This window comes from Jeotgalicoccus psychrophilus DSM 19085, assembly GCF_000425845.1.
GTDB lineage: Bacteria > Bacillota > Bacilli > Staphylococcales > Salinicoccaceae > Jeotgalicoccus > Jeotgalicoccus psychrophilus.
In genome coordinates, this window is the sequence record NZ_KE384463.1 from 66,169 (window position 1) to 123,839 (window position 57,671).

The 57,671-nt window shown below is 40.6% G+C and carries 52 protein-coding genes and 1 riboswitch (1 of these 53 running past the window's edge); of the genes, 39 read left to right on the forward strand and 13 right to left on the reverse strand.

What is annotated here, in order from left to right:
• Window positions 1-136 precede the first annotated feature (136 nt).
• Window positions 137-1,390, reverse strand: coding sequence for a BaiN/RdsA family NAD(P)/FAD-dependent oxidoreductase (locus tag H625_RS0109155; protein ID WP_026859634.1), 1,254 nt, complete (start codon window positions 1,388-1,390; stop codon window positions 137-139).
• Between the two features lie 83 nt (window positions 1,391-1,473).
• Between H625_RS0109155 and H625_RS0109160 the strand changes: the two genes are divergently transcribed.
• From H625_RS0109160 to H625_RS0109190, 7 genes are all read left to right on the forward strand, one after another.
• A complete protein-coding gene (locus H625_RS0109160; protein WP_026859635.1) occupies window positions 1,474-3,108 on the forward strand; it encodes a putative polysaccharide biosynthesis protein in 1,635 nt (544 codons plus the stop codon).
• A complete protein-coding gene (locus tag H625_RS0109165; protein ID WP_026859636.1) occupies window positions 3,108-3,797 on the forward strand; it encodes a pseudouridine synthase in 690 nt (229 codons plus the stop codon). The genes H625_RS0109160 and H625_RS0109165 overlap by 1 nt, the downstream gene beginning before the upstream one ends.
• A gap of 77 nt (window positions 3,798-3,874) precedes the next feature.
• A complete protein-coding gene (locus H625_RS13270) occupies window positions 3,875-4,588 on the forward strand; it encodes a hypothetical protein (RefSeq protein ID WP_051239042.1) in 714 nt (237 codons plus the stop codon).
• Between the two features lie 129 nt (window positions 4,589-4,717).
• Window positions 4,718-6,133 (forward strand): dipeptidase PepV, encoded by a 1,416-nt coding sequence (gene pepV / locus H625_RS0109175; protein ID WP_026859637.1) that lies wholly within the window; start codon window positions 4,718-4,720, stop codon window positions 6,131-6,133.
• Between the two features lie 447 nt (window positions 6,134-6,580).
• Window positions 6,581-7,372, forward strand: a complete 792-nt coding sequence (locus H625_RS0109180; protein WP_026859638.1) for a phosphotransferase family protein — start codon at window positions 6,581-6,583, stop codon at window positions 7,370-7,372.
• 22 nt (window positions 7,373-7,394) lie between these two features.
• Entirely contained in the window at window positions 7,395-8,027 is a 633-nt protein-coding gene (gene trmB / locus H625_RS0109185; protein ID WP_026859639.1) for a tRNA (guanosine(46)-N7)-methyltransferase TrmB, read from the forward strand.
• An 86-nt stretch (window positions 8,028-8,113) separates the two neighbouring features.
• The gene (locus H625_RS0109190) at window positions 8,114-9,310 is read left to right on the forward strand and encodes a MalY/PatB family protein (protein WP_026859640.1); all 1,197 of its coding nucleotides are present in this window, start codon (window positions 8,114-8,116) and stop codon (window positions 9,308-9,310) included.
• A 14-nt stretch (window positions 9,311-9,324) separates the two neighbouring features.
• Here the strand turns inward: H625_RS0109190 and H625_RS0109195 are convergent, their stop codons facing one another.
• Window positions 9,325-9,621 carry a hypothetical protein gene (locus tag H625_RS0109195; protein WP_026859641.1) on the reverse strand — a complete coding sequence of 99 codons (297 nt, stop codon included), beginning with the start codon at window positions 9,619-9,621 and terminating at the stop codon, window positions 9,325-9,327.
• Window positions 9,622-9,691: 70 nt separating this feature from the next.
• On the opposite strand from H625_RS0109195, the gene H625_RS0109200 reads away from it, so the two are divergent.
• The 9 genes from H625_RS0109200 (at window position 9,692) to ccpA (ending at window position 18,380) form a co-directional block, all read left to right on the forward strand.
• Entirely contained in the window at window positions 9,692-10,765 is a 1,074-nt protein-coding gene (locus H625_RS0109200; protein ID WP_026859642.1) for a M42 family metallopeptidase, read from the forward strand.
• A gap of 3 nt (window positions 10,766-10,768) precedes the next feature.
• A complete protein-coding gene (locus tag H625_RS0109205; protein WP_026859643.1) occupies window positions 10,769-11,758 on the forward strand; it encodes a PTS sugar transporter subunit IIC in 990 nt (329 codons plus the stop codon).
• 15 nt (window positions 11,759-11,773) lie between these two features.
• Window positions 11,774-12,586, forward strand: a complete 813-nt coding sequence (locus H625_RS12920; RefSeq protein ID WP_035785691.1) for a DUF1444 family protein — start codon at window positions 11,774-11,776, stop codon at window positions 12,584-12,586.
• Between the two features lie 17 nt (window positions 12,587-12,603).
• On the forward strand, window positions 12,604-13,188 hold the full coding sequence (gene ytpR, locus H625_RS0109215; protein WP_026859644.1) for a YtpR family tRNA-binding protein: 585 nt from the start codon (window positions 12,604-12,606) through the stop codon (window positions 13,186-13,188).
• A gap of 12 nt (window positions 13,189-13,200) precedes the next feature.
• Entirely contained in the window at window positions 13,201-14,886 is a 1,686-nt protein-coding gene (locus tag H625_RS0109220; RefSeq protein WP_026859645.1) for a DNA translocase FtsK, read from the forward strand.
• A gap of 15 nt (window positions 14,887-14,901) precedes the next feature.
• Window positions 14,902-16,203, forward strand: a complete 1,302-nt coding sequence (gene murC, locus H625_RS0109225; RefSeq protein ID WP_026859646.1) for a UDP-N-acetylmuramate--L-alanine ligase — start codon at window positions 14,902-14,904, stop codon at window positions 16,201-16,203.
• 94 nt (window positions 16,204-16,297) lie between these two features.
• A complete protein-coding gene (locus H625_RS12925) occupies window positions 16,298-16,771 on the forward strand; it encodes a DUF948 domain-containing protein (protein ID WP_051239043.1) in 474 nt (157 codons plus the stop codon).
• Window positions 16,772-16,806: 35 nt separating this feature from the next.
• Window positions 16,807-17,262: a YtxH domain-containing protein gene (locus H625_RS0109235; RefSeq protein ID WP_026859647.1), complete on the forward strand. Its 456-nt coding sequence runs from the start codon at window positions 16,807-16,809 to the stop codon at window positions 17,260-17,262.
• A 128-nt stretch (window positions 17,263-17,390) separates the two neighbouring features.
• A complete protein-coding gene (gene ccpA, locus H625_RS0109240; protein ID WP_026859648.1) occupies window positions 17,391-18,380 on the forward strand; it encodes a catabolite control protein A in 990 nt (329 codons plus the stop codon).
• A gap of 116 nt (window positions 18,381-18,496) precedes the next feature.
• Here the strand turns inward: ccpA and H625_RS0109245 are convergent, their stop codons facing one another.
• The 3 genes from H625_RS0109245 to H625_RS0109255 are packed head-to-tail and all read right to left on the reverse strand — an operon-like array spanning window position 18,497 to window position 20,928.
• Window positions 18,497-19,642, reverse strand: coding sequence for an acetoin utilization protein AcuC (locus tag H625_RS0109245; protein ID WP_026859649.1), 1,146 nt, complete (start codon window positions 19,640-19,642; stop codon window positions 18,497-18,499).
• Window positions 19,642-20,277 carry a CBS and ACT domain-containing protein gene (locus H625_RS0109250; protein ID WP_026859650.1) on the reverse strand — a complete coding sequence of 212 codons (636 nt, stop codon included), beginning with the start codon at window positions 20,275-20,277 and terminating at the stop codon, window positions 19,642-19,644. Before H625_RS0109250 ends, H625_RS0109245 begins: the two co-directional genes overlap by 1 nt.
• Window positions 20,278-20,295: 18 nt before the next feature.
• The gene (locus tag H625_RS0109255) at window positions 20,296-20,928 is read right to left on the reverse strand and encodes a hypothetical protein (RefSeq protein WP_026859651.1); all 633 of its coding nucleotides are present in this window, start codon (window positions 20,926-20,928) and stop codon (window positions 20,296-20,298) included.
• 219 nt (window positions 20,929-21,147) lie between these two features.
• On the opposite strand from H625_RS0109255, the gene acsA reads away from it, so the two are divergent.
• Complete coding sequence (gene acsA, locus H625_RS0109260; RefSeq protein WP_026859652.1) at window positions 21,148-22,857, forward strand: acetate--CoA ligase; 1,710 nt, start codon at window positions 21,148-21,150, stop codon at window positions 22,855-22,857.
• 140 nt (window positions 22,858-22,997) lie between these two features.
• On the forward strand, window positions 22,998-24,665 hold the full coding sequence (locus tag H625_RS0109265) for a formate--tetrahydrofolate ligase (RefSeq protein WP_026859653.1): 1,668 nt from the start codon (window positions 22,998-23,000) through the stop codon (window positions 24,663-24,665).
• Window positions 24,666-25,015: 350 nt separating this feature from the next.
• On the opposite strand, the gene H625_RS0109270 is transcribed toward H625_RS0109265, so the two are convergent.
• Window positions 25,016-27,535, reverse strand: a complete 2,520-nt coding sequence (locus H625_RS0109270) for a transglycosylase domain-containing protein (RefSeq protein WP_051239044.1) — start codon at window positions 27,533-27,535, stop codon at window positions 25,016-25,018.
• 425 nt (window positions 27,536-27,960) lie between these two features.
• Between H625_RS0109270 and tyrS the strand changes: the two genes are divergently transcribed.
• A complete protein-coding gene (gene tyrS, locus H625_RS0109275; protein ID WP_245573130.1) occupies window positions 27,961-29,223 on the forward strand; it encodes a tyrosine--tRNA ligase in 1,263 nt (420 codons plus the stop codon).
• Between the two features lie 463 nt (window positions 29,224-29,686).
• Here the strand turns inward: tyrS and H625_RS0109285 are convergent, their stop codons facing one another.
• On the reverse strand, window positions 29,687-31,015 hold the full coding sequence (locus H625_RS0109285; RefSeq protein ID WP_026859657.1) for a YjiH family protein: 1,329 nt from the start codon (window positions 31,013-31,015) through the stop codon (window positions 29,687-29,689).
• A gap of 149 nt (window positions 31,016-31,164) precedes the next feature.
• Between H625_RS0109285 and H625_RS0109290 the strand changes: the two genes are divergently transcribed.
• Entirely contained in the window at window positions 31,165-32,112 is a 948-nt protein-coding gene (locus H625_RS0109290) for a dipeptidase (RefSeq protein WP_026859658.1), read from the forward strand.
• Between the two features lie 47 nt (window positions 32,113-32,159).
• On the opposite strand, the gene H625_RS0109295 is transcribed toward H625_RS0109290, so the two are convergent.
• Window positions 32,160-32,651 carry a hypothetical protein gene (locus tag H625_RS0109295; RefSeq protein ID WP_026859659.1) on the reverse strand — a complete coding sequence of 164 codons (492 nt, stop codon included), beginning with the start codon at window positions 32,649-32,651 and terminating at the stop codon, window positions 32,160-32,162.
• Between the two features lie 115 nt (window positions 32,652-32,766).
• Between H625_RS0109295 and H625_RS0109300 the strand changes: the two genes are divergently transcribed.
• From H625_RS0109300 to H625_RS0109330, 7 genes are all read left to right on the forward strand, one after another.
• Window positions 32,767-33,909: an MFS transporter gene (locus H625_RS0109300; protein ID WP_026859660.1), complete on the forward strand. Its 1,143-nt coding sequence runs from the start codon at window positions 32,767-32,769 to the stop codon at window positions 33,907-33,909.
• 79 nt (window positions 33,910-33,988) lie between these two features.
• Window positions 33,989-34,240, forward strand: coding sequence for a hypothetical protein (locus H625_RS0109305; RefSeq protein WP_169516129.1), 252 nt, complete (start codon window positions 33,989-33,991; stop codon window positions 34,238-34,240).
• Window positions 34,241-34,528: 288 nt separating this feature from the next.
• Entirely contained in the window at window positions 34,529-35,734 is a 1,206-nt protein-coding gene (locus H625_RS0109310; RefSeq protein WP_026859662.1) for a DUF418 domain-containing protein, read from the forward strand.
• A gap of 11 nt (window positions 35,735-35,745) precedes the next feature.
• On the forward strand, window positions 35,746-36,420 hold the full coding sequence (locus tag H625_RS0109315) for a response regulator transcription factor (protein WP_035785694.1): 675 nt from the start codon (window positions 35,746-35,748) through the stop codon (window positions 36,418-36,420).
• 6 nt (window positions 36,421-36,426) lie between these two features.
• Window positions 36,427-37,419 carry a sensor histidine kinase gene (locus H625_RS0109320; protein ID WP_026859664.1) on the forward strand — a complete coding sequence of 331 codons (993 nt, stop codon included), beginning with the start codon at window positions 36,427-36,429 and terminating at the stop codon, window positions 37,417-37,419.
• A gap of 102 nt (window positions 37,420-37,521) precedes the next feature.
• Window positions 37,522-38,283 (forward strand): ABC transporter ATP-binding protein, encoded by a 762-nt coding sequence (locus H625_RS0109325; protein WP_026859665.1) that lies wholly within the window; start codon window positions 37,522-37,524, stop codon window positions 38,281-38,283.
• Window positions 38,270-40,219: an FtsX-like permease family protein gene (locus H625_RS0109330; RefSeq protein ID WP_026859666.1), complete on the forward strand. Its 1,950-nt coding sequence runs from the start codon at window positions 38,270-38,272 to the stop codon at window positions 40,217-40,219. The genes H625_RS0109325 and H625_RS0109330 overlap by 14 nt, the downstream gene beginning before the upstream one ends.
• A 96-nt stretch (window positions 40,220-40,315) precedes the next feature.
• On the opposite strand, the gene H625_RS0109335 is transcribed toward H625_RS0109330, so the two are convergent.
• A complete protein-coding gene (locus H625_RS0109335; RefSeq protein ID WP_026859667.1) occupies window positions 40,316-40,963 on the reverse strand; it encodes a queuosine precursor transporter in 648 nt (215 codons plus the stop codon).
• Between the two features lie 46 nt (window positions 40,964-41,009).
• Entirely contained in the window at window positions 41,010-41,498 is a 489-nt protein-coding gene (gene queF, locus H625_RS0109340) for a preQ(1) synthase (RefSeq protein ID WP_026859668.1), read from the reverse strand.
• A 52-nt stretch (window positions 41,499-41,550) separates the two neighbouring features.
• A riboswitch (PreQ1 riboswitch) is annotated at window positions 41,551-41,596 on the reverse strand.
• A 143-nt stretch (window positions 41,597-41,739) separates the two neighbouring features.
• On the opposite strand from queF, the gene H625_RS0109345 reads away from it, so the two are divergent.
• The gene (locus H625_RS0109345; RefSeq protein ID WP_026859669.1) at window positions 41,740-42,648 is read left to right on the forward strand and encodes an alpha/beta hydrolase; all 909 of its coding nucleotides are present in this window, start codon (window positions 41,740-41,742) and stop codon (window positions 42,646-42,648) included.
• A gap of 18 nt (window positions 42,649-42,666) precedes the next feature.
• Here the strand turns inward: H625_RS0109345 and H625_RS0109350 are convergent, their stop codons facing one another.
• Window positions 42,667-42,882, reverse strand: coding sequence for a hypothetical protein (locus H625_RS0109350; protein ID WP_026859670.1), 216 nt, complete (start codon window positions 42,880-42,882; stop codon window positions 42,667-42,669).
• Between the two features lie 82 nt (window positions 42,883-42,964).
• Here H625_RS0109350 and H625_RS12930 point away from each other — a divergent pair, with 82 nt between their 5' ends.
• From H625_RS12930 to H625_RS0109390, 8 genes are all read left to right on the forward strand, one after another.
• Window positions 42,965-43,588, forward strand: a complete 624-nt coding sequence (locus H625_RS12930) for a GNAT family N-acetyltransferase (RefSeq protein ID WP_035785696.1) — start codon at window positions 42,965-42,967, stop codon at window positions 43,586-43,588.
• A 39-nt stretch (window positions 43,589-43,627) separates the two neighbouring features.
• Entirely contained in the window at window positions 43,628-44,803 is a 1,176-nt protein-coding gene (locus tag H625_RS0109360; protein ID WP_026859671.1) for a M20 metallopeptidase family protein, read from the forward strand.
• 2 nt (window positions 44,804-44,805) lie between these two features.
• Window positions 44,806-46,089: an amidohydrolase gene (locus H625_RS0109365; RefSeq protein ID WP_026859672.1), complete on the forward strand. Its 1,284-nt coding sequence runs from the start codon at window positions 44,806-44,808 to the stop codon at window positions 46,087-46,089.
• A 118-nt stretch (window positions 46,090-46,207) separates the two neighbouring features.
• Window positions 46,208-47,749 carry an L-glutamate gamma-semialdehyde dehydrogenase gene (gene pruA, locus H625_RS0109370; RefSeq protein ID WP_026859673.1) on the forward strand — a complete coding sequence of 514 codons (1,542 nt, stop codon included), beginning with the start codon at window positions 46,208-46,210 and terminating at the stop codon, window positions 47,747-47,749.
• Between the two features lie 633 nt (window positions 47,750-48,382).
• Window positions 48,383-49,687, forward strand: coding sequence for a CitMHS family transporter (locus H625_RS0109375; RefSeq protein WP_026859674.1), 1,305 nt, complete (start codon window positions 48,383-48,385; stop codon window positions 49,685-49,687).
• A 141-nt stretch (window positions 49,688-49,828) separates the two neighbouring features.
• Window positions 49,829-50,269, forward strand: a complete 441-nt coding sequence (locus H625_RS0109380; RefSeq protein WP_026859675.1) for a hypothetical protein — start codon at window positions 49,829-49,831, stop codon at window positions 50,267-50,269.
• Between the two features lie 259 nt (window positions 50,270-50,528).
• A complete protein-coding gene (locus H625_RS13275; protein ID WP_051239045.1) occupies window positions 50,529-51,851 on the forward strand; it encodes a thermonuclease family protein in 1,323 nt (440 codons plus the stop codon).
• Window positions 51,852-52,015: 164 nt separating this feature from the next.
• Window positions 52,016-52,216, forward strand: a complete 201-nt coding sequence (locus tag H625_RS0109390) for a cold-shock protein (protein WP_035785698.1) — start codon at window positions 52,016-52,018, stop codon at window positions 52,214-52,216.
• 428 nt (window positions 52,217-52,644) lie between these two features.
• On the opposite strand, the gene rpsD is transcribed toward H625_RS0109390, so the two are convergent.
• The gene (rpsD, locus tag H625_RS0109400; RefSeq protein WP_026859678.1) at window positions 52,645-53,247 is read right to left on the reverse strand and encodes a 30S ribosomal protein S4; all 603 of its coding nucleotides are present in this window, start codon (window positions 53,245-53,247) and stop codon (window positions 52,645-52,647) included.
• 220 nt (window positions 53,248-53,467) lie between these two features.
• Entirely contained in the window at window positions 53,468-53,938 is a 471-nt protein-coding gene (locus tag H625_RS0109405) for a GAF domain-containing protein (protein WP_026859679.1), read from the reverse strand.
• 115 nt (window positions 53,939-54,053) lie between these two features.
• On the opposite strand from H625_RS0109405, the gene H625_RS0109410 reads away from it, so the two are divergent.
• The 3 genes in view from H625_RS0109410 to thiI are tightly spaced (at most 57 nt apart) and all read left to right on the forward strand, a layout consistent with a single transcriptional unit that may run on beyond the window.
• Window positions 54,054-55,748 (forward strand): septation ring formation regulator EzrA, encoded by a 1,695-nt coding sequence (locus tag H625_RS0109410; RefSeq protein WP_026859680.1) that lies wholly within the window; start codon window positions 54,054-54,056, stop codon window positions 55,746-55,748.
• A 57-nt stretch (window positions 55,749-55,805) separates the two neighbouring features.
• Window positions 55,806-56,933, forward strand: coding sequence for a cysteine desulfurase family protein (locus tag H625_RS0109415; protein WP_026859681.1), 1,128 nt, complete (start codon window positions 55,806-55,808; stop codon window positions 56,931-56,933).
• Window positions 56,930-57,671 carry the 5' portion of a tRNA uracil 4-sulfurtransferase ThiI gene (thiI, locus tag H625_RS0109420; RefSeq protein WP_026859682.1) on the forward strand. 461 nt of this gene lie beyond the right edge of the window, so only the first 742 of its 1,203 coding nucleotides appear in the window; its start codon is at window positions 56,930-56,932; its stop codon lies off the right edge, out of view. The genes H625_RS0109415 and thiI overlap by 4 nt, the downstream gene beginning before the upstream one ends.

Below are 57,671 nucleotides of genomic sequence, written 5' to 3' on the forward strand. Positions count from 1 at the left end.
CTGTTGTGAATCCAAGGCTCCCGGTTAACAACGGCGTTTCCCTGTTGTGAATCCAAGGCTCCCGGTTCACAACGGCGCTTCCGTGTTGTGAACCGGGGGATGAACCACGACGATATACCCATTAATTAAAAGAGTTTTAACCGTTTGAACAATGATATCCTGCTACGTAACCGGTCACGAGGGCACTTGTTATATTGTATCCGCCGGTGTAGCCGTGAATATCGAGAACTTCGCCTGCGAAGTGGAGTCCTTCGATCAGTTTGCTCGACATCTTAGAAGGGTTAATTTCTTTTAAGTTCACGCCGCCGCCGGTAACGAATGCTTTTTCAATTGACTGAGTGCCGTTGACGTTGAAAGTGAAGCGTTTGAAAAATTCAACAAGTGCTTGTTTCTGCTGATTTGATACGTGGTGGCCGCTGGTGCTGCCGTCGATTTTTAAATACTCGAGCACGAATGTAATCAGGCGTTCCTGATGAATATTTTTTAGAATGTTTTTAAGACTTTTATCGACGTTGTCTTTAATAGTCTTATTTATATATTCCTGCATTTCGCCCAACGTGTACTGGGGAAAAAAGTCGAGCTGCATTTTAATATTCTCTTTTTTCTGTGCCTGCTGTTCTTTATAAACGAACTGGCTGCAGCGCAGCGCCGCCGGGCCGCTGACACCAAAGTGCGTAAAAATCATATCCATCTGATGTGTAATACGCGGTTTGCCGTTTTTCTTTAAGACAGATAAAGCAACGTCGTCCAGGCTGATGCCTTTTAAGGAACCGTCTGTAAAGAATCGCTGATTGGATGTAATCGGTACTTCAGTCGGGAATAAATCTGTAACTGTATGGCCAAGTGATTTCGCAAATTTATGGCCGTCGCCGGTAGAGCCTGTCTGCGGCACACTCTTGCCGCCGGTCGTAATAATGACATTTCTGGAATTGTAAGTAGTACCTGTTGTCGTTTTTACGCCGGTGGTTTTATCGTCTTCGGTTAAAATTTCTGCGACTTCAGTTTCAAAATGGATGTCCACTTTATTTTGTTCAAGCTGTTCCAGAAATACATTCAGCACGTCTTTTGCTTTGTTCGAGACAGGGAACATCCGGCCGTGGTCTTCTTCTTTTAATTTAACGCCGTTGGATTCGACAAAATTAATAATCGATTCATTATCGAAAACCGAAAACGGACCGTATAAAAATTTACCGTTGCCCGGTATGTGTTTAATAATTTCTTCATAGGGCAGACGGTTGGTAACATTGCATCGTCCGCCGCCTGAAATCAGCAGTTTCTTGCCGAGTTTCTTGTTTTTTTCTATTAAAAGTACCTTGTTATTGTTTAAACTTGCCGCGGTCGCAGCCATAATTCCGCTGACACCGCCGCCAATTACTATCGTATCGTACATGAGTTTGCTCCTTTTAGTTTTAAAGTATTCTATAATCCATTATAATAATGTGTATGTTTATTATAGATAAGAAGGGTTAATATATGTCGGATCAGAAAAAGATGTTTCGCGGTACATTTCTTTTAACCGCAGCTACATTTACAACACAGATTTTAGGAATGCTTTATTTAATTCCATTTTACAGCATTATGGGTGGAGAAGAAAACCTAGCTCTCTACGGGTATGCATATACACCGTATACAATCATGCTGTCGATTGCAGCTGCCGGCGTACCCGGGGCTGTATCGAAATTCGTAGCGAAGTATAATGCGCTCGGTGCTTACGAAACCAGTCAGAAGCTTTACAAATCAAGTCTTCTTGTCATGATGGTCTCAGGTGTTATTGCGTTTCTTGCCTTATATTTTATGGCACCGGTCATTGCTGAAGCACAAAGTGCCGCTAGCGGCAGCGGGGATCACCGCTGGAGTACTGAAGATATTACTAGTATTATACGCGTCATCAGTTTCGCAGTCATTATCGTACCATTTATGGCAACTTGGAGAGGAATATTCCAGGGACACGAATCATTTGGTCCTACGAGTGTTTCGTCAGTTGTTGAACAGGTTTTACGTATTGCAGTGCTGTTATCAGGGGCGTTTATCGTTATTAATGTAATGGACGGCTCGATAAAAACTGCGAACGAGATTGCAGTATTTGCCGCCTTCGTCGGCGCCATCGGTGCTACGGTAACACTCGCGATTTTCTGGAAGAAAAGAAAACCGTATATGGCAGAACAGCGCAAACAGGATACGAGCGGCATCGATTTGTCTTACAGCCAAATGTATAAAGAAATTATCCGTTATGGACTGCCGTTTATAATTGTCAGCGTCAGTATTCCGGTTGTAATGTTTATTGACCAGCTGACACACAACAACGCATTATCGCTTGCAGGTGTGCCGGGGAATCTGCAGGACTCATGGTTCGGTATGCTGAATCTTACGACACATAAACTTGTAATGATTCCTACTGCATTTGCATCTGCATTTGCGATTACAATTTTACCGTTCATTACGAAAAACTATCAGCAGAAACAGTTTGATAATGTCCACAGCCAGGTAAAATCGATGATTCTAATGCTGCTGTTTTTCGTAATCCCGGCAGGTCTTGGGATGATGATTTTATCAGCACCAATCTATACAGCGTTTTACAGCTATAACGAAATCGGCATTATGATACTGACGTTTTATGCACCGGTCAGCATTATTATTTCACTATTTTCTGTAACATGTTCTATCGTACAGGGAATCGATAAACAGAATTTAACATTCTACGTGGTTATCATTATGCTGATTATTAAAGCAGCAGTGAACATTCCGCTGATTATGAATTTCTACACAGTCGGTGCAGTAATGGGCACAGCAATTGCACTGGGTGCAGGTGTAATTATGAACCTGATTATTATTAAAAAACATGGCAAGATCCGTTTTCGTGCATTCATTGCACCGATATTCCAAATTATCGTCTGTGCACTTGCGATGCTTTTAACAGTTGAAGTGGTGTACTACTTACTAATGATGAACATCGACGAGATGACAACAGTAACTTCTGTGCTGACATTATTAATAACAGTGCCGGCAGGGGTTATAGTCTATCTGTTTATATCATTTAAAACAGGACTTGCAGACGAAGTACTTGGTGAGCGTGCAGGGAAAATTCGCCGGAAAGTGAAGTTTTTATAATGAGACTTGATAAATATCTTGCGAATGCCAATTTAGGCAGCCGCAAAGAAGTGAATAAGCTGATAAAAAAAGGAGAGATTTACGTTAACGGCACTATCATCAAAAATCCTAAAACAGACGTCGGCTACGAAGATGATATCGTATATATTGACGTGCCGATTATACTGGAAGAATTTATGTATTTTATGATGAATAAACCGGATGGGGTGATCTCTTCAACAGAAGAAGGTCCGACAGAAACAGTCATTGATTTAATTGCCCACCCGCAGCAGGGAGAACTGTTCCCTGTCGGCAGGCTGGACAAAGATACTTTAGGGCTTTTATTTATTACGAACGACGGCAAACTTGCCCATAAGCTGCTGTCGCCTAAAAACGAATACTACAAAACGTATCATGTGACACTCCTTGACGAAGTGACCGAGGCGGATATTACACAGCTTGAAACAGGTATTGAACTGAAAGAATTTACGACGAAACCGGCAAAAGCTGAATTATTAAATCCGCACGAAGTATCGTTATCGATTACTGAAGGGAAATTTCATCAGGTGAAGCGGATGTTTTTAGCAACCGGCAATGAAGTGGTAAAGCTGAAGCGCACAAACTTTGCTGCACTTGAACTCGATGGGGCACTTGCTGAAGGTGAATATCGCAGATTAACTGAAGAGGAAATAAAAAAATTAAATAATTAAGTTTATAATACGCCGCTAAGGGTATAATTTATATTAAGTCCAAAGAAAAACAATTTTATAATACGAGGTGTATTAAAATGGGAAAATTATTTAATTTAGTATTTAGAGTCGGTGCGGTACTTGGTATTGCATATGCTGCAAAGAAACTTGCAGACAATAAAGATGTTGTAAAAGAAGAATACGCAAAAGCTAAAGAAGATCCGAAAGCTTATGCACAGAATGTGCAAGAAAAAGCGACTGCTAAAGCGCAGGACGTTCAAGCTAAAGCTCAGGAAGAATATTCTAAAGCTAAAGAAGATCCGAAAGCATACGCAGAAAACGTTCAGAACAAAGCAGCTGAAAAAGCAAAAGAAGTTCAAACTAAAGCTAATGAGCAAGTAAACGTTGCAAAAAACAAAGCGACTGAAGTTCAGTCTAAAGCTAAAGACGAGTACGCTAAAGCCAAAGAAGACCCTGAAGCTTATAAAGCAGAACTAAAAGAAAAAGGTCAAGAAAAAGTGGATGAAGCTAAAAAAGAAGCTGAAAAAACCAAGAACAATGTAAAAAAAGAAGCTAAAAAAGTAAAAAAAGAAGTAAAGGGTCCTGAAGCAGATGCCAAGCCGGATAAAGAAAATACCGACGATATTGATCAAAGAGAATCTGTTTTAGCAGACGAAGGCGGCATTTCAGAGAGTGAAGTAGAAAAATTTGAAGAAGAGCACAGCGTTGATGTAGTAGATGAAGCAGGCGCTAAAGATGAAAATCATAATGTGCATGTCGTTACAGATAACAAACAGAACAATAAAAAATAAGCAGTTATTTTGAGGAACCGCATCTGCGGTTCCTTTTTTGTCCTGCTGCCTGATTATTTCCCGTACAAACTGAAATAATTTACTAAAAAGTATATAATGGAAGAAAATCTATTGCTGGAGCTGATTTAAGTGGATGCGAAACATTTAGTAAGCCAATATAAAGATGATTTAATTGATGATTTAATCGGATTGCTGTCAATTGACAGTGTAAAAGGGGAAGCGGTTAAAGGTGCACCTGTCGGCGAAGGTCCGAAACAAGCACTCGAATATATGATTGACCTCGGTGTGAAAGCGGGTCTGCCGACGAAAGTTGTCGATAATCTTGCCGGTCATATTGAGTTTGGCGCAGGTGAAAAATTATTTGGTGTGCTTGGGCATGTCGACGTTGTTCCTGCAGGTAAAGGCTGGACGTCTCAGCCGTTTGAACCTGTAATCGTTAATAATGAAATTATTGCACGCGGTGTCCAGGATGATAAAGGGCCGACAATGGCTGCCTACTATGCACTGAAGATTTTACATAACGAAGGATATAAGTTTAATCAGCGTGTCCGTCTGATTGTCGGTACGGATGAGGAATCTGACTGGCAGTGTACAGAAGCTTATTTCAAGAGCGAAGAAATGCCCGACGCCGGTTTTTCTCCGGATGCTGAGTTTCCAGTTATTCACGGTGAAAAAGGGATTACGTCATTTAATATCGTTCAGTCTCATCTCGACGATGAGTATATGGACAGCGATATTGAATTGAAAGCATTTATTGCCGGTGAACGCTACAACATGGTACCTGAATCTGCGGAAGCAAAATTAAAAGTTCTTACACAGATGAGTTCGATTATTCAGGCGTATGAAGGGTTTATCCGCAAAACAGGAAACACAGGAACATATGAAATCGACGGCGGTTTCTTAAAACTTGAACTGTCAGGAAAAAGTGCACACGGTTCAACACCTGAAGAGGGTGTTAATGCTGGAACGGAACTGCTTAAATTCTTAAGAGAAATCGAGCTGGATAGAAACGCCAGACAGTTTGTCAGCTTTGCACAAAGTTATATTACCGGTAATTTAACGGGTGAACAGTTTAACATGGCGCATCATCACGAAGAGATGGGCAACGTCAGTGTTAATACCGGAATGATAAATTATACGGAGGTTGACGGCGGTATTTTCGGTGTGAACTTAAGATATCCAATTGGTCTCGATTTCGATAAAGGAATTAAAGACCTGGAAGAAATAATAAAAGAAACAGGCTTTACGATAGAAGATATCAGCGATCAGAAACCTCATTACGTCGATAAAAACGACCCGCTTGTGCTAACGCTGCTGGAAAGCTATCAGAAACACACAAATGACGACAGAGAAGCATTTACTATCGGCGGCGGAACTTATGCGCGTACGCTTGAAACAGGCGTTGCATTCGGTGCAATGTTCGAAGGTACGACGGATACGATGCATCAGAAAGATGAACGGATGAATATTGATGAACTGATGCTGGCAACAGCGATTTATCTGGAAGCATTATATAATACATGCGTAGTTAAATCTGAAGTTTAAAACTTCAATTTACACATTAAATGAATATCTGCTATCCGCAGGTCACAGAATAATAACAGATATTTTCAAAGAGCAGAAAAGCGGGTATAGAGTGTGCTAAAGAATGAAATCCTCTATTCCCAGAAAGCAGAAAACCTGTTATACTAACATTTGCTTCTTTGCCAGGTGCCCGCCATTAGAATTAAGCAGCACGGCAAAAAAATGAGCGTATAATATATTGCATCATTCAGTTAACTTTAAACAACATTTTGTTTAATGTATAATAATTTATCTGAACAACATCACAGTTAATAAGTACTAACATTCAGTTGGCAAAAGTATTCCATCTTTTGTCCTTGAAATAAAACAATAAACCCGATAAAATTTTAAACATGAACTAAATTTGCGCTATCAAATTAAATATTATAGCGCAAATTTTTATTTGACCGATGAAACGAGGTGTAAGAATTGGATCATTTCTATCAACTCGGCTGGCAATTAGATCCTTTGGGAGGTCCATCCGGTGAAGCTTATAAAGCAGAGCAGGACGGACGCAAATTATTCCTTAAAAGAAATGCCAGCCCTTTCCTAGCGGCGTTATCCGCAGAAGGCATCGTCCCGAAACTCGTTTGGACTAAACGAATCGAGACGGGCGAAGTGGTAACGGCACAGCATTGGAAAAATGGCCGGGAGTTGACACGTGAAGATATGGGAGGGCTGCGGGTCGCAGCGCTGATGAGTAAGATACACACATCAGAACCGCTCCTCACGATGTTAAAACGTCTCGGTATGAAACCGATGCTGCCGGAAATTTTACTTAATAAAATACAGTCATCATTATCTCCGAAAGTTAACGCCCATCACGTCGTTAGAAATGCCATCCAATACCTCGAAAACGCAGTGCCTGAAATTGACGCTGCAGATTTGAGAGTATGCCACGGTGATGTAAACCATCATAACTGGCTACTTTCCGACACAGACGAACTGTTTTTAGTCGACTGGGAAGGTGCAATGATTGCAGACCCGGCGATTGACCTCGGCATGATTTTATACCCGTACGTCGACCACAGTGAGTGGGACAGCTGGCTTCAAAATTACGGTGTCGAACTCGATAATGATTTACGTTCCCGCATGAAATGGTACACATTCGTTCAGGCGATTACAATGATTCAATGGTACGAAGACCGTAAACGTTTTACAGAGATGAACGAATGGATTTTGTTCTTATCGAGAGTGATCGACAAAGACCGACTTATTTAATAATTGAGAGTAGTGAATATTTTTGAGAATGCGCAATAAGCCGTGGGCAATTGATTATTTGGAATCAAATGACCATATTGTTGATGTCAACAATACGTACAGCAAAAAAATTAAAGAGTTTTTCAGTACAGTACAGCCGATTCATATCGAAGTAGGTACAGGAATGGGCACGTTTATCACGACGCTTGCACAGAATAATCCCGATATTAATTATGTCGGGATTGAAATCGATAAAAACGTCATGATCCGCGTTACGGAAAAAGTATTAGAGCTTGGACTGACAAACGTGAGACTGCTGCTGCTGGACGCAAATAAACTGATGGAATACTTTAATGAGAATGAAATCGATAAAGTTTATTTAAATTTCTCGGATCCATGGCCGAAAACGCGCCATGCGAAAAGAAGACTGACACACAGCAACTTTTTATCAAGTTATAAACAGCTGTTAAAAGAACATTCAATCGTTGAATTTAAGACGGATAACAGAAGATTATTTGAATTCAGCCTGATGTCGATGAACGCATACGGCATGAAATTTAATAACCTTAACCTCGATGTCCATGACGATGAACCGGAAGGAAATATCCGTACAGAGTATGAAGAGAAATTCTCTAAACGCGGCCATAAAATATACTGGATCCAAGCATCTTTCTAACGAAAGGTGCTTTTTCTTATTCGTGTATTATCCATTAAAGAATGTTAAAATATAAGGATACAGAACATTTAGAGTGGAGGAATATAATGACACAGTTCGATTTCAACAAAACGACGTCAAGAGAAGGTACATACAGTGTTCAGTACGACGGCACCGAAGCTTTGTTCGGAGCGACAGGACTTGAACCTTTCTGGATTGCGGACATGGATATAGAAACGCCTGAAGTGATTAGAGACGCGATTAAAAAACGTCTTGATAATGGGATTTTCGGTTATACAATGTGGCAGAATGAGCGTTTTTACGGTCCAATTAAAAACTGGTGGAAAACACGCTTTAATATTTCTTTAAATGAAGATGATATTCACTACGCAGCGTCGGTATTATATACGGTCGGCGAAGTGATGAGACAAACGACCAGCGAAGGAGACGGTGTAATCTTAACGACACCTTCCTACAATTCTTTTCCGAATTTAATTAAAGGAAATGACCGTAAAATAGTGGAGACACCGCTTGTTTACGATACCGAGAAAAAAGAATACTTTTTAAATATTGAAGAATTCACGAGTCTCTGTGAGCGTGAAGATGTAACATTATATATTCACTGCAGTCCACATAATCCAACCGGGAAAGTATGGACCAAGGACGAACTCTTGGAGATTAAAAAAATATGTGCTGACAATAATGTATATTTAATCAGCGATGAAATTCATATGGATTTCGTCAGACCGAAAGAAGATTTTGTATCTGTGGCGTCAATTATCGAGGACAACGATCTTGTACTTGTAACGACAGGTTTAGGAAAATCGTTTAACTTAGCGAGTATTCCGCACTCTTACTTTATTACAAAAGACAGAACCATAACGTCTGATATTGCCACTGCAATGGGGAGCAGATATAATGTCAACACTGCTTCAAGCTTAGCACTTGCTGCGATTGAAGCAGCGTATACGGAATGCGGCGAATGGATTGACCAGCTGAACGAACATGTTGAAGGAAACTTCCAGCTGATTAGTTCTTATATCGATGAGCACCTGTCTGAATATTTATCATTTGATGTGCCTAAAGCGACTTATCTCGGCTGGATCAGTTTTGAAAAATCAGGTCTCGATGCTGATACAGTGCATAAGGCGCTTGTAGAAGTCGGCGGAATTGCCGTATCACCGGGCAAGCTGTATCTGGATGCAGAAAATAAGCATTTCAGATTTAATGTAGCATCAAGCAGAACACGTATCGAGGATGGGCTCGAGCGTATTAGAAAAACATTTGAACATTTAGGCAAATAAAAAAATCATGGGGATTACTGAACAGTAATCTCCATGATTTCAGCTGTATAAGGATCTGCTAAAAAGTTATATTTCACCGTGTTTTCATCATTGCCCACATGCAGAACTCCGCTTACCGTATTTGTGTTTAAACCAAAACGGTTTTGGCCATCTGCCTGATAGTCAAGCGAGATGAATGAGATGTTTTCAAACTGCAGATGCAAGTTGTCTACAACTTTTTTAGTATCGACTCTGCGGTGCAGTACTAACCATACTAGCAGGGGAATAACCGTTACAGCTAACAATGTAAATATAATCAAATTACGCTTCATATGTACATCCTCCTTATGAAGTAGTTTAACATAAAATATTGGATAAATAACAATTTAAAGGGGTATTTTCATGGAACTGTCGAAAAAAACATTGGAAAGAATGAAAACTCTAACAGAACTGCACGGGGCACCGGGATTTGAAGATAAAGTGCGTGACTATATGAAAGCTGAACTGTCGGAATATGCTGATGAAATAATTCAGGACGGGCTCGGCGGGGTTTTTGCAGTTAAAAAGAGCAAAAATGAAAACGCGCCGAAAGTTCTTGTTGCAGCACATATGGACGAAGTCGGTTTTATGGTCACAGAACTTGCTGACAACGGCTTTATTAAATTTACACCGCTTGGCGGCTGGCCGACTGACGTATTACTAAGTCAGCGTTTTTCAGTACGTACATCAGCTGATGAAGAAATTACAGGTGTCATCGGGAGTGTGCCTGTGCATTTCAGAAGAGGCGAAAACAAGAATACTAAAATTGAAGATATGCTGCTGGACGTTGGTGCTGATTCAAAAGAGGAACTGCTTGAAATGGGAATTAACCTCGGAGACTCAATCGTGCCTAAAGTTGATTTTCAGGTGCTTAAAAATGAGAAGAAATTACTCGCTAAAGCATGGGATAACAGATACGGCTGCCTGATTGCCATTGAAGCACTGGAATCACTTAAAGATACTGAACTCGACTGCGACCTGTATATTGGTGCGAACGTTCAGGAAGAAGTTGGCTTGCGCGGAGCGAAAGCAAGTGCCAACATGATTAAGCCTGACATTGCATTTGTTGTTGACTGTTCACCAGCAAATGACATGATGGGCAAAAAAGATGATCTCGGAAAAATAGGCGAGGGCACATTGCTGCGCCTGTTTGACCGTACGATGATTCTCGCACCGAAAATGCGCGAATTTCTGCTCGATACTGCTAAAGCATCAGATGTTAAATATCAGTACTATCATTCGCCGGGCGGCACGGATGCAGGCAGCATTCACGTGTCAAACGACGGCGTGCCGTCAGCTGTAGTTGGTATCTGTTCACGCTACATTCATACAGCAAACTCTATTATTAATTATGAAGATTATTTCCATGCGCATAATTTATTAACGTCGCTGATTAAAAACGTAAATAATGAAACAGTTGATAGAATAAGAGGGTAGACAATGAAAAAATTACTGCACCGCTGGTTTATTGAAGCGATGAGTTCTATGGCACTCGGCTTGTTCGGTACTTTAATTATCGGCCTGATTATTAATACTATTGCAACATATGTACCATTTTTAAGCAGTTTGTCGGTGATTGGTGAGACAGCACAGAGTTTAACCGGTGCGGCGATCGGTGTTGCGATAGCATACGGCTTGAAGTCACCCCCGCTCGTTATTTTTTCTGTGCTTGCTGTCAGCCAGCATGCCTATGATTTAGGCGGGGCAGCTGCAAGTTTTATCGTGAGTTTAATAGTCATTGAAATCGCGAGACTGTATCAAAAGAGAACGAAACTGGATATTATCGTGACGCCGCTGCTCACTTTAATCATCGGTCTGCTGCTTGCCGGTTTAATTGGGGAAGCAGTGGGCGGTGTAATGACAGGACTCGGAGATGTAATCGTCTTCGCAACTGATCAGCGGCCGTTTATGATGGGTATTCTCGTCAGTGTTGTTTTCGGGATTACGCTGACAGCGCCGCTGTCCAGTGCGGCACTCGCATTAATGCTTGAGTTAAGCGGCGTAGCCGCGGGAGCTGCGGTTATCGGCTGCTGCTGCCATATGGTGGGACTTGCTGCGATGAGCTACAAGGATAACGGTATATCAGGCGTCATTTCAATCGGCGTCGGCACATCGATGCTGCAAGTGCCGAATATTTTAAGAAATCCGTTTGTTATCGTGCCGCCGGTTATCGCAAGTGCGATTATTGCACCGATTATGACTGTATTTTTTCCTATGGAGAACAACGCAGCCGGTGCCGGTATGGGGACGAGCGGTTTCGTCGGACAGATTATGGCAATTGAAACGATGGGGCTGTCAATGTCTACTGTTATGCTGATTTTAGTATTTCATATCGTTTTACCTCTAATTGTAACTCTGATATTCTATAAGCTGTTTAGCTTTTACGGCTTTATTAAACAGGGCGACCAAATTATTAGCTTAGGTAAATAACACAGGAGGTAAATTATGAATATATATAAAATGCGTGATTTGATTATTGAAGGAATCACTGCAAAAAGAAATGATGTTTCACATAAATTCGACCGTGAAAATGAAGAACTGCGCGTTGAACGTACAGATAACGGGCAGGGAATTACAATTGCTTTATCTAAAGCACTGAATAAAGCGAAGAATGATGATAAAATTATAGATGAACTTGTTTATTATATCGATGAATCGATAAATCGTATGGGAGAAGAGAAAATTGATGCGGAAACAGCGACAATTTACCCTGTTGTCCGTGCAACAAGCTTCCCCGATAAATCTAAAGCAGGGGACCCGTTTATCATTACACCGCACACTAATGAAACGAATATCTACTATGCGATTGATTTTGATAAAAGTTACCGTTTAATTGACGAAGCACTGCTCGAATCACTCAGCATGTCTGCAGAAGATATGAAAGTGCTCGCAGCCAATAATTTAAAAAAACTGCCGGTGGAAATAAAAAAACAGACGGTTCAGGACAATGATTTTTACTTTATTAATCATAACGACGGCTATGACTCGTCCCGTATTTTAAATACGGACTTTCTGCACGAAATGCTCGGTAAAACTGAAGGCGAAATGCTGGTCGGTTTACCGCATCAGGATGTGCTGATTATAGCGGACTGTAAAAATAATGTCGGTTACGATGTTATGGCGCAGATGATGATGCAGTACTTTGCAGAAGGACTGACACCGATTACATCGCTGTCGTTTTCTTACGACGGCACTAAACTGCAGCCGGTATTTATTTTAGGCAAGCAGAGAAATTATAATAATAAAAACAAAAAGTGAAGAAAGTAGTGAAGAATGTGAGACTCACATACAATGAAAACGTTGGAGATGTATTGTTTGTAACATTAAGAAAGACGGAGGAAGTATCGTACGAGCATAATGGTGATATTACTCTGATTAAAGATGGCGATGAAGTTATCGGTTTGAACATCTTTAATGCAAACAGCAATCTGGCACTTGAAAATACAAATATCGACGACTATGAAACAATGGTCCTGCGCATTAATGAACTGCTTCAGAAGAACGGCATTGAAACACTCGAATTCGATCTGACTCCAAAATTTATCGTCGGTAAAGTTATCGAAAAAGAAGCGCACCCCGATGCTGATAAATTGAACGTGACTAAAGTTGACGTCGGTACTGAAGTACTGCAGATTGTCTGCGGTGCACCGAATGTCGATGCGGAACAAAAAGTAGTCGTCGCACGTGTCGGCGCCATTATGCCTGAGGGATTATATATTAAACCATCGCAGCTTCGCGGCGTGGATTCAAACGGTATGATCTGTTCTAAAAAAGAGCTTAACTTAAAAGATGACGGGGTAAAAGGTATTTACGTTTTAGACGACAGCTATAATGTCGGCGAGCCATTCCCGGTCGGATAAAGGTGAGATTAAATGACAAGAAGACAAAATAGAAAATTTAATAAGGAACGCCACGATAAAGACGTGAGCAAAGAAGCATTTAAATTTCCTCTTGATATCGACATTTCAGATGATGCCGGTACAAAATCAAGTCCGCCATTATATTCAGAGCCTGAATATGTCAGACGTCCTGAGCGGCAAACGAAGTACAGGGCGTCGAAGCCGTCGGTAAAACGTCCAACAAGAATGACTATTTCAAAAGCACGCCAGGTGCCTTCTTCTATTCACGGTTTGAAAAAGCCGGAACGAACAGAGCGGGATGAGCGTGAAATTTATCTTGAAAAATTTAAAAATTATAATTCTGTAATTGTCGATAAAATTGTCCGGGAACGGACGGAGCGTGAAAGACGCAAAGATAAACAGAAAATGAAAGAACAGCAGCAGCGTGCAGAGCTTGCAGCATTGAAGAAAAAAAGAGATGCTGAGAAGGCAAATGGCGAAGTTGTCAGGCAAAAATCACCAGCTAGAGAAAAGAAGAATGATACACTGAGTGTGCTCGGTACAAAGCAGGAAAAACTGCGTGAAAAACAGCAGGCATCGACCGGTAAAAGAATCGGCCCGAATGCCACACAGCCGGGCATAAGTATGCTTGGCAATGCGCAGGCTGCTGATTACAAAGAACCGGACAAGGCACTGTCAGAAAAAATTGATGCAGCATTTACTAAACTGAATGTTGAAGGGCGTGTCATCAGCTATACTTCAAACGGCGTAATCGGCCGTTATGAAGTTAAACTGAATCGTGCATTCAGAGTCAGCAATATACCGCGTTTAAATGCCGCTTTGAAAGAAGAACTCAATCTCGGCGAACTGCGTATTATGAGCCCGCTTATCGGAACGTCTAATATAGGGCTCGAAGTACCGCTTGAAAATGTGCGTCCGATAACATTCCGCACGCTGTTTGAAGCCAGCAGTTTAAAACTGCGTAAAAGTGATTATAAATTTGTTATCGGGAAAACAGTTGACGATAAAATATTCAGTTATGAACTGTCAAAAGCAGGGCATGTTTTAATTTACGGCAATCAGCCTAATTACGATACAAATGTGATTGATAATATTTTATTATCACTTCTAATGAACCATAATCCTAATGACTTAAAAGTCGCCATCGCAGCTGATAATGACAATTATGATGACTACTTGGATATACCGCATTCATTCAGCAGCAGAGTGTCTCCAGGCGACCCGGAAGCTCTGAAAATTTTTATGCATGAATTAAATGAACGCAGTGTGCAATTCAGAAGAGCGCATGTAAGAAATATTCAAAGCTACAACAGCCGTGTAAAATTTGAATCCAGAAAAGCGACATTAGTAATTATCATCGATGATCTTTCAGCACTGCTGCAAAATAAAAATCCGGAAGCAGTACGCTCCCTGATACAGATTTTAAAACAAGGTAAACCTTTAGGTATGCACGTGATTGCAAATTATACGACTACTGATTCCGGGATCCGCTACGAGCTGTTACAGCTGCTGCAGACTAAAATCGCATTTTACGATGCATATAATAATACAGTCGGCGGCACGGATGAACTGACTCAGGGCAATGATGCACTTGCTGTCATTCCTACTTCCAACAAACCGAACCGGATATCAATCGGTGCGGTGAATAAAATAGTAAAACAAAGTGTGTTTGATCACATAAAACATAATAATCGATGAAAGATTGGTGTAATCGTGAAGAAATATCATTTTATCGGAATAAAGGGTGCGGGAATGAGCGCTCTTGCTCAGGTTCTCTTTGACATTGGTCATGAAGTGCAGGGTTCTGATATTGAAAACGAAGTATTTACAGAAGGTCCTCTGCGTAAAAAAGGGATAAAAATATTACCCTTTTCCGAAGATAATATCATTGAAGGCATGACATACATTGCTGGAAATGCATTTAAAGATGACCATCCGGAAATAAAAAAAGCAAATGAAATGGGCTTTGAAGTCATCCGCTATCATGTATTTTTAGCAGAATTTATGAGCAATTATATTTCAATCGGGGTAACCGGTTCACACGGTAAAACGTCGACGACAGGTCTTCTTGCGCACGTGATGAACGGGGATGTCGATACGACGTATCTTATCGGAGACGGCACTGGTTTCGGCATGCCCGAAAGCAAATATTTTACGTTTGAATCTTGTGAATATAAGCGTCATTTCCTGAGCTATTATCCGGACTATGCAATCATTACAAATATAGATTTTGATCACCCGGACTACTTTAATGATATTTCAGATGTAGTGGATGCGTTTAAAGAAATGGCTTCACAGGTTAAAAAATGCATCATTGCATACGGCAATGATCCGCATATTGATGACATTAAAAATCAGGTGCCGGCGATGCTGACTTACGGTATTGACAGCGATGATGATATTGTCGCGAAAAATATTAAAGTGACTGAAAACGGCACTTCATTTGATGTGGATATTAAAGGTGAGCATTTCGACACTTTTAAAATCCCGATGTTCGGCGATCATCTCGTATTAAATTCACTGGCAGTTATTGGTGTATGTTACTTGGAGAAACTGGACATTGAGCTGATTAAGGAATCATTCTTAAATTATAAAGGCGTAAAACGCCGTTTCTCTGAAACTAAACTTCATAACATGGTTATCGTCGATGACTATGCGCACCATCCGAAGGAAATCGACGCGACGCTTGAAACAGCGCGTAAGAAATATCCGAAACGAGAAATTATTTCGGTGTTCCAGCCGCATACATTCTCGCGTACAGAAAAATTCCTGCAGGAATTTGCAGATGTGCTGTCAACATCCGATAAAGCGTATATCGTAGATATTTTCGGTTCGGCGCGTGAAAAGAGCGGAACTTTATCGAGTAAAGATCTTGTGGATTTAATACCGGGAGCAGAACTGTTAACAGAAGCTGACCTTGAACGCCTCGATAAACATGCTGACGGCGTAATTATATTTATGGGTGCAGGCGATATCCAGAAATACGAGAAGCGTTTCACGGAATTACTATCTTAAAAATACAAAAAGTATTACAAAATAAATGTTTATATCATTGTGAATTAGGTTATGATAATTAAGAATACAGAAAAGAAATATTGGAGGCGTTAAAATGGATTGGCAAATAGTATTATATATTGCCGCGGGTGTTGCCGCGATTGCATTTTTAGTATTATGTATCGCAATTGCAGTAGTACTGTTCTCGGTTAAGAAAAACCTGGATCATGTAGCCAGCACATTAGATGGACTGGATGGTCAAATTCAGGGGATTACGCGTGAGTCAACAGATCTTCTGCACAAATCAAATCGTTTAGTTGAAGATATTCAAGGTAAATCTGAAAAACTTAATGCTGTAGTAGATGCAGTACAGGGTGTTGGTTATTCTGTAACTAACTTAAATGATTCTGTCGACCGTGTGACAAATTCTGTTACGCATAACATCTCTCAAAATGAAGAGAAAATTTCACAGGTTGTACAGTGGTCAAACGTTGCAATGGAAATTGCAGACAAATGGCAGGTCAGACAGCAGCAGCGCAACAGAGCTTACAATAAAGTTAATGTGGACGGACAGTCAGAGAATTTATAACAGCTCAATGATTGATCCTGTTTGGAGGTTAGATCATGGAAACGTATAACAGAGACAGACATGTAAAAGGTGTCGAGAGTTATGATGCTCAAATTGAAACATCAACGGGCCGTGATTTTACGGTCGGCCTCGCACTTGGTTTATTCGTCGGCGTTGTAGGCGGGCTGTTTATCGCTCCTAAATCAGGCGATGCTTTAAGAGATGACATTAAAAAAGTCCAGGATTCAATGGTCAATGACCAGCACGACGGACCTTCAATGTCAGCAAAGCTCGATGACAAAGTCAGCGACGTAAAACAGATGGTTAAAGACAAAAAAGCTGAAATGGATGAAAAATCAAGAGTGAAAAAACTCGATGAAACAGCAGTTCATATTCAGCAGCAGGCGATTAGAGAAGAAGCAGCGGATGATAATCTGCAGCGACCGAATGTAGTCGATATGTCTAAATATGCTGAGAAATCCGGCTCAGGACCAAAAAAATCGGATAAATAGTTCAGTCACTTCCATGTGACTGAATTTTTTTGTTATAATATTGTTACATATGCAGTACCATTGAGGGCTAAAATTTGGTATTATTAATTAAAACGTTTACATTTTCACATTAGACTCGGAGGGATATTATGACAGTTACTATATATGATGTGGCTAGAGAAGCAAAAGTCTCAATGGCAACAGTTTCTAGAGTCTTAAATGGTAATCCAAACGTCAAACCTGAAACAAGAAAAAAAGTTAAAGATGTTATAGATAGATTAAACTATCGGCCGAATGCGGTAGCAAGAGGACTTGCAAGCAAGAAAACGACAACAGTCGGCGTGATAATTCCGGACATTTCAGACCTTTATTATTCAGCATTGGCGCGAGGACTTGAAGACATCGCAGAAATGTATAATTATCAAATTATTATTACAAACACAGATCAGGATCCAAAGAAAGAACGCAATGCCTTTTTAAACCTTGTAAGCAAGCAGGTTGACGGCATTATTTTCCTTGGCGGAAAACTGGATAGTGAAGTGCTGCAGGATATAGAAAATTCTAAAGTACCGGTCGTTGTATGCGGATCAGGCGAAGAGGACAATGATATTCCGAACGTTAATATCAATTACTATGAAGCAGCAAAAGAAGTTTCAGCGAAATTAATTGCTGACGGCACTAAAAACATCTGCTTCGTTACAGCAGGATATTCACGCTTCCAGGAATCACGCATGATCGAGGGCATGAAAAAAGCATATGCTGAAGCTGGACTGAACGGTGACGACTATTTAACAACAGAAGAAGCTGGAGATTACGAAAGAGGTAAAGGAATATTCGGCAAACTGCTCGATACAGACCGTGATGCGGTAATTGTTATCAGCGATGAAGCAGCAATTGGCATACTTCACGGCGGACATGAACACGGTGTGGCAATGCCGCAGCGCCTGCAAATTGTCAGCTGTTCAAACACAAGACTCGTGACGATGGTAAGACCGAAAATCTCGAGCATCGCAGTACCATTGTATGATCTTGGTGCAGTAGGAATGAGATTACTGACTAAACTGATGAATGAAGAAGCAGTAGACTCTAAATCAGTAGAACTTCCATATAGCATTGACTACCGCACGACAACAAGATAAGTAATAAAAAACCGGAGAACCTGTCTCATTAATGAGACAGGTTCTCCGGTTTTTGTGTTTTATGGGTTTTATAGACAATGTTGATTTAACAGAGTCCATACAGCTGCAATTTCCACTTACTGTTCTAAATACATTATAATACGCTCAAGCGTACTTTTATTTTTTTCTGATATTTCAACTCTGCGCGGAATTTCTGTAAAGTCTTCAAGTGTATCTTCCCAAAGTACGGGGAAATCGACTTTACATTGTTCTTTGTATTTATCGATAAATTCTTCCGGCAAGTATCCTGACGGTGCATCGATTTGTTTCATTGCAAGCCATATCTGACTCCACATGCGCGGGACGACCTGCCAGATGTTATAGCCTCCGCCCCCGACCGCAATCCATTTTCCGGCAGTATACTTATCTGCCATCTCGCGCACGAAGCGGGGAATTTCTTCATAGGATTTTGATGTCAGAGACAGATGGGTCATCGGATCCCTGAAGTGGGCGTCAACGCCATTTTGACTTAGAATAACGTCAGGTTCGAATGATTGTATCACCCCTTCAAGACTCGTTTTAAATACTTCTAAAAACGATTCATCTTCTGTAAATGCATCAATCGGCAGATTTACAGTATAGCCGAAACCTTCTTCTATGCCGCGCTCTGTGGCACTGCCTGTGCCCGGGAATAAATATCGGCCTGTTTCATGTATCGAGTACGTCAAGATGTCATTACGGTTATAAAACGTCCATTGTACACCGTCTCCGTGGTGAGCGTCTGTATCGATATACAACACTTTCTTGCCGTATTTCTGTGCAATGTATTCACAGGCAATCGCAGTATCATTATAGACGCAAAATCCGCTCGCTTTACCGCTGAATCCGTGATGCAGTCCGCCGGCTAGGCTCAGCGCCTTATCGGTTTCGTCCGACATGACCAGATCTACTGCAGTCAATGTTGCTCCGACGAGTGCGGCGCATTTTTCATGCATATTTTTAAAGCTCGGTGTATCTTCCGAATCCAGTCCGTATTTTGCCAGTTCTTCTGCCGACAGTTTATCTTGTCCCGCTGCCCGCACTGCCTCGATGTAATCAGGAGAATGGACGAGTGAAAGTTCCTCATCAGTCGCAATCCGCGGTTTAATAATATCCACATCATTTAAAAATCCGGCATCCGTTAATAAATCCGTTGTTAATTTTAAGCGCATCTGATTAAAAGGATGAGTATCATTAAACCGGTATTTAAGCAGTTCATCATTATAAACATACAGGGGTTTCATTACGACATCTCGCTCGGATCCAGTACATTAAACCCGGATTCTTTTAGTTTTTCTATAGCAAATAACGGATTCATTGCATCGATGCGGAGGACGATAATTTTATGGTCTTTTTTATCAGGGTTCGGATAAATTGAAATGCTGACAATTTTAATATTCAGGTCTTTAAACACTTTGCCGATATCAAATATTACACCCATGCGGTCTTTAATATCAATTTCAATAATAGAGCCGGGTTCTTTAATACCAGTCAGTTCAAGAAATGTATTGAGCATATCTTTCTGGGTGACGATGCCGACGATTTTTTTACCGCGCATAACTGGAATTGCCCCGATCGCAAAATGATAAAAATCTTTCGCAATTTCTTCGACAAAGTCGAGCGGGTGGCAGGTCGTGACCTGCTGGCGCATAATTTTACCAAGTTCTAGATCCAGTGACAGATCTGCATCTTTACTCGCGATGGACGGCAGCGCGAGATTCACGTCTTTATCTGAAATAATCCCTGCTAAATTATTATCATCATCGACGATCGGAATATGGCGAATCGACAGGCGGCTCATCAGATTCATTGCCTCGTGAATCGTATCGTTGACGTGGAGTGTCTCCACGGGAGAAGTCATAATTCTTTCTACTAGCATATGCAATCGCACCCCTCGTTAAATTAAAAATCGGTTTTTAAAACGTATTTCATCAAACTGCTGCATCTGTTTATCATTAATATTTTTTCCTATACGGGCCATCAGTGTATTGGCGGGGTGGCCGGTAATTTCAGGATCATTCGTCTGAAACACTTCATAATCCGCACGCTGCATTAAACGAATCATCAGTTTTTTATAGTCGTAGACGTCGAGACCGCTGTTTTTTAAATCCCAGTGCCAGTAATATTCCGTCGTAATAATTATATAATTTTCGATAAAATCATCATATGTTGATAGTTCAAGCATTTTTCCGGCAAGGCCGTAACTCCGGTAGGGCAGTGCAACTTCTACTGCGCCGAGTTCCATAATGAATGAATGATTACCGTCCGACCAGCGCTCAAGCGGATCGGGATGAAGAAATATAATGTAGCCGACAATATGTTTATTTATATGACTGACAATAATTCTTCCTTCAGGAAGTTCTGCGATTTCAATCAGCGCCTGAAATTGTTCTTTAGGACGTCTGAATGCAGTTAAATTATCGTCAAATGTATATGTTTTCAAAATATCGCTGTCAACAGGACCTTCTATAATGACGGTGTCCGTCTCAGTTTTTGTTTCAGTTTTAAAATAGTGTTTTTGATGCCTCAATGGAACACCCCTTTTAAAAGTAATTAAATGTTATGAAAAAATAAATTCATTATCATTATATATTATAGTGAAATTATACTAAAGTGAAAGCGATTTTATTTCATAAAAAATAAAGAAAATAAAAGAAATCAGTCTTTTTCATAGAATTCTGAACTGTCTTTCAATATAATAGGCATATGAAAGCGAAATCATAATTACAAATAAGGGGTGTCGTTAAGAATGAAAGTAGAACTTTACGAAGCAACAGATCAACATGCAAACATGCCGAATTACGAAACGGCAAAAGAAAATTTCTCATGGGAAGATATTGAAAAGGAATTTTCATGGTATGAAACTGGAAAAGTAAATATGGTTTATGAAGCTATTGATAAACATGTGGACGAGGGATATGGAGATAAGATTGCGCTTCATTACAAACTGGAAGATAATATTCAGTCGTTTACTTTTAAAGAAATGAAAGAGAACTCAAATAAAGCAGCAAATGTTTTAAAGAATGCGGGTGTTAAAAAAGGAGACCGCGTATTTATCTTTATGGCACGGTCGCCTGAACTTTATTTTGCACTGCTCGGTGCACTGAAAATCGGTGCCGTAGTAGGACCGCTGTTTGAAGCATTTATGGAGAAAGCAGTAAAAGACCGTATGGAAGACAGTGAAGCAACAACAATTATTACAACGCCTGAACTGCTGCCGAGAATTCCGGTTGATGAGCTGCCGGACTTAAAAAATGTAGTTGTCGCAGGTGATGACGTTGATGAGCGTTACATTAATTTTAACGAGGAATTTAATAATGCTTCTTCAGAGTTTGAAATTGAATGGCTGGGTAAAGAAGATGGACTGATCTTACATTACACAAGTGGTTCAACAGGTCAGCCTAAAGGCGTGCTGCATGCACAGTATGCAATGGTGCAGCAGTATATTTCAGGTAAATATGTACTCGATTTAAAAGAAGACGATGTGTACTGGTGTACAGCTGACCCGGGCTGGGTAACAGGAACTTCGTACGGCATATTTGCACCGTGGCTGAACCGTGCGACGAATGTTATCGTCGGTGGCAGATTTTCTGCTGAATCATGGTATGGAGCGCTTGAAGAACTGAAAGTAACGATTTGGTACAGTGCACCGACAGCATTCAGAATGCTGATGGGCAGCAGTGACAATGCTGTTGAAAAATACGACTTATCAGCACTTAGACATATTCTGTCTGTTGGTGAACCGTTAAACCCTGAAGTAGTTAAGTGGGGGATGGAAGTATTTAATCTGCGCATTCACGATACGTGGTGGATGACTGAAACAGGTGCACATATGATTGTGAATTTCCCGTCCATGGATATTAAAGGTGGTTCGATGGGTAAACCGCTGCCGGGTGTCGAAGCAACAATCATCGATGATCAGGGTAATGAACTGCCGCCGAACCGCATGGGTAACCTTGCAATGAAAACAGGCTGGCCGGCAATGATGCGTGAAATATGGAAGAATAAACCGAAGTACGATTCTTACTTTATCGGCGACTGGTATATTTCCGGAGATTCCGCCTACCAGGATGAAGAGGGCTATTTCTGGTTCCAGGGCCGGGTCGACGATGTCATTATGACAGCGGGCGAACGCGTCGGACCATTTGAAATCGAGTCGAAACTGGTAGAACATGAAGCAGTGCAGGAAGCGGGAGTTATCGGTAAGCCTGATCCTGTGCGCGGTGAGATTGTTAAGGCGTTTATCGCTTTAAGAGACGGTTACGAGCCGACTGATGAGCTTAAAGAAGAAATTCGGGTATTCGTGAAGAACGGACTCGCGGCGCACGCAGCACCTAGAGAAATCGAATTTAAAGACAGTCTGCCGAAAACACGCAGCGGTAAAATTATGAGACGCGTGCTTAAAGCATGGGAACTCGATTTACCGGCGGGCGATTTATCATCGATGGACGATGATTAAGTTTACAAATTATCATAAAATTTAAATAGATTAGGAAATACAGGCCGTTTATAATGGCCTGTATTCTTTTTTTATGTCATAATGATTATGAAGTTGTGAAATCGTTTTACAACTGCAAATTATATTTAGGAGCTGAGAAGATGGCACATTTGACTGACCAAGAGATTGCGTCTAAAGCCTCAATACAACCAATTCAGGATATTGCTAAAAAAGCAGGAATCCCTGAAGAAGCGTTAGAAATGTATGGTAAATACAAGGCAAAAGTAGACATCCACCAACTTGAAGGAAACAAGGAAAATTCTAAAATCGTTCTTGTATCCGCTATGAACCCGACACCTGCAGGTGAAGGGAAATCAACAGTAACTGTTGGATTAAGTGATGCTTTTAATAAAATTGGTAAAAAAGTAATGGTCGCTTTACGTGAACCTTCACTAGGACCTGTTATGGGTGTTAAAGGCGGAGCAACAGGCGGAGGCCATGCACAAGTATTACCGATGGAAGAAATCAACTTACACTTTAATGGTGATCTACACGCAATTACTACAGCAAATAATGCATTGAGTGCATTCATTGATAACCACATTCACCAGGGAAATGCGTTAAACATTGACCCGCGCCGTGTATCCTGGAAACGCGTTATCGACATGAATGACCGTGCACTTCGTCAAGTCGTTGTCGGTTTAGGCGGACCTACAAGAGGGGTTCCGCGTGAAGATGGATTTGATATTACAGTTGCGAGTGAAATCATGGCTGTTTTATGTTTATCAAACGACATCATGGATCTTAAAGAAAAATTAGCTAAAATTGTATTCGGTTATACTTACGATAAAAAACCAGTAACAGTTGGGGAGCTTGAAGTTCAAGGTGCACTAGCACTTCTTCTTAAAGAAGCTATCAAACCTAACTTAGTACAAACTATGGAAGGTACACCTGCATTAATTCACGGTGGACCATTCGCTAACATTGCTCACGGATGTAACTCAATCATTGCAACAAACACTGCAAGACAGCTTGCTGATATTGTTGTAACTGAATCAGGTTTCGGTTCTGACCTTGGAGCGGAAAAATTCATGGATATTAAAGCACGCATGGGCGGATTCAAGCCAGATGCTATCGTTTTAGTAGCAACAATCCGTGCACTTAAGATGAACGGCGGAGTAGCTAAAGCTGATTTAGGCGAAGCTAACGTTGACGCTCTTAAAGATGGCGTTGTTAACTTAGGTAAACACATCGAGAACGCTCGTAAATTCGGCGTTGAACCGGTAATCGCGTTAAACGATTTTGTAACTGACACTGACGAAGAAAGAAATTTCGTTCTTGACTGGTGTAAAGATCAGGGCGTTCGCGTTGCATTAACACAAGTATGGGAAAAAGGTGGAGAAGGTGGCGTTGACTTAGCTAATGAAGTATTAGCAGCAGTTGAAGCCGGAAACGACTTCAAACACCTGTACGAAGATGAACTGCCAATTGCTGACAAAATCGAGAAAATCGTTACAGAAGTATACGGCGGAGACGGTGTTGATTTCTCAGCTAAAGCTAAAAAACAAATTGCTGATATCGAAGCTAACGGCTGGGGCAACTTCCCGGTATGTATGGCTAAGACTCAGTACTCATTATCAGACGACCCTAAAAAATTAGGACGTCCGACAGGATTCAGAGTAAGCGTTAGTGAAGTTATTGCTAAAGCAGGTGCAGGATTCGTTGTTGCACTTACTGGTGATATCATGACGATGCCTGGACTTCCTAAAGTTCCTTCAGCTGTCAAAATGGACGTGAATGCTGACGGTTCTTCAACTGGATTATTCTAGAACCTATATAGAGAAAGCCCAAAATCTCCGGATTTTGGGCTTTTTTGTATTGGATGAATTTTGGAGAGGAATTACCGATTTTATCGTCATCTGGTGGGCCAATTTAGCATGTGAGAACTTTACATTGTCCGACAAATCAGTTTATCAGACAATGTCGTTTTCACAGTGTCCGACAAATCGGTTTATCAGACAATATCGTTTTCACAGTGTCCGACAAATCAGTTTATCAGACAATGTCGTTTTCACACTGTCCGACAAATCAGTTTATCGGACAGTGTCAGTCACAATAAAATTCATTACAAAAAAACACCCCCACTCAAAGTGGAGGTGTCCATTTCAATTTTACTTAATTAATCATCATCATCGTCGTCATCGTCATCTGATGAGCTGCTTCTTGATGATCTGCCGCCGACTGTATATGTGTCATCATACGTCCGCGTGACACGTCCTCTTAAATCACTGTTTGAAAGGCCGCTGTCAACCGCTGCGCCCATACGCGCCTGGATTGCAGGATCACTTAGTGAACTCTTGTTCGAGAACTGCGTATCTTCTGCGATTAGTCCTTCAATTGGTCTGTCCATACTGCTTGAGCAGTCATCTTCCAGTTCCATGGTCAGTGCACAGAATTCTTCTTCTCTGACTGATGAAGGCTGCTGGAATTCTTCGTATGCCCCGAGCTGTTCAGGTGCAACGTTTGTTAATGCCTGCGCCATATTTCTCCAGTTGTACAGGTGATAGTACTGTTCATCGTCTGTGTAGTAGACCTGGGGAATGTTACGGTCGTAACCCATCCATATACCTAAAGTAACTTTCGGGTTAAAGCCGACCATCCATGAATCGACGAAACGCTCGGATGTACCGGTTTTCGCTGACCAGTCGTAAACACCCTGTACTGAGTCATAGTAATCTTTAATGTGATAAACAGAACCGGTAACAAATGATTCTTTCAGCATGTCAGCCATTAAGAATGATGTTGAATCTTTAAACACTCTTGTTGGATCCTGCTGCTGTTCATAAACTACTTCACCGCTTGGATCAGTAATTGATTCAATCATATAGCTCTCTGTCATTTCACCTTCGTTGCCGAACGTAGAAAATGCATCGACGTTTTCTACAACCGATACGTCGTTCGTACCGAGCGGCAGTGAAGCTGTGCTTAACAGTTCGTCCGATACATTCAGATTCATCTGTTCTAAATACTGTCCCGGATTATGGTTTTTAACTTCAGACCACAATCTTAAAGTACTTAAATTATATGAGTTGCTGAGTGCGTGTTTCGCAGATACTAAGCCGTATTCTTCAGTAGAGTAGTTACTTGGCTCATAACCGTTATCGTTGAACTCTTTATCAAGTAATACTGTATCTGGTACGATTAAGCCCTGATCGATTGCCGGAGCAAATGTGCTCAGCGGCTTCATCGTTGAACCTGCCTGGCGTTTTGTCTGGGTTGCATGGTTAACTTCGGATTCATCATAGTTGCGTCCGCCGACAAAACCAAGTATTTTACCAGTGCTATTATCTTTTAGAACCATGCCGACTTCGTGATCGAGTATTTCTTCTTCTTCGCCTTCAGTCGCGTTTAGTGCATCCAGACTGCTGCGCTGGCCGTAGTAGGTAAAGTTGTTATTTTTTGTGTCCTGCATCGTATCGTAAATCGTTTTATCGATTGTCGTTTCAATCTGATAACCCTCATTACGCATTGCTTCATTCGCTTTTTGAGTGTACTCCTGATTGAGCAGAGGCGTTGAATTAACATCTTCACGGCTGATGCCTTCTTCTTCGGCGAGGATATATTTAATAATTTCCACACCGCGACGTTCCACTTCATCTGTCAGGAACGGATAGTTCTGGTTTGGTACAACAACACTTGATGCCATATTGTCATAGATGTTGTATTGAAGTGCCTGATCATGTTCTTCCTCGGTAATTGCACCTTCAGTCAGCATTCTTGAAAGGACGAAATCCTGGCGGTTCTTACCGGCCTCGAGCAATTCAGGTTCTTTCATTGTACCGTCCTGATTAAATGGTGTGTATGCGTAAGGATTTTGCGGCAAGCCAGCCAAAAATGCACTTTCAGCAATATTTAAATCTGCTGCCGGCTTGCCGAAAACACCTTGGGCTGCTGATTCAATACCAGCGATATTTTGCCCGTTGGCATTACGCCCAAACGATACTGCATTTAAGTATGCTTGCATAATTTCTTCTTTGGACATGATATTTTCGACTCTGAATGCGAGCAGAAGCTCTGTTGCTTTACGGTCGAATGTCGGGTCGTTAGTAAGCATCTGGTTTTTCACCAGCTGCTGTGTAATGGTACTTCCCCCTGAACTTTCATCGCCGCCTGCTACTTGCTGCAGGGATGCGCGCATGAATGCTTTTGGAACGACACCGTTATGTTCATAAAAGTGTTCATCCTCAGTTGAGATTAATGCATCCATGACGTTTTCAGAGATGTTTTCATAATCGACAGTTTCCCGGATTAAGTCGGATCTCAATGTTCCGAGTTCTTCGCCGGAGCCGAATGATACAGTCGTACTTTCAGTCATTTCGGTAAGATCGGTTAAAATTTCTTCTTCAGCAAGCACTTCTTCATCTGAGACTAGTGCTGCAAAGTAACCGAGGCCGATGCTGAAAAGGAATATCCCAAGCAGGGTGAATGCTAAAAGTAAAAATAAAACTACATTCCATATAGTGTCATATGCTGTGAAGAATGACACCCTGATAGGGGAACCTGCTTTTTTAAAGCGGGCGACTGTATTATGATATTTGTCCTTAGCATTTGCTCCGTGAACTTTGTCTTTCTTTTTGTCAGGATCTTTGCGGGAGAACATCTTTTTTATATTATCAATAAAGTCATTTTTCTTATCCATGCCAACCTCCTATTAAAAAGATTATATCATATGTTCTTATCGCACTCATAGTGATAAAAGCCCGTGTAAACATATTGTAATTCAACCATGTAATCGTATATCAAAACGTATAAAAGTCAAAACAATAAGACTGGACTGCAGGATGTAAACTTGACATTTTATCATCCTGATAATATACTTGTTTAAAATTTAATGAATAATTTGAACGATGAGAGAAGTAGTACTGTTATTTGATTCAGAGAGCCGGCGGATGGTGCGAGCGGGTGATGATAATTTTACGAATACACTCATACTAAAAGTTCAGATCGTAATAGATGACGTACATTCTAATTTAGAGATAAATTGTTTGGTGGTACCGTGTAACGCACCCATACTGTATAAGTATGGGTGTTTTTTTATTCATTAAAATAATATTACTGGAGGAAATTATGACTACATTATTGGAAGACCTGCAATACCGCGGTATTGTGTATCAGATGACTGACGAAGAAAAGATTAACGATATGCTCGAACAGGAAAAAATTTCGCTGTACTGCGGGGCGGACCCGACGGCGGACAGTCTTCATATCGGCCACTTAGTACCATTTTTAACAATGCGCCGTTTCCAGCAATACGGTCATCGTCCGGTAGTATTAATCGGCGGGGGCACAGGAATGATTGGTGACCCTTCATTTAAAGCGGACGAACGCAAACTGCTCTCTGAAGATGAAGTGGATCAGAACGTCGACGCGATAAAAGGCCAGATGGAAAGAATTTTTGATTTCAGTGACGATAATGCAGCAGTGCTCGTAAACAACAAAGACTGGCTGAAAGAAATCAGCTTAATTTCATTTTTACGAGATTACGGCAAACATGTTGGATTGAACTACATGCTGTCGAAAGACGCGATTCAATCACGTCTTGAAACAGGTATTTCATACACTGAATTCACATACACTATTTTACAGGCAATCGATTTCGGACATTTAAACAAAGAGTTTGATGTCAGAATCCAAATCGGCGGTTCTGACCAGTGGGGGAACATTACAAGCGGTCTTGAATTAATGCGCAGAATGTACGGTACTACAAACTCTGAAGGACTGACAATTCCGCTGATTACCAAAGCGGACGGCAAGAAATTCGGTAAAACTGAATCTGGCAACATCTGGCTCGACAAAAAACTTACTTCACCGTACGAATTTTATCAGTTCTGGCTCAACCAGAGAGACGAAGATGTGATCAAGTTCCTTAAATTATTTACGTTTGTTGAACGCGATGAAATTGAGGAACTAACTGTATCAGTTGCTGAAGAACCGCACCTCAGAAAAGCACAAAAACGTCTTGCAGATGAAATTACTGAATTTATCCACGGTTCAGAAGGACTGGAAGAAGCTAAAAAAGTAACAGAAGCATTGTTCAGCGGAGATATTAAATCGCTTGATGCTGCACAAATTAAAGATGCATTGAAAGATGCGCCGTCGGCAGAAGTTGACGCTGAAGATAATACGCTTGTTAATGTACTTGTTAATGCGAATGTATCACCATCAAGACGCCAGGCACGCGAAGATATCGGGAACGGCGCAATCTATATTAATGGTGAAAGAATGCAGGAAGTAAACCATGAAATCACTGAAGAAGACAAAATTAACGGTGAGTTTACTGTATTCCGCCGCGGCAAGAAAAAATATACAATTGTTAATTATAAATAAGTTAGTAAATCAGCAGCAGAATTATTGAGATTCTGCTGCTGATTTTTGATTTTGAACAGTTCGGTGAGCCCCGGATACATATGAAACCCTGTCACGCCAGTCGGTCGGGCCCCGGATACATATGAAACCCTGTCATGCCAGTCCGGCGGGGTCCGGGTACATATGAAACCCTGTAAAACCAGTCCCGCGAGCCCCGGATACATATGAGACCCTGTCATGCCAGTCCGGCGGGGTCCGGGTACATATGAAACCCTGTCATGCCAGTCCGGCGGGGTCCGGATACATATGAAACCTTGTCATACCAATCCGTCGAGTCCCGGATACATATGAAACCTTGTCATACCAATCCGTCGAGTCCCGGATACATATGAAACCCTGTCATGCCAGTCCCGCGGCGACTCCCACCTTAAAATTTATAGAAAAAGTCCTCTGGAATTTAAATTTCCAAAGGACTTTTGACATATTAGAAAATAAGGAATGCTGCAACGATAATGATTGGTAAAGTAATCACAGTTCTCAATAAGAAAATTACAAAAAGCTTGCCGGTTCCAAGGGGAATCTTCGAACCGAGAATAACACCGCCGACTTCAGAAAGGTAAATGAGCTGTGTAATGCTCAGCGCACCAACGATAAAGCGGGTCATATCACTCTGTACATTTTCAATCAGGATTGCTGGTAAGAACATATCAGTGAAACCGATAAAGATTGTTTCACTCATTGCCTGAGCTTCCGGAATTCCAATCATCTCTAAGAGCGGAACGAATGGCATACCGAGCCAAGAAAAGATTGGTGTGTATTCTGCAAGAATGGTACCCAGTGTACCAATTGCCATAACAACCGGCAGTACGCCAAACCATGTATCGAATACTGTTTTAATACCTTCTTTAATTAAAGAAAGGATGCCTGGCGAATGTTCAGCCTTGTCCATTGCTTTCTTATAACCCCATGAAAATGGGTTATGGCCGGCAGGAATTGTTTCTTCGAGTTCAGAAGCATCATTGTAATACGTGTCTTCGATTTTGGATAAAGGCGGGATGCGCGGCATAATTAATGCTGCTGCAACACCGGCCACGATAATAGTTAAGTAAAATTGTCCGAACATATTCATTAAATCGATTAAATCGAGAATAACAATCGTAAATGTAATAGAAACAACTGAGAATGTTGAAGCGATAACGCTCGCTTCACGTTTTGAGTAAAAACCGTCTTCATACTGTTTACTCGTTAAAATAACACCGACAGTACCGTCGCCGACCCATGATGCAAGGTTATCAACAGTAGAACGGCCCGGCAGAGTGAACAGCGGGCGCATCACTTTAGAAAACAGCGTGCCGATAAATTCAAGCAGCCCGTAATTTAACAGAAGCGGCAGGAAGAAACCTGCAATAATGAATACTGTGAATAATGTCGGCTGCAAATCATTTAAAATCATTGCACCGGTATTCGCAGAAGTAATCATTTCCGGTCCAACTTGCGTATACGCAAGTACTGCGAAAACAGCACCGACTGTTCTGAGAACAACCCAGAAGTTTGATGTATTAAATACGTCATGCATAAAGCCTGAACCGGATTTAACTAACCAGCTGTATATAATACTGAACACTGCAGAGATTACAATTGTTATAACTGTTAGCAGTGTAATCGTTTCAATAGTAATGAATTCTATAATTGTGTTAGCGAGAAAGGCAACAGGAACAGTAGTTTCTCCATCGATCTTCAGCGGTATAAGGAACATGAACATACCGATTACTGAAGGGATAAAGAACTTTAAAAATGTAGGAAAACGCGACATAATATACCCTCTTTTTTATTGTGAATTTTAATTTTAATATGAATGTACTAAATAATTATACGAGATAATGAATAATAGTAAAGTAGAAAACGTTTTCATATGTATTAAATTCTATTATAATAGAATTAGAATGAAAAGGGGAGATATTTATGAATATTATTGATACACATTGTGATGCATTATTAAAACTGCAAGGTGATGCGCGTCGGACACACAGTTATTTTCAACAGGACCGTCAGCTGAATTATTTAAATTCTAAAGAACTTGATACAAATATGGAGCGGAGAATTGAAGGGAACGTCAAAGTACAATTCTATGCAGTATTCATATCTCCCGGCATACCGGATAATGAAAAATGGCAGCATGCACTTGAACAGATCGATGCATTTTACGAGGAAGTGCTAACGATGAAAAACATGGTGCATATTAAACAGCTGTCGGATATTCAAAAATTAAAAGAGCGTGAATACGGCGCAGTGCTGACGCTGGAAGGATCAGACGCTTTTGGCAATGATTTAATGAAGCTGAGAACATTATTCAGACTTGGGGTTTTATCGCTTGGACTCGTGTGGAATAACGGCAACCTGGTTGCTGACGGTGTAGGAGAAAAACGAGGCACCGGCCTAAGTGAATTCGGCTTGAAGGTTATAGAAGAATGTAACAAAAATAATGTGCTGATCGACGTCAGTCATTTAAATGTTGAGGGATTTGAAGATGTTATAGAGCACGGCAAACTCGTTTTTGCGAGCCACTCAAATGCCAGAAGTATTCATAATCATGCAAGAAACCTGCACGACGAACAAATAATTAAATTGATCAATAAAGGCGGAATGATTAATATCGTCTTCTGCCCGCCGTTTATCGGAGAAGACAAAGTAACGTTAGATGATGTAATGCTTCATATCGATAAAATTATCGAACTTGGCGGAGAGAGACATATCGGTCTCGGTTCAGACTTCGACGGTATAACGGAATTTGTTGAAGGGCTAGAAGACGCAGGACAGTACGGTAATTTAATAGAAGCTTTAAATTTAAAATACGGTAAAGAATTTACAGAAGGAATTGCTTCGCGTAACTTTACAGAACGATTCTGTTAAAAAAATCTCCGCAGATTTAATAATCTGCGGAGATTTTTATCTGAACACTATTCTGCTTCATTGTCTCCAATTAACTGATGGACATTATCTTTTGCCTTTTCCATATCTTCTTCTTGTGTACTGATTTTATCCAGGCTGCTGTTTAGCTGGTCATCGATGGAGTCATCACCCAGAGGATTAACAAAAAAGAACTCTTCATTAAATTTGCTGTACAGTTCCATTAAATCTTCAACTTCATTTAAATAATCAATCATCGCTTCTTGTACTTCAATATGCTGCTCATCGCTCAATGTATAGTTGTTAATTGTCTGGCGAAAGTCAGTAACTCTGGGAATAATATCTTCATTTATACTTTTTAAAGCTTTTTCCCGGTTGGATTCACTGCTAATGTTTTCTGCTGTTTCATTGAGCATCGTATTCAGTTCTTTATCGTTTCGCTCAAAAGCACCGAGCATCTGCGTATAGTTTTCTTTAGATTCACTGCTGCATGCACTGAGTAACAGTACGATAAACGGCACTAAAAACATTAATTTCTTCATATTTACACCTCATAAGTTAATTAAAGACAGAAAGTCATTTGAAACATTTCTACTTTATTGTATAATAATCAGGTTGCCTTTTTAAACTATATTATATTAAATGCGAGGAATACATATGAATAAAAAATTAATTATTACCTTTACAGTGGGGATTTTCCTGCTCGGAATGATGGAACTGATCGTTTCCGGAATTCTGGAATTAATGAGTAATGACCTTGGTATCAGCCACGCTTTAACCGGACAGCTGATTACTGTTTACGCAGTCAGTTTTGCTTTGTTCGGTCCGATATTAATACGCTTAACTGAAAACATGCCGACAAAAATTGTCGTGCTGCTTTCACTGATAGTGTTTATAATCGGTAACGTGGTCTTCGGACTTGCCAACTCGTTCTTAATACTGTCACTCGGCCGTGTTATTACGGCGATGGCGGCAGCGGTCTTTATCGTTAAAATACTTGATATGACAGTTGTCCTGTCAGAACCGCATATCCGCGGAAAAATGCTTGCACTTGTCTATATGGGATTCAGCGCGGCAAACGTGTTTGGAATTCCAATCGGAACGATTATCGGTGCACAGTTTGGCTGGAGAGTGATCTTCGCAATCGTTATAGTAATCGCAATTTTAGTCGGACTTGGCATAATGATGTTTGTACGTTCCGAAGCGCTTGTTGACCATACACCTGCCGGCGTGCAAAAGAGTAAAGTTAAATCGAGAAAAAACGTTGCACTTTATATTACGGTGACACTTGCTGTGTTAATCGGTAACTATATTATTCTCGGTTATATATCTCCGCTGATGACGTCTCACGGATTTACACTTGAAAACGTCTCGCTCGCTTTATTAATTACGGGAATCGGCGGTATGACAGGAACGTATCTAGGCGGTAACTTAGTCGATAAAATCGGTCCGAAGAAAACCGTTATGATAATGATGTCATTTTTCCTTGTCAGTTTGTTTATCATGCCTTTCCTTTACGGCACACCAGTATTGTTCTACATCAACATGTTTGCCTGGAGCTTGTTCCAGTGGGCAACTTCACCTGCAGTGCAGGGCGGACTTGTTGAGAATGTTGAAGGCTCAAGCTCGAATGTCTTCAGCTGGAATATGTCAGCACTGAACTTAGGAATCGGTATCGGCGCTGTAATCGGCGGACTGTTTATCAGTAACTTTGATATCAGCTACGGGCCATGGCTCGGCTTTGTTATTGTACTTTGCGGATTAATTGCTGCAACACAAATTAAACCGCAGACTGTGTAAACTCTTTGAATAATAGAAGGAATCCATTATAATTAAATGACGATAAGAGGGAGCGGTTAATGTGTTAATGCGTTTAGTAATGATAGTTTTAGCCAGCGTCGCATCGATTTTTGTTATTAATTACACTGGATTTTATATTCTGGATTATACATGGCAGAACATACTGTATGGTGCACTGATAATTATCGGCATCATGATTTTATATAAAATACTGACGAAGTTTTTAAAATTGTTTTTATTTGTAGTAATAGTTGTACCGGTCATCGGTATTTGTTTCTACTATATATATTCATATGTTACAGGTGAACCGCCATCATTCATGCAGTTCTAGCATGGCAGCCCGGAAATCTTAATTAAGATTTCCGGGTTTTTGTGTTTTTAGGGGAAGGGGTGGTGTTATCAACCGCATGTGGGTTCTTCATCGGGTCTGAGAAAGATATTCAACCGCATGAGTATCCTTCATCAGGTCGCAAACTGATAAACGACCGCATGTGAGTTCTTCATCGGGTTGCAAACTGATATTCAACCGCATGAGCACCCCATAGCAAGCACTCCAGCATGTCAGCTGTTTAAATTTTTACTTGTTAGAAGTATACTTACTGTAAATGGAGGGTGAGTTATGGGAGAGAATAATCCGATAGAGTTTAACAAAAGAATTTTTGAAATCGACGGCATCCGCGGATTTGCGCTGCTCGGCATACTGATGATGAACATTATGTCATTTGCCGGTCCGGATCTCGACGATAGTTTTACAAGTACACGCAGTGAAATTTACACCGGTTTCTGGAATGAATTATCACTGTTTTTTATTAATACATTTATCACGACTAATTTCTATACAATGTTTTCATTTTTATTTGGTCTTGGATTCTACATATTTTTATCGCGTGCTGAAAAGAAAACACAGTCGACTGCAGCGCTGTTTTTAAGAAGAATTGCATTGCTCTTAGTATTTGGACTGCTGCACGGCATTCTTTTATGGTACGGAGATATTTTATGGACGTACGCTGTAACAGGGTTATTTTTACTGCTGTTCTATAAATTTAAACCGAAGGTGAATTTAATTATTGCAGTAGGCTTGCTCTCACTTTCAACAATAATTGTTTTATTAAGTTCAATCGGTACTTATATGATGAATATGGCTGCAGTAAATACCGGCATGGAGTCTGAAGGGTATATATTTTCATTAAACATGACTGAGACAATTTTAAACGGTTCTTACGGTGATGTTGTCGGCATGAACGCGATTATCTTAGGATTGTCTGCAGCCGGTGCGATTTTTGTTATTCCTAATGTACTCGCAATGTTTTTGCTTGGTTTGTATGCGGGGCAAAAAGGCTATTTTAATAACTTGCGCGAACATACCGGCCTGTTAAGAAAAGTTGCAGTTATCGGTATTGGTGTCGGCCTGCCGGTAAAAATATTTACAGGCTACTTAACAACATACGAGGGAGACGATATTGTCTTCGTTCAGCTTGCCCAGTTATCCAGTACAATTGGCGGTCCGCTGATGTCACTCGGCTATGTTGCGGCGCTTGCATTAATTTTACTGAAGCTGCCGAAACTTGTCAGACTGCTTCAGCCTGTCGGCCAGATGGCGCTTACGAATTATATCGGCCAGACGGTAATTATGCTCGTAATATTTTACGTGTTCGGACTGTTTAACAGTATTGATGCAGTTTGGTTTATTCCAATTGCCACCGGGGTCTTTATCCTGCAGCTGATATTAAGTCATTTCTGGATGAAGTACTTCAGCTACGGTCCGCTCGAATGGATCTGGCGCAACTTTACGTATTTAAAAATGATGCCCTTTAGGAAACGATAAGGAGTTTTAAGATGAAATTACTTGTAATTGAAGATGATCCGGTGCTGCTGGGTGAACTGGCAGCACGTTTTAAAGAGTGGGATATCGATGCATACGGAGTGACGGATTTTAACGATGTGATGAATGATTTTATTAAATATAACCCTGAACTTGTTATCGTCGATATTACGCTGCCGAAATACGACGGCTTTTACTGGTGCCGCATGATCAGGAATGTCTCCAGTGTGCCGATTATTTTTCTCTCATCACGAGACCACCCGGCGGATATGGTCATGAGTATGCAGATGGGCGCGGATGATTACGTGCAGAAACCGTTTAATTTCGAAGTGCTGAATGCGAAAGTGCAGGCGCTTCTTAGAAGAACTTATGAATATCAGCATAAGGAAATTGATGTATTTAAATTCAGGGATGCGGTATTCGATTTTAAAAAGCTGACTGTAACGATAAAAGACAACAGTATGGAACTGACAAAAAATGAGTCATATATTCTGTCGATTCTGGCGCAAAATACCGGAGATACGGTGTCGCGGACAGAAATTATTGAATCTCTCTGGGATGACTCGAAATTTATTAGCGATAATACGCTGACGGTAAACGTTAATCGTCTTCGTAAAAAGCTTGAATCGATCGGTCTGACAGATGCCGTGCAGACTAAGACGGGTATTGGCTACACTTTAAAGGAGTAGATGAATATGTATGTTAAAGAAAATATTCCTGTATTCCTTTTGTTTCTCGGATTTAACTCGGCTATTCTTTTAATCGGCTATATCGATAACAGTATTCCGAATGTTGCTGTCATATATATTTTTTTCTTTAATCTGCTTATTTTGCTTGTGTATATTATTTGGGATTATACGAGAAAAAAATCATTCAGCAGCGACTTTTTAAATCTCGAAACGCTGGATGATGCGGTGGTAATGTCGGAAGGTAATACGCCAATGCAGCGCAAAGTTTATCAGAAACTTGATGAACTGCGTCTCGCTCATCAGCGTGAGCTGGATAAAGAATCGCAGAAGACGCGCGAAAATTTAGATGAACTGACCCGGTTTATTCACGATATGAAGATGCCGGTCACAACGATGAAACTGATGATCGATGATTTAAACGGCACCGAGCGGCATAAACTCAGTACAGAATGGACACGTTTGAACAGTACGCTGAACGAAGTGCTGTATTTAAAACGGCTGCCGAATATAAAAAATGATTTATATATCGAACAGATCAATCTGGCTGAGCTGTTAAACACATCGATTAAAAAACTCCGTGATATCTGCCTGCAGAAAAATATCGGTTTTGATATCAGACTGCATGAATCTGAAGTTCATACCGACAGCAAGTGGATGCAGTTTGTGCTGGACCAGATTATTACTAACAGTGTGAAGTATTCTAAAGACAAAGATATTGTAATCAGCGGGCAGGTCATTAAAAAACAGATGATACTGACGGTGACAGATTACGGCAGAGGTATTAAAGAGAAAGATATTGCTCGCATATTTGAATCCGGCTTTACGTCTACAAGTGACCACGATGATGATCAGTCTACAGGAATGGGACTGTATTTAACGAAAGAAGTATGTGACGTACTTGGAATTAATATCGATGTGCAGTCTGTGTACGGTGAATATACAACGATAACTTTAACGTTTAAGCAGGCGAATAAATTTACCGAAATCACTATGAAGTGACGAAAATGTCACTTTGTAGTGATTTTTGTTCGCTGAATCAAACGATACCGCATGAAAAACGGTATAAACTGTAGTTAATCAAGAAAAACAGGAGGCTTTCTTATGCTGTTAAAAGCGACAGATATTAAAAAAAGTTACGGGAATAAATTCAACCGCACAGAAGTGCTGAAAGGCATAGATATTAATTTAAACAAAGGTGAGTTCGTGTCCATTATGGGTGCTTCAGGTTCAGGCAAGACGACGCTCTTAAATGTGCTGAGTTCAATAGACAATGTGACAAGCGGTCATATTTATATCGACAACGTGGACTTTACGACATTAAAAGATAAAAAACTCGCGGACTTCAGAAAAAATGACCTCGGCTTTATTTTCCAGGATTATAATCTTCTCGACACACTGACAGTAAAAGAAAACATTATGCTGCCGCTGTCTATCCGCTCAATGTCGAAAAGTGAAGCGGAAACACAGTTTAAAAGTGTAGCGGTGCAGCTCGGTATCGAGGAACTGGCACAGAAATATCCGGGCCAGATTTCAGGCGGCCAGGCACAGCGTACAAGTGCTGCAAGGGCATTTATCCATCAGCCGAAAATCATTTTTGCAGACGAGCCGACAGGTGCACTGGATTCAAAATCAGCAAGTGAACTGCTGAAAAAACTTCAGCAATTGAACGAAACATTAAGTACAAGTATCTTAATGGTCACACACGATGCGACAGCGGCGAGTTTCTCACACCGTGTAATTTTCTTAAAAGACGGTCAGGTGTATACGAGCCTGTCGCGCGGTGAAATGTCACAGGATGCGTATTACAGAGAAATACTGGATACGCAGCGTGTATTAGGCGGTGTCGTCGATGAAGCTGAATAATTTAGTTATTAAAAACTTTATTAGAAACTTAAATAACTACGCATTATATATATTTGCACTGGTCTTCAGTGTGGCACTGTTTTTCTCACTCTTAACGCTGACGCTCGATGAAAATACAATGGAGGAAATTGCTGCGAGTACACCGATGAGTGCTTTATTTTCAGTCGGATCCGTGACCGTCGTCATTATAATTATTCTGTTCGTGATGTTTGCGAATATGATTTTTATAAAAAGACGTCACAAAGAGCTGGCACTGTTTCAGCTGATTGGAATGAACCGCAGTAAAATCTTTAGAATTCTGCTGCTTGAAAACTTCGTTATATATTTTGGCAGTTTAATCGGAGGCGTTGTTCTCGGTTTCTTTATTTCAAGACTGCTTCTGATGCTGCTCTTAAAAATTATGCGAGTTGATATGATGGTAGAAATGAACTTTTCTCCAACTGCTGTGCTGATTACAGCGGGGGTGTTCGTGTTTATTTTTATCGTGCTGATGATTCAGAACTATGTATTTTTAAAACGTTCATCTCTGATTAACATGCTGAAGCTGAATAAAACTTCAGAAAACACAGGGAAACCAATTGGGAAAATGACTATTGTCCTCGGGATTGCTGGTATTTTAATGATCGCTCTCGGCTATTACATGTCGCAGACGATGTTTGACCGTGCGATGGAAAATCCGATACTGCTGCCAATTTATATGGTAGCAATTTTATTACTGACAATACTCGGAACATATTTCACATTTAAATATTCCGTTGCATTTATTTTAAATATGAGCCGTAAAAGTAAAAACGGGCACGTCAATGTCAATGACGTGCTGTCAGTTACGAGTGTTATGTTTAAAATGCGCTCTAATGCATTTCTCTTAACGGTGATTGCTGTTATTACGGCAATCAGTATTACAGCAATGACACTGTCATACATTACGTATTATTCAACCGATAAAATGCTCGACAGCAGAACGCCGTATGATTACACGGTGAGTCATGCTGAAGATTTAGATTTCTTCGAAGACCTCTTGACTGAGAATGGTCATGAAATTAACAGAGTTGAAAAAACATTTATGCATTATAACATTGTCAGAACAGACGAAAATACCGACATTCCTGAAAATGAAAATTCTTCAATGAACAGCGGTGAAATGGGTATAGTCGTAGCAAGTGATGCTGAGTTTGACAATTTTAATGTTGCTCAAAATGAAGCTAAAGTTACAGGAACAATTGCGGTTCTCGATATGTTTATGTCATTTGATGAAGGAGCCCCGGTGACCTTTACGGATGGTCAAGAATTTGAAAGAACTGTAGAAATCACTGAAACGATGAGTGAAGGTGTAGTGCCGCCGTATCTGTCATTCGGACTGCCGACTTTAATAATCGACGATGCTGTATATCAGGAACTGGCGGAGAATAAGCCGGAAGAAACCGGTGGTTTCGAAATGCCTTCAGAACTGTTTGCCTTTGATATTATCGACGGAGATAGTGAAGAAGTTTATGAATTAATGGATCAAGAAGAACACCCGGGATTTAACTCGAGATTAAAAGAATATAATGAAATGATTCAGATGTCAGGAATGATGGCATTTATCGTTGGATTTTTAGGTTTCGCCTTCCTGCTGACATCGGGATGTATTTTGTACTTTAAGCAAATCGATGAATGTGAAGACGAGAAAGGCAGCTATAAAGTGCTGCGTAAACTTGGTTTCTCACAAGGAGAAATATTAAAAGGACTAGCGCTGAAAATGATAATATCATTCGGTATTCCATTAGTCATTGGCCTGCTGCATTCGTTATTTGCAGTCAAGTCAGGATGGTTCATCTTCGGAATTGAGATGTGGACACCCATGCTGATTGTGATGAGCGTATACACAGTGCTGTATTCAATATTTGCACTGATGTCGCTAGTATATTACCGGAAAGTTGTCAGAAATAGTTTATAAAATATGAAATCCTCCGTCTGCATTTTGCAGATGGAGGATTTTTTTAGTCACAATGAACGGAATTCATAGTAACCTACAGATTCAGAATCATCTAAATCAATGCAAATGCTGCGTCACGTTCATTAAAAGTGCACGTTCTTTATCGAGCTGCTTTCGTGCTAACGCGACAAGTAAGTAAACAAGCGGTGTATCCAGCAGCACGATAATAATTTTCGCGATGTACTGCATAAATATCATACTGATTAACACTTCATTCGGTACCGTGCCGATAAATGCAATGACGATAAATATACTCGTATCGGCAAATTGTGTAATGACTGCCGAAAAGTTATTGCGCAGCCATAAGTGGCGTCTGCCGTGACGTTCTTTTAGTTTATGGAATATAAAAACATCGAGGTTTTGGCTGACCAGGTATGAAACAAGACTCGCGATAATGACCTGGAAGCTGCCGCCTAAAATCATTTCGTATTCCCCCTGCATATTAAAGAACGGTGCAGCGGGAACTTCTATTGCTATGTAAATAAAAAATAAAACAATAATCTGCGTAATAAATCCTGCACGGATTGCGCGTGCAGCCATTTTCTTGCCGTAGACTTCGCCAATCACATCTGTAATTAGAAATGTTGCCATATAAACGATGACAGCGGCGGGTAAGTCAAAGCCGAAAATCGTAAATACTTTAACTGCAAGTATATTTGAAACCACGAGCAGTCCCGCAAAGAGTGCGGTCAAATAAAATATCATTGTGTTTCCTCCAGTTATAAATGGAAGAAATTCTTAGCCGTCTCTCTTATCTGTTGTCTATCTTTTCCGGATACATATCGTGATTCATCAAGCGGTGGTCTGCCATCTGCTCATACTTAGTCCCGGGTCTGCCGTAGTTCACGTAAGGGTCAATTGAAATGCCGCCGCGCGGTGTGAACTTGCCCCATACTTCAATATATTTCGGATCCATCAGTTCAACCAGATCGTCGACAATCATGTTGACGCTGTTTTCATGAAATCCGCCGTGGTTGCGGAAACTGAACAAATATAACTTCAATGCTTTACTTTCAACCATTTTTACATCGGGAATATAACTGATATAAATTGTTGCGAAATCCGGCTGGCCGGTCATCGGGCACAGTGTCGTGAATTCTGGGCAGTTAAATTTCACAAAATAGTCGCGTCCAATATGACCGTTTTCGAATGTTTCCAATATTTCCGGATTATAATCAAATTTATATTCTACGTTCTGATTTCCGAGTAAGCTTAAATCTTTTGAGTAATCTTCAGTCATTATAAATCCTCCTAAAAATAAAAAAACACGCGCCAACGAAGGCACGTGTTAATGTGTCTTAGTTTTTTTGAGAGGGTGTGGCTAAGAACCTCTTCGTCATTTTATTTGCATTGTTCATTATACATAGAGGCCCGGGAAAGGTCCATACCCTTAATTTTTTTAACGGGCGGATACACGATTCTTCATATCGTTCTCAATTTTTTGTTACTATTGAAGTAATAAGAGTACGGAGGCATAGACGATGGAAATTAAAAAGTTTAAAGTTGGTAATTATTATGCTGAGGTCACAGCAATGCTCGGGGATTCAGGTGTGAAATTCGAAGCGAAACCGGCTGTGGTTATTTGCCCCGGCGGAAGTTATATGTACGTCTCAAAGCGAGAAGCGGAACCCATTGCTTATGAGTTTCTGGCACAGGGCTATCAGGTATTTATCCTGCGTTATTCTACGATTGGCACGATGATTGAAGCGGAGGGGAGAACACCGGAAAGAGATGAAATGTACAAAATTGCATCGATGCTCAAGCCGGATAAAACGCTCGGCTCCGAATTTCCAAACCCGTTAATAGAACTGGCTTTAACGATGTCGCATATTCGCGAAAATATTCATGAATACAATGTCGATGCGGATAATATCGGTGTACTCGGATTTTCTGCCGGCGGTCATCTTGCAGCAAGTCTCGGCGTACACTGGCATCAGGACTGGCTTACTGAGCTCGTCGGTAAAGAGTCCAGATGGTACCGTCCGAACTTCCAGGTTCTCGGTTATCCAATACTCGATTACGATTTGAACAGAATTATTGCAGAAGAAAGAGGCATCGGTGATCCGCAGTATATGTCGATGGCAAGCCGGATGGTTTTCGGGAAATCAATTGAAGAAGATGTACTCGATAAAGCAACTGCCAAAAACTATGTATCTGAAAATACACCGCCGACATTTATGTGGCATACGGGAGAAGACAAACTGGTCTTTATCAAAAACACACTTGATTTCGCAAATGCGCTGGAACAGCATAGTGTGCCGTGGGAACTTCATACATTCCATAAAGGTGACCATGGTTTAAGTGTCGCGTCAAAAATTACAGGCAAAGTAAACCCGCACGTGCAAAAATGGGTGCCTTTAATGTTTGAATGGCTGGAAGATATTAAATAAAAAAAACAGCCGTTTAAATTAACGGCTGTAATCTAAATTATATTCCAAATATAATTCTGTATGGTCCGGGTAAATCAGCTCCACTAATAAATTATCCTCATCAAAGTCGCTTGTTTGTCTCATGCAGTTATATATAAAGGAATCCAGTGATGCTTTCTCAGCATCTAGATTAGTTATCAGTTTAAAGAATGATTTGTTATTACTGGAGTTCATACATTTCACTAATATATTCATTTTACACCAACTCCTCAATATATTAATAACCGGAATTGGCATAATCTAAACATCAAATACACTTAAGAAGGGCGGCAGTGCAATGAAATTTGTAAAACTTAACTTAAATGATATCGAGGAAATTCTGGAGCTGCAGGATTCGATTTACGAGTTTTTAGAACAGAAAGAAGTACTTGAAAAACTGACGAGAAAAGAATTTGAAACTTGCCTGGAGCAAGGATACGTCACGGGAGTCTTTCACGAAGATGAGCTGATAGCACTTCGTATGATGTACATTCCTTCATTAACAGAAGAAGAGCACCTGGCTGACGATGTCGGCGTTAATAGAGAACGTTCGATTTACTCAGAAATTTCACTGGTCAACCCTGAACACCGCGGACAGAAACTGCAGATGAAAATGGGCGAGTATTTAATTGAACAAGTACGTGAGAGCGGAGACTTCGATTATATTTTCTCAACAGTAATGCCGGCTAACCTGGCGAGCTTAAAAGATAAATTTAAACTCGGTTTTAAAATAATGCGCACGAGATTGAAATACGGGGGCAAGCGCCGCCATATTTTATATCTTCCATTGAATGAAGAAATAACAGTTAAAGGGGAAGCTTTGAATATTAAATTTGATAATTACGACTGGATGATGAATGCCGGACAGGATTATATCGGCAATTCTTTACAGGATGACTTTATTAAATATTACAAAAAATAGTTATTCGCTCGTGTATAATTATTTGTGAGGTGAAAAATAATGAAAATTAATAACAGCATTATTAATGATGCGATTGAGTTCAGAAGAGTGCTTCATCTCAATCCGGAGTTAAGCACTGAGGAGTATGAAACATCAAAACGCATCCAGGAAAAACTGGATGAATTTAATATTCCGTATGAGACGGGATATGCCGGCACGGGCGTCCTCGGAATTATAAAAGGGGAAAAAGAGGGCGGGATAATCGGTATCAGAGCAGATATCGACGCCCTGCCTATCAGTGAAACTTCAGGTGAAGAATTCACTTCGTTAAATAAAGGCGTTATGCATGCCTGCGGTCACGATGCGCATACATCGATGCTGCTTCATGCCGGAAAAATTTTAAATGAGAATAAAGATAAAATTAAAGGAACGATACTGTTAATTTTCCAGCCGGCAGAAGAACTCTCACCCATTGGCGGTGCCAAACGCATGCTGGAAGATGGTGTGTTTGATGAGTATACTCCGGACATGCTGCTTGCACAGCACGTCTGGCCAGACCTTGAAGTAGGGAAGTTCGGTATAATGGCCGGACCGATTATGGGTAACTCAGACCGCTTTAAAATTACTATTACCGGCTCGGGCGGACATGCGTCAATGCCGCACAGTACGACGGATGCAATTATCGTTGCCAATCAGGTCGTCAGCGCCTTGCAGACTATCGTCAGCAGAAACACTGATCCGATGCAGCCGGCTGTCGTAACAGTCGGTCGATTTGATGCGGGAACAAAACATAATGTTATTGCGGAAACGGCGGAATTGGAAGGAACAATCCGCACACAGTCAGATGCGACTAAAGTACTGACTAAAAAGCGCTTCTTTGAAATTGTAGAGCAGGTCACTTCGGCGATGGGTGCTGATGTTGAAATCGAATTTTACGATGGTTATCCAGCCACGGTAAACGATATTGAATGGGCGGCTCAGCTGAAAAAATCCATCACTAATCTTTACGGTGAAGAATCCACACCAGCACTCCTGCCGAGTCTTGCCGGAGAAGACTTCAGCAGATTTTTAAAAGAATATCCGGGTGTGTATTACTGGCTCGGGACATCTGTCGGCCAAGGACAAAAACCTCTCCATAATCCTGCGTTCAGGCTGAATGAGGATGCTTTTGAGTACGGCATCACTGCAATGGTTAATATGGCAGTGGATTCATTAAATAAATTGGCGGAGGCGTAAGAATGACAAACATTAAACACGAACTCAGCGAGATGCGCCGCAAATTTCACCGCTTTCCGGAAGTTGGTTTTACCGAATTTATAACGACTTATAAAATTTATAAAAAGTTAGAAACGATGGATTTCAAACTCTATCTTGGAGATGATGTGCTTTTAAGAAGCGCGAGAGTCGGTGTGCCGGATAATGAGGCATTTCTTCACAGTTATGACAGGGCAGTAAAACATGGAGTGCCTAAAGATTTCTTAGAACATGTTAAAGAAGGAACAACCGGTGTAATTGCTACACTCGATACAGGAAAACCCGGCCCGCATTTTGCAGCGCGTTTTGATATCGACGGTCTGCCGATTAAAGAATCAGCGGATGAGGACCATATTCCACACAGCGAAAACTTTAACTCACTGCACGAAGGTGAAATGCATGCTTGCGGACATGACGGGCATATTACGACCGGCCTGTTTTTAGCAGACTATATAAATGCGAATCAAGATAAGCTTAAAGGCAGATTTACAATTATTTTTCAGGCTGCTGAAGAGAGCGTCCGCGGTGCGAAAGCAGTCGTCGAAAAAGGCTGGCTGGATGATGTTGATTATTTCTTTTCAGGTCATCTCGGCATTAGAAATTTACCGGCAGGTACAGTAAGTGCCTCGACAACTGACTTTCTGGCCAGTTCGAAGTTCGATGTGAAGTTCACGGGAAAATCAGCGCATGCAGGTGTTGAACCTGATGCCGGTAATAACTCGCTTTTAGCAGCCTCAGCTGCTGCGCTAAATTTAAATGCTATCGCACGACACGGTGATGGGTCGACACGTATTAACGTCGGCACTATGAAAGCTGGCAGCGGCAGAAATGTTATCGCGGATACTGCATTTATGGAAATAGAGACGCGCGGAGAAACGACGGAGCTTAACCATTATATGTATAATAAAGCGAAAACCGTTATTCAGGCCGCTGCTGATATGTATGAAAATGAAGCGGAGATTATCGCCATGGGCGAAGCGCCTGATGCTGTCTGTTCAGATGATCTGATTGAAGTTGTGAAAGAAGCAGTTAAAAACAATACTCTTATAACAGATTTAAAAGACTCACTGCCTCTCGGCGCTTCGGAAGATGTGACGATGATGATGGAACGGGTCCACGAAAAAAATGGTAAAGCGACGTATATGCTGTTCCCATATGAGTTAAAATACGGCCATCACCATCCAAAATTCGATGTGGATGAGAGCGTTTTACACGTTGCTCTATCAACTTATATAGATATTGTGAACGTACTGATGAAAAGCGGCTAAATATTTAAAAAATTAATCTGAATCAGTTGGACAATTTAGTAAAAAATGTTATCTTAAAAATGCGGAATAAATTGAATAAGTTTTAAATAATCATCAAAAAACAAAGGAGAATTTATTTATGATACCGTACAAACACGAACCATTTACAGATTTCTCGTTAGACGAGAACAAAGAAGCATTAAACAAGGGGTTTGAAACAATTAAAAAAGACTTCGGATCGGATTATCCGTTAATCATTAACGGTGAACGTATCCTGACTGATAAAAAACTTGAATCATATAACCCGGCTAAAAAATCAGAAATCATCGGCAACATGTCACAGGCTGGTGAAAAAGAAGCATTAGACGCAATGGATACTGCTAAAGAAACATTCAAAGAGTGGAGAAAATCTTCATTTGAATTCCGTTCTGATATTCTTTTCAAAGCAGCTGCAATTGTGCGTAAAAGAAAATTTGAATTTACAGCAGTGCTTGTAAAAGAAGCGGGTAAACCTTGGAAAGAAGCGGACGCAGATACTGCAGAAGCAATTGACTTCCTTGAATACTATGCAAGACAAAACCTTGAATTAAAAGACGGACGCAAAATTGAATCACGTCCAGGCGAATTCAACAGATTTGATTACATTCCTTTAGGTGTCGGCCTTGTAATCTCTCCATGGAACTTTGCATTTGCAATCATGGCAGGTACAACTTCAGCTGCACTTGTTACAGGAAATACAGTATTATTAAAACCTTCATCTAAAGCGTCGGTAATTGCTTATAAATTTATCGAAGTACTAGAAGAAGCGGGTATGCCTAAAGGTGTCGTTAACTTCATTCCAGGTTCAAGCCGTGAAATCGGTGACCTGTTAGTTGAACATAAAGATACTGCATTCGTATCATTTACAGGTTCAAGAGACGTCGGTGTTAACATTTACGAAAAAGCAGCTATCGTACAGGACGGCCAGGTCAACCTTAAACGTGTTATCGCTGAAATGGGCGGTAAAGATACGATCGTTGTTGACAGCAGTGCAGATCTTAACCTTGCAGCAGATGCAATCGTTAAATCTTCATTCGCATTCAGCGGGCAGAAATGTTCGGCATGTTCACGTGTAATCGCACTGTCGGATGTCCACGATGAATTACTTGAAAAAGTAGTCACAAGAACGAAAGAATTAACAATCGGCGATCCTGAAGGAGATATCTACATGGGGCCGGTAATCGACCAGTCTTCTGTTGATAAAATCGAGAAATATTTCGAAATCGGTAAAGAAGAAGGTAAACTTGAAGTTGGCGGAACTGTCGACAATGAAACAGGACACTTCGTTAACCCGACAGTATTCTCAGGACTTAAGCACGATGACCGCATAATGCAGGAAGAAATCTTCGGACCTGTAGTAGGCTTTGCGAAAGCAGAGAACTTCACAGAAGCTATCGAATTTGCAAATGACACAGACTACGGTCTGACAGGTGCTGTTATTACTAAAGACAGAAAACACATTGAAGAAGCAAGACGCGACTTCATGGTAGGTAACCTATACTTCAACCGTGACTGTACTGGTGCAATCGTTGGATACCACCCATTCGGCGGATTCAAGATGTCAGGTACTGACTCTAAAGCAGGCGGACCGGATTACCTTCAGCTACACATGCAGGGCAGAACAACGTCAGAAATGCTTTAAGATATAAATTTAAAAGATAATCAGTTCTTAATTGAACTGGTTATCTTTTTTAATTTGAATTTATTGAAGATCTGAGCTTTCGGACTGGCATGAGACTCTGTCATGCCAGTCCTGTTGGTTCCGGATACACATGAGACCCGATCATGCCAGTCCTGTTGGATCCGGATACACATGAGACCCGATCATGCCAGTCCAGTTGGTTCCGGATACACATGAGACCCGATCATGCCAGTCCTGTTGGTTCCGGATACACATGAGACCCTGTCATGTCAGTGCTGTTAGCTCCGGATACACATGAGACCCTGTCACGCCAGTCTAGTTGATTGCGGATACACATGAGACTCTGTCACGTCAACCCCAAAAGTATAGACAATTAGAATTTAGTATAATCCTTTATATTATCGAAAACTTTTTGTTTGTTCCATAAGAATAATTAATGACTAACAAATAATTCTAAATATTTCAAGTCTTTAAATATAAAAAAACTTATCTTATAATGAAAACTTATTAATAAAATCTTAGGTTAGGTGGAAGGTTTATTAATAAAATATTATGAAAGCGGTTGCGATATTTTGTAAGCGCTATAGTAAATATGATTTTTTTCTCCATACATAGATACAGGGGGTAATTTTTTTGCTTAGTATTATCGGTTTATTAGTTATTTTAACGATTGTTATTTTACTGATCACTCAAAAGCTCAATCCGATTGTAGCGTTAGTGATTATACCGTTCGTCGGTGCGCTTGTTGCCGGTTTCGGTCCGGGAGAAATTACTGAGTTCTTTAATGACGGAATTAGTTCTGTAATTTCTGTCGTAATAATGTTTATCTTCGCAATTCTGTTCTTTGGAATTATGCAGGACACAGGAATGTTTAATCCGCTTATTACAAAAATGGTTAAGTTATCTCGGGGTAATGTAACTCTTGTTGCGATGGCTACTGTAATTATTGGTGCAATTGCTCATTTGGATGGTTCAGGTGCCTCAACATTCCTGATTACTATTCCAGCATTGCTACCTTTATATAAAAAATTAAATATGAACCCTTACATGCTTGTTATGCTCATTGGTATGAGTGCGAGTATTATGAATATGGTACCGTGGGGCGGGCCGCTTGGCCGTACTGCAGCTGTACTAGGTGTGGACGCGTCAGAATTGTGGCAGCCGCTTATTCCTCTGCAGGGTGTACTGATTATACTGCTTATCGCAATGGCGGCGCTCGTCGGCAGTCTGGAGAAAAAGAGGTTGCTTAAGAACGGAATGATAATTGAAGGTGTCAGCTTTGATGATTTTAATTTGGAAAATGATGATGAGGCAGAGTCATTAAAGCGTCCGAAACTGTTATGGTTCAACCTGCTGCTGACATTTGCAGTTGTCGGTTTGCTGATGTCGGGATTACTTCCAGCCGGTTTAATATTTATGCTGGCTGTGAGTATTGCCTTACCGGTTAACTACAGAGGCACAAATGTACAGATGGACAGAATTAAAGCACATGCACCAAGTGCTCTAATGATGGCAGCAATTATACTTGCTGCAGGATCTTTCCTTGGAATACTTGAAAACACTGGTATGCTTAACTCACTTGCAGAGGATATGGTAGTAATACTGCCTGCATTCCTTGTGCCGTTCCTGCACTATATTGTTGGATTCTTTGGTGCACCGCTTGAACTGGTACTGAATACAGACGCATATTACTTCGCACTGCTTCCTGTTGTGGAACAAATAGTATCCACTCATGGCGTGGACAGTATTACTGCAGCATACTCAATGATGATCGGTAATGTTATTGGTACATTTATCAGTCCATTTTCACCGGCACTGTGGCTTGCTGTAGGACTTGCAGGCATTGAGATGGGACGCTACATACGCTACGCATTCTGGTGGATATGGGGTTTCAGTATACTTGCAATGGCAATCGCGTTTATTATGGGAATTATTTAATAGTTAGATTTGAACCAGTATTGAACTGAAAAAGTTCAGTACTGTTTTTTTATTACAGTAATTTTTTCAGGGAGATTAATTAAGGTGAGTTTGTTAAAGTATTAATAAAGTGAAAATATACTGTGCTTTGGGGTGTTTGCTATGGAAACTATAAAAGATGATGATAATCTGAAAATTACTGTAAAACGCCGGACATGGTTTATAGGAAGTTTTACGCCAGTTAAGATTCAATTTAACGGCAGATTAATTGGTACTGTCAATTCATTTAAAGAAACAGAAATGAACATACTTGCAAAGAAAGGCCAGCTGATGTGTACATCTCCGATGGACAGAGAATCCAAGTTGAATGTACAGGCAGGGGACAGAATTCTGATAAAAGATACTCTGTTCAGCAGAACGGCAAATATACTTATCGCTGTCTGGACGATTCTGGTAATCAGTAACCTTATTTATACATCTCTCCCGGATACAAAACCGGAAGGATTATTTCCGGAATCCGGTCTGATTGTTTTAAGTGTGTATCTGATTTTATGTACAGGTTCATATTTTTCAAGACAGTATAAAATTGTTATAAATGATTAGAATTTTATAAATTCGGATGAATGTTGAAAATGAAGAGATTATGCAAAAGATTAGTCTTCCATCTCTAGGAGGATTTATGTTCATTTTAGTAACCTCTATTTTTTATAGGTTCTCACAAATTTATTAAAGTAAAAAAGTAGAATAACCCTAACACTCGGATTAGTACCAACTTAGTCAAATTATCCATTAATTGTTTATTCACAGATACTTTTTATCACGTATAATAAATAGACATGATTATTAATGGAGAGAAGACTAAATGAGTATTATATTCGGGTTTTTAATTTTTATAGCAATCATATCCACAGCAGTCTTGTTCGGTTTTGCAATGCATGCGCATTGGATGGATAAAGACGACAGCGCATCTTTTTGGAAGCCGGTAATTATTTTATTAACTGTTTCCGGTGTTCTAATGATTAACCGTGCATTGACTATTGAAGGTGCAACGATTAATGAAGCGTTTTTGATTTTATGGGTGCTGGTGTCGATTGCGATGTTTATATCGATGGCATCGAGCCGTTTTTATAATTTAAAGTACAAGCAAAAAGGTAAATTCAGTAAAATCACACGTAATTCATTTATCGTCGGTTTTATATTGTTTCTATTATTTATATTTACAATGCCCGGAACGAACGTAGAAGAAGGGGCAGCAGCGGTTGAATCGGAAACTGTAAAGACCGCAAAAGAAATTTCTGAAGATAATGAAGCGGGTTCTGATGCTGAAAAGCAGGCAGAGGAAGAACGCTTAGCTGCTGAGAAAGCTAAAGAAGAACAGGCTCAGGCTGAAAAGGAAGAACAAGCTGAGCGTGAAGCGCAAGAGCAGAAAGAAAAAGAGCAGGCTGAGAAAGAGAAACAGGAGAAGCTTGCTGCTGAAAAGGAAGCTGAAGAAAAAGCTGAAGTTGAAAAACAGGCTGAAGCAGAGTCTTCTGCAATAGATGGTCTTACAGCAGTAGAACTTTATCGTGTAGTGGATGGTGATACTGTTCATGTAATCGACAGCGACAACAATATGCTGAAGCTGCGTCTTTTGCTAATTGATACACCGGAAACGGTGCATCCGAACAAGCCTGTAGAAGCGTTCGGACCTGAGGCGTCGTCGAGAATGACTGAACTGATGAACAGTGCGGAGGAGTTACATATTGAGTATGATGAAGGCGCGCAGACGGATCATTACGGCAGACATCTAGTGTATTTGTATGCTGACGGTGTGAGTGTGCACGAAGTGCTGCTGGAAGAAGGGCTCGCGAGAGTCGGTTATATTTATGAACAGCAGCGTTATCTTGCAGATTTCCGTGAAAAAGAACAATATGCTAAAAATAATCAGCTTGGTATATGGTCAATTCCCGGTTACGTGAACGAAGGCGGAGAAGGTTTTAACAGTGAAGAGGAAGAAGAAACGTTGGTGGAAACAGCTCCTGAATCCAATGCGAACCCAGTTACAGCACCGGAATCAGGGGGCTCTTATAACTTTGCAAACTGTACTGAATTAAAAACTGAATTCCCGGACGGAGTAGCCAGTGATCACCCGGCATATCAGTCTAAAATGGACAGAGATAAAGATAATTGGGCGTGTGAAAGTTAAAATAATTTGATAATTGGGTTGGCTTATTGGTCAGACCATGGTATATTAAGAGTGTAGTTTTTAAGTCAAAGTTTAAATAGTTTCTATTCATATTCTGAAAAAACTCTTTTAAATGTTTAAAACTGCAAAAATAACACGTGCATAAGCACAAGGAGGTTTTTTCAATGAATGAAGGAACTGTGAAATGGTTTAATGGAGAAAAAGGTTTTGGTTTCATCGAGCAAGAAGCAGGAGACGACGTGTTCGTACACTTCTCAGCTATCCAAGGTGAAGGATACAAAACTTTAGAAGAAGGCCAAAAAGTTACTTTTGAAATCGAAGAAGGACAACGCGGACCACAAGCTGTCAACGTTGAAACTGTTTAATAAATAGTTTAATTTTTTAAAGGACACCTCCGGGTGTCTTTTTTTTGTCTGCTTACTTGGATAAGGAATAAATCTATGATGATTGTTTGCGATTTTTCTCCTCTGCCTGTGAGACTTTTATTTTTACCTCAATCTCGTCATTGTCGTCATCACAGTGACGGGGCAGGACCTTAATCTCGTCATTGTCGTCATCACAGTGACGGGGCAGGACCTCTAACTCGTCATTGTCGTTATCACAGTGACGGGGCAGGACCTTAATCTCGTCATTGTCGTTATCACAGTGACGGGGTAGGACCTCTAACTCGTCATTGTCGTCATCACAGTGACGAGGGACAGACTTTCTTGATAATATTTCAAAAAGAGAAGCGTAATAAAAACAAAAAAATACCCGAAACCATTGAATAATGATTTCGGGTATTCCAAAGTGCTTATCTTGAGTAGTACTCAACGATTAACTGTTCGTTAATATCGGCATTTAATTCACTGCGTTCTGGCAGTCTGTCGAAAGTAACTTCTAAGTTATCTTTGTTGAATGTCAGGTACTCAGGTGTGAAGTTGCTTAATTCAACAGCTTCAGCGATGATATCAAGGTTACGTGATTTTTCACGAACTCCGATAACCTGTCCTGGTTTAACGATAAATGAAGGAATGTCTACACGTTTGCCGTCCACAGTAACGTGACCGTGGTTAACTAACTGACGTGCTTGACGTTGTGTGCGAGCAAGACCTGAAGCACGAACTACTGCGTCTAATCTAGTCGCTAGTAAGATCATGAAGTTCTCACCGTGAACACCTTTCATTTTACCTGAACGGTCGAATAATGTACGGAATTGACGTTCGTTAACGCCATACATGTAACGAAGTTTTTGTTTCTCCTGTAACTGTTTACCATACTCTGATAATTTAATTCTTTGTGTTGGACCGTGTGGACCTGGTGGATACGGACGACGTTCCAATTCTTTACCTGTGCCAGTTAGGGAAATTCCTAAACGACGTGATTTTTTCCAAATTGAACCTGTAAAACGAGCCATATTAGCTCCTCCTTATGTTTTATTAATATATGCAAAAAACAATCATAAGGGAATAATCTCCTGCGAGGGTATACGATTTAAAGTGCCTTCGCCTCATAGCATTGGTTACGCAGCACACCAACCGCGGGGACCGCATACTTACTCGCAATGACTATCCGCTACTTATACTGTTCATTTACACAATAGTTTATTTTACATCTTTAGTTACTGAAAGTCAACGTTAAATATAGTTGATTAATGTATCGACGAATGCTTTCAAACCGTTGCGGTCTTCTTCTGTAAAACGGTCGTAAATCGGTGCATCGATATCAAGTACGCCGATGCCTTTGCCATCTTTATACAGAGGCACAACAATTTCTGATTTACTGTTTGCATCACATGCAATGTGACCCGGGAATTCATTCACGTTATCAACGATAAAAATATCGTTGCCGCGGAATGCTGTACCGCATACGCCTTTGCCGTTTTCAATGCGTACGCATGCAGGCAGTCCCTGGAAGGGTCCGAGTACTAATTCATTCGTACTTTCTTCATACAAATAAAAGCCAACCCAGTTGATGTCTTTAAGGAAAAAGTTAAGCAGACTCGATGCATTAGACAGGTTCGCAATTCTATTTGTTTCGTCTTCGATAAGGCTCTTGAGCATTTTGTTTAACGTGTCGTAATCTTTAATTTCTATATTCGTGAACATATTATGCCTCCATGATTATTATCTATAATGGTGATTTTAAAGAATTATACATTTATATGTTTTGCAACACAACGTTTTGAGCTATAATTGAGTATATATCTAGGAGGTAAAGTGTATGTGGGTGTATATATTAATCGCGATTATCATTTTGGTCATCGTGACAGCAGCTGTACTGCTGTACTTAAGATCTGTAAAAACACAAATGATTGATACTCAATACAGCAGACTGCATGAAGTGAATCAGCTTCCATTTAAATTGGATTTAGTTAAATTGAAAAATTACAACCTGCACGGTGAAGCTAAAGTGCTTTATAACAACTGGCAGGATGAATGGAATGAAGCATTAAATACTCATAGTACACATGCAGAAAATGCACTTGAACAGTCTAAAACAAACGTTGAGCAATTTAAATTTGCCAAAAGTACTAAAAATAATGAACTCGCAGGGGAGAATATAGAGGTCATTAAAAATAAGTACGATGAACTGACTGAAGAAGTTGCCAGGTTTGTAAAAGCTGTTGAAGAGGGGAAGCATCAGAATATTGAAAGTGAACGTCTGTACCGCGAAGCGAAACGCGACGTGCTTGCGAACGGACACAAATTCGGAGATGCTAAAAAGCCGCTTGAAGAAGTGATTAAAGCTTATGAACCGGAAGTTGCTAAGTATGAAAAAATGGTCAACGATGGGGATTATCTCCGGGCCAATGAGTTTATCTTCAGTACTTACAACGAGCTTTTAAATTTAAAAGACAACATGGACGAAATTCCAAAACTGATTAAAGAAGTGCAAAAAGAATTGCCTCAGCAGTTCCAGGAACTCCGTTACGGCTGCAGAGATCTGCGTGCGCAGGGCTACGATCTTGACCACATTAAAGTCGAAAACAGATTATCGACACTGAAAAGCAATTTAAACCGCGTTGAACCTCTGGTTGCAAAACTGGAGCTCGAAGAAGCGGAATCTATTTTAGACAATATTCACGATGAGCTTGATGACATGTATGAACTCGTTGAGCATGAAGTCAACGCGAAAAATAAATTTGACAGCGGTAAAGATGTTATTACCGACGAATTATTTAACGCTAAAGCATTGAACTATACACTGCGCACTGAAATCGATTATATTAAAGAGCACTATCATATCGATGAGTCTGATGTCCAAAAAGTAATGAACTATGAAAATGAGATTGAAAATCTGATTACGATTTACAGCGATATGATTACTGAGACTGAAAAAAATACGACACGCTACAGTGCGATTGTGGATAATATCGATTATTTAAAAAATAATGCACATACGATTCATGAAGAACAGAACAGCATTCAGGAGCATCTGGTTAACCTGAGAGAAGATGATGCAGAAGCGCGCGAAAACCTGCGTTACGTTAACGACCGTAAAGAAAAGGTCTACCGTGAACTGATGTCATCGAACCTGGTAACTTTACCTGAGCAGTTTATCGTTATGAAACATGAAATTGAAGTGAATATCAGAGAAGTTGAAAATTACTTCAGCCGGCGTCCGATGAATGTTGAATATGTTAAAGCGAAAGTAAATGATACTGTTCTGATGATGAACAAGTTTGAACAGGAAGCATATGCGGTGATGAGAGATTCACAGCTGACGGAACTGATGATTCAGTACGGAAACAGATTCCGCAGTACGGATTCGGATTTAAATGCTCACTTAAACGAAGCTGAACGGTTGTTTAAAGAAAACCGCTACAAGCGTGCCCTTGGCCTTGCGAAAGATGCAGTGGAAAGTGTTGAACCGGGCAGTGCAGCGAAGATAGAAAAACAATTTGATAATAATTAACAAAATGACTTAGGATATGTCATATCCTAAGTCATTTTATGTGAGAGGTGAATCAGGATGATATATTTTGATAATGCAGCGACGACAGCACCTTATAAAGAGGCGCTTGAAGCCTATATGACGGCCAGCGAGAAGTACTTTTACAATACAGCAAGTATTCATCAGAGCGGCAAAGATGCAGCGAGACTGCTAGAGGCGGCGCGTGCTCAAATACTGGAACTGATGGATTTGAAAAAATACGATTTAGTCTTTACATCGAGTGCGACAGAAAGTAATAACATTGCGATTCAGAGTATGCTGAAGAAAAAGAAACAATTCGGCAAGACAATATTGACGAGTGAACTTGAACATCCGAGTATCGTTAACGTCCTTGAAGAAATGAAAAAGGACGGCTTTACGGTTAAATATATAAACACAATGGCTGACGGGACAGTTGATATCGAACATTTAAAAATACTGCTGAACAGCGACGTGGTATTCGTTACAGTGATGGCACTGAATAACATAATAGGCAGTGTGCAGCCGATAAAAGAAATTACCGGGATGCTGAAAGATTATCCGAAAATCCATTTCCATGTCGACGCAACACAAGCAATCGGCAAAGCGGATCTGGGTTACAACGGGGCCGATACAATCAGTATTTCTGCACATAAATTTAACGGTGTTAAAGGCATCGGCGGACTGTTCGTCAGAGACCTTGCAACGCTCCGTGCTGTACAATACGGCGGCGGACATGAGTATAATATCAGAAGCGGTACGGTGAATCTACCAGGCATTGTAGCAATGGCCAAAGCACTTCGTCTGACGCTCGGTGAAGCACGTGAAGTGAATAAGCGCCTCAGCCGGTTTAATGAAAAGATAAGAGATGCAGTTAAAGATTTAAAAGCTGTTTATCTCCAGCCTGAAGCAGCACCTTATATTGTCAACATGTCATTTGCCGGAGCAAAAGGCGAAGTAGTGGTGAATGCATTATCAAAACGCGGTATCGCAGTATCGACGACAAGCGCCTGCGCATCTAAACTCGCAACATTAAACGAAACACTTCTCGCATTAGATAATGAAGATAAAATTATCGAGGGCAGCATCCGTATCTCAATGGGACGGAATACAGCTGAAGACGATGTAAATAAATTAATTACAGCATTACAAGAGGTTTATGAAGAATTAGGAGATGTACTGAAATGAAATTTGACCACATATTAATCCGCTACGGAGAACTGACGCTGAAAACAAAAAACAGAAAAATGTTTGTGAATGCGCTCCGTGACCGTATGCGAAAGGCACTGAAACAATACGACGTGCAGATTAAAGCGAACCGCGACCGTGCTTATATTGTTTTAAACGAAGAAGACCCGCATGAAATTATCGATAAGTTAACAAATATCAGCGGAATTTTAAGTATGTCACCGGTTGTCAGACTGGAAAAAACAGACGAGGCAATGAAGGAAACAGCACTTAAATTTGCACATGAAATCGAAGCTGGTTATTCATTTAAAATTGAAGTGAAACGTGCAGACAAACAGTACCATCTGGACACATACGGAGTGCAGCAGCTGCTCGGTGATTACGTAACAATGAATACGTCACACCTTACAGTTAATGTGAAAAAACCGGATTATAAAATACTTGCTGAAATTAGACCCGACGCGATTTACATGTACTATGAAACGATTAAAGGACTTGGCGGACTCCCGCTTGGTACAGGCGGCAAAGCACTGTTAATGCTGTCGGGCGGCATCGACTCACCGGTCGCAGGTATCGATATTATGCGCCGTGGAGTGGAAATCGAAGCAATTCACTTCCATTCTCCTCCGTATACGAGCCCGCAGGCAACAGACAAAGTCAAAGCACTTGTCGACATTATGAGTGAAAGAACAGGCTTCGATATTAAACTTCACATCGTGCCGTTCACAGAACTGCAGA

What these genes read in the sequence shown, in the direction of transcription:
- H625_RS0109155 (WP_026859634.1), bottom strand. Translation starts at nt 1,390, where the DNA reads ATGTACGATACGATAGTAATTGGCGGCGGTGTCAGCGGAATTATGGCT.
- H625_RS0109160 (WP_026859635.1), top strand. Translation starts at nt 1,474, where the DNA reads ATGTCGGATCAGAAAAAGATGTTTCGCGGTACATTTCTTTTAACCGCA.
- H625_RS0109165 (WP_026859636.1), top strand. Translation starts at nt 3,108, where the DNA reads ATGAGACTTGATAAATATCTTGCGAATGCCAATTTAGGCAGCCGCAAA.
- H625_RS13270 (WP_051239042.1), top strand. Translation starts at nt 3,875, where the DNA reads ATGGGAAAATTATTTAATTTAGTATTTAGAGTCGGTGCGGTACTTGGT.
- H625_RS0109190 (WP_026859640.1), top strand. Translation starts at nt 8,114, where the DNA reads ATGACACAGTTCGATTTCAACAAAACGACGTCAAGAGAAGGTACATAC.
- H625_RS0109195 (WP_026859641.1), bottom strand. Translation starts at nt 9,621, where the DNA reads ATGAAGCGTAATTTGATTATATTTACATTGTTAGCTGTAACGGTTATT.
- H625_RS0109200 (WP_026859642.1), top strand. Translation starts at nt 9,692, where the DNA reads ATGGAACTGTCGAAAAAAACATTGGAAAGAATGAAAACTCTAACAGAA.
- H625_RS0109205 (WP_026859643.1), top strand. Translation starts at nt 10,769, where the DNA reads ATGAAAAAATTACTGCACCGCTGGTTTATTGAAGCGATGAGTTCTATG.
- H625_RS12920 (WP_035785691.1), top strand. Translation starts at nt 11,774, where the DNA reads ATGAATATATATAAAATGCGTGATTTGATTATTGAAGGAATCACTGCA.
- H625_RS0109220 (WP_026859645.1), top strand. Translation starts at nt 13,201, where the DNA reads ATGACAAGAAGACAAAATAGAAAATTTAATAAGGAACGCCACGATAAA.
- H625_RS12925 (WP_051239043.1), top strand. Translation starts at nt 16,298, where the DNA reads ATGGATTGGCAAATAGTATTATATATTGCCGCGGGTGTTGCCGCGATT.
- H625_RS0109235 (WP_026859647.1), top strand. Translation starts at nt 16,807, where the DNA reads ATGGAAACGTATAACAGAGACAGACATGTAAAAGGTGTCGAGAGTTAT.
- ccpA (WP_026859648.1), top strand. Translation starts at nt 17,391, where the DNA reads ATGACAGTTACTATATATGATGTGGCTAGAGAAGCAAAAGTCTCAATG.
- H625_RS0109245 (WP_026859649.1), bottom strand. Translation starts at nt 19,642, where the DNA reads ATGAAACCCCTGTATGTTTATAATGATGAACTGCTTAAATACCGGTTT.
- H625_RS0109250 (WP_026859650.1), bottom strand. Translation starts at nt 20,277, where the DNA reads ATGCTAGTAGAAAGAATTATGACTTCTCCCGTGGAGACACTCCACGTC.
- acsA (WP_026859652.1), top strand. Translation starts at nt 21,148, where the DNA reads ATGAAAGTAGAACTTTACGAAGCAACAGATCAACATGCAAACATGCCG.
- H625_RS0109265 (WP_026859653.1), top strand. Translation starts at nt 22,998, where the DNA reads ATGGCACATTTGACTGACCAAGAGATTGCGTCTAAAGCCTCAATACAA.
- H625_RS0109270 (WP_051239044.1), bottom strand. Translation starts at nt 27,535, where the DNA reads ATGGATAAGAAAAATGACTTTATTGATAATATAAAAAAGATGTTCTCC.
- H625_RS0109285 (WP_026859657.1), bottom strand. Translation starts at nt 31,015, where the DNA reads ATGTCGCGTTTTCCTACATTTTTAAAGTTCTTTATCCCTTCAGTAATC.
- H625_RS0109290 (WP_026859658.1), top strand. Translation starts at nt 31,165, where the DNA reads ATGAATATTATTGATACACATTGTGATGCATTATTAAAACTGCAAGGT.
- H625_RS0109295 (WP_026859659.1), bottom strand. Translation starts at nt 32,651, where the DNA reads ATGAAGAAATTAATGTTTTTAGTGCCGTTTATCGTACTGTTACTCAGT.
- H625_RS0109300 (WP_026859660.1), top strand. Translation starts at nt 32,767, where the DNA reads ATGAATAAAAAATTAATTATTACCTTTACAGTGGGGATTTTCCTGCTC.
- H625_RS0109305 (WP_169516129.1), top strand. Translation starts at nt 33,989, where the DNA reads ATGATAGTTTTAGCCAGCGTCGCATCGATTTTTGTTATTAATTACACT.
- H625_RS0109310 (WP_026859662.1), top strand. Translation starts at nt 34,529, where the DNA reads ATGGGAGAGAATAATCCGATAGAGTTTAACAAAAGAATTTTTGAAATC.
- H625_RS0109315 (WP_035785694.1), top strand. Translation starts at nt 35,746, where the DNA reads ATGAAATTACTTGTAATTGAAGATGATCCGGTGCTGCTGGGTGAACTG.
- H625_RS0109320 (WP_026859664.1), top strand. Translation starts at nt 36,427, where the DNA reads ATGTATGTTAAAGAAAATATTCCTGTATTCCTTTTGTTTCTCGGATTT.
- H625_RS0109325 (WP_026859665.1), top strand. Translation starts at nt 37,522, where the DNA reads ATGCTGTTAAAAGCGACAGATATTAAAAAAAGTTACGGGAATAAATTC.
- H625_RS0109330 (WP_026859666.1), top strand. Translation starts at nt 38,270, where the DNA reads ATGAAGCTGAATAATTTAGTTATTAAAAACTTTATTAGAAACTTAAAT.
- H625_RS0109335 (WP_026859667.1), bottom strand. Translation starts at nt 40,963, where the DNA reads ATGATATTTTATTTGACCGCACTCTTTGCGGGACTGCTCGTGGTTTCA.
- queF (WP_026859668.1), bottom strand. Translation starts at nt 41,498, where the DNA reads ATGACTGAAGATTACTCAAAAGATTTAAGCTTACTCGGAAATCAGAAC.
- H625_RS0109345 (WP_026859669.1), top strand. Translation starts at nt 41,740, where the DNA reads ATGGAAATTAAAAAGTTTAAAGTTGGTAATTATTATGCTGAGGTCACA.
- H625_RS0109350 (WP_026859670.1), bottom strand. Translation starts at nt 42,882, where the DNA reads ATGAATATATTAGTGAAATGTATGAACTCCAGTAATAACAAATCATTC.
- H625_RS12930 (WP_035785696.1), top strand. Translation starts at nt 42,965, where the DNA reads ATGAAATTTGTAAAACTTAACTTAAATGATATCGAGGAAATTCTGGAG.
- H625_RS0109360 (WP_026859671.1), top strand. Translation starts at nt 43,628, where the DNA reads ATGAAAATTAATAACAGCATTATTAATGATGCGATTGAGTTCAGAAGA.
- H625_RS0109365 (WP_026859672.1), top strand. Translation starts at nt 44,806, where the DNA reads ATGACAAACATTAAACACGAACTCAGCGAGATGCGCCGCAAATTTCAC.
- pruA (WP_026859673.1), top strand. Translation starts at nt 46,208, where the DNA reads ATGATACCGTACAAACACGAACCATTTACAGATTTCTCGTTAGACGAG.
- H625_RS0109380 (WP_026859675.1), top strand. Translation starts at nt 49,829, where the DNA reads ATGGAAACTATAAAAGATGATGATAATCTGAAAATTACTGTAAAACGC.
- H625_RS13275 (WP_051239045.1), top strand. Translation starts at nt 50,529, where the DNA reads ATGAGTATTATATTCGGGTTTTTAATTTTTATAGCAATCATATCCACA.
- H625_RS0109390 (WP_035785698.1), top strand. Translation starts at nt 52,016, where the DNA reads ATGAATGAAGGAACTGTGAAATGGTTTAATGGAGAAAAAGGTTTTGGT.
- rpsD (WP_026859678.1), bottom strand. Translation starts at nt 53,247, where the DNA reads ATGGCTCGTTTTACAGGTTCAATTTGGAAAAAATCACGTCGTTTAGGA.
- H625_RS0109405 (WP_026859679.1), bottom strand. Translation starts at nt 53,938, where the DNA reads ATGTTCACGAATATAGAAATTAAAGATTACGACACGTTAAACAAAATG.
- H625_RS0109410 (WP_026859680.1), top strand. Translation starts at nt 54,054, where the DNA reads ATGTGGGTGTATATATTAATCGCGATTATCATTTTGGTCATCGTGACA.
- H625_RS0109415 (WP_026859681.1), top strand. Translation starts at nt 55,806, where the DNA reads ATGATATATTTTGATAATGCAGCGACGACAGCACCTTATAAAGAGGCG.